This window comes from Moorena sp. SIO3B2, assembly GCF_010692525.1.
GTDB lineage: Bacteria > Cyanobacteriota > Cyanobacteriia > Cyanobacteriales > Coleofasciculaceae > Moorena > Moorena producens.
This window is the reverse complement of record NZ_JAAHHE010000037.1, coordinates 1-50,715: the sequence shown is the minus strand read 5'-3', so window position 1 is coordinate 50,715 and position 50,715 is coordinate 1. Positions and strand designations below refer to the sequence as shown.

Below are 50,715 nucleotides of genomic sequence, written 5' to 3'. Positions count from 1 at the left end.
ATTACCTATTACCTATTACCTATTACCTATTACCTATTACCTATTACCTATTACCTATTACCTATTACCTATTACCTATTACCTATTACCTATTACCTATTACCTATTACCTATTACCTATTACCTAAAATCCCGAAATTGTGTACCTCATAGCTATGAGAATTGCTATATAGTTCCACCCCACTATAAAAAATGAAAAATTCCGGGAAATCACTGATATCCCGGCTAGGGACTTGAGGAGAAATAAGTGAATTTATCATTGCTATTAATAATTTTAATTAAATATATTTATCAACTAAGTAGTAGTAATTACTGAACTATTTATCAAGGGAATTATGATAGACGTTTTTCTTGAGTAAGACCTGATTATGCTTATTGTTTTTTATAAGTGAAAACCCATACTTACCGATAAGTTCTGATAGTAATCTTACTATCTAGAGGGTAAATCACCCTAGTAATAGGGAATTTCTGTACCAGTAGGGGTCAAAAGGTTAGTGACATGAAGCAGCAAAATCCCCCAGAAACACTAGCCCCATACAGTGCTCGCTCTCTATTAAGCCTATCCCGGGCAATAATGTTCTCCCAAGGAGAATTTGCACTGATTTTGGTGCGATGCAACTACGAGTTATTTAGGAAGCAAATATGGCAGTATGTTCGAGAAATTACAGAGCTCACCATAGGTGAGCTAATTCTTAACAAGTCTAGTCAAACTCTATTTAGTAATATTTTTACCACCCAACAGTATGGGACAACATCTGCCCTAATGGTATCGGGTCTAGAGTCAGTTGATGGCATCAACCAGGTACTACTTTCAGCTAACCAGGTGCGAGATGAATTGCCCAAATGCTTAACCTGTCCCTTAGTGGTATGGGTAACTGACAAGGGACTTCAAAAGTTGATCAGGCTTGCTCCATATTTTAAAAATTGGGCTACTACCTCGATTCGGTTTGAACTTACCATTGACCAATTACTCGCTTTATGTTACAAGACCACAGATGAAATTTTTGCCAATATTTTGGCTAGAGACTTGGGAGAGTTTTTGCCCAACAAGGTGCTTTCTTTAGCTTCCGATTGCCCCCGACGCCAAGAATTTGAGTGGGCATTACAGGATTTGCAATCTCATGACATCAGCGTAGATTCTGTCCTACTAGCTAGCAAGCACTTTATTCTAGGGCGAGATGCCTTTGAAAATGACCAGATTAATCTGGCCTTGGAGCATTATCAGCAGAGTCTAAATTTTTGGAAACAGGATATAGGAGAATGGGCAGGCTGGTTGTGCAGTGAGGCTCCCCATTCACATGAACAATATTATAAACCGGTTAAACAGGTAAACGGATGTACAACTATCCAAGGCAGAGCTTCGAAGAAGAGAAAAGAGGGCACAAGGGACACAGGTAACTGTTTCGACCAACGTCTCGGACAAACTAAGCACTCAATCCCCCCCTTCTCTCATCCCCCCCTCACCCCTTCAGGTTTAGAACGGCTTGGTTTAGTGTTCTATCACATCGGCTTGTGCTATTGCCGTCAAGCCCAGTTGCAAGGCTCCATCGGTTGCCATCAGTGGGAGCAAGCCCAGAAAAGCTTCTGTACTGCCATTGAGGTGTTTACTACAACAGGACGCTTGGACTTGGTGGCTCAGTTGACCATAAAACTGGGAGAAGTCCTACAACACCTGGAAAATTGGACAGAATTAGAAGCTTTAGCGCTAGCGTTTCTGGCACAGCCTCAAACTCAAGATCAACCAGTTCAGCTCTCTCGAGCCTATGGCTTTTTGGCAACAGTTGCCTATGAGCAATCCCATTGGAACCGTGCTATAGACTTAGCCCTCACAGCTGTGGGTACTCTGGAGACATCTCAGCCGACTCTCAACCCTCAAAAGCTTTGCCACCGAGGTTCCTATCTGCTGCTAGCGGCTAGATCTGTGCGTCAGCTGGGCAAGCCAAAATCTGCGATTAATTATCTTGAACAAGCCATAAACCTCAAAACTATCGAGCCCAATCCTCTACAGCAGCAGCCTCAGCTGTTCATGGAACTGTTGGAGGAATTGCGTACGCTCTACTTCGAGCAAAAAGCATACCAACGAGGCTTTGAACTTAAGCAACAAAAACGCTTGATAGAACAACAGTTTAGGTTTTCTACCTTTGCTGGTATGGCTCCGTTACAGAGTGTCGGGCCAAGTCGAGAAATTGATGCAACGATTACCAAGAAAGGTTTTTGTCCATCAGCCCTAGAAATTGCAGCCGCTGGACGTCAAACCGATGTCAATAGCCTGCTCGAACGCATTAGCCGCAATGACCACAAACTAACCGTGATTCACGGGACTTCTGGGGTTGGCAAGAGTTCCCTGATTAATGCTGGTTTACTTCCTGCACTTAGCTCCAGAATTATTGGTGCTAGACAAACTTTGACGGTGGTGCAAACGGTTTACAGGAATTGGCTCGGTGAGCTGGAAAAACGTCTAGACCTTGAATTAGCAAGTACAGTCCTCTTCAAGTTTAAAGATGCCAACCTTTCACCTTCAACCGTTCAACCAACCCCAAGGGAACGCCTAGGGCGAACAACCAACCCCAAGGGAACGCTTACGGCGAAAGCCATTCTCGATAAGTTGTATCGGTGTTCCCAGCATAACTTATTAACCGTCCTGATTTTTGACCAGTTTGAAGAATTTTTTTTCCTTGCCACCGACTTAGGGCAACGGCATCAGTTTTATGATTTTTTAGCCCAGGCCCTCAATCTCCCCTTTGTAAAAATAATCTTGTCTATGCGAGAAGATTATCTACATTACTTGTTGGAATTTGAGCGCTATAAGGATCTCAGTGTCATTAACAACAATATCCTGGATCAGAAGCTGCGTTATCACTTAGGGGATCTGTCCCCAGAGAATGCCAAAAACGTTATTCACTCCTTAACAGCAGTATCTCAGTTGAAGTTAGAACCTGCTCTAATCGAGGCACTGCTAAAGGATTTAGTCACCAATACGGGAGTGGTGCGCTTAATTGAGTTACAAGTCGTGGGTGCTCAGCTACAAGCGGAAAAAATTACTACCCTTCCAGGATACCGAGCTTTGGGAGATGACCCCAAGACAGTTCTAGTAGAGCGATCGCTTTCCCAAATTATCTATGATTGTGGGCCAGAGAATGAAGATGCCGTCTGGGAGGTTTTATTCTCCTTAACCGATCAACGAGGTACCCGTCCCTTAAAAACCCAAGCTGAGTTAGCAGTCTCCAATGGTAACAACGCCACACTAACTCAAATCCCCTTGATTTTGGAAATTTTGGTAGGTTCTGGTTTAGTCTTCCGAGTGCCAGAAACACCACAAAACCGATATCAGCTAATTCATGATTATCTAGTTCTACCGATTCGTCAAAAATATAAGCAACGTACCCAATCTAATATTAAAGTACGGCTAAAACAAAGTGAGAGTCAACTGTTGCGGGTTCGTAAACAACGATTGCGTGCCATTGCCATTAGCACAGTGATGGCAGTTTTAGCAGTGACCAATGGTGGGTTGAGATGGCGAGCCGAAGCTCAACGAATCAATGCTATGCTTAGTGCGCTGAGTGCCTCTTCAGAAGCTCTTTTCGTGTCCAATAAAACCTTTGATGCTTTGCTCGAAGGGTTAAGAGCCGCAAAAAAACTACAGCAGGAAGAGCAGCAATATCTACCATCTCGAACAGTAGAGGCAGATACCCGTCTACAAGTAATCACAGCTCTGTCCCAGGCAGTTTATTCAGTTTCCGAACACAATCGACTGGAAGGACATAGTGATATTGTTTCGAGCATCAGTTTTTCCCCAGATGGTCAGTTTATTGCCTCCACCAGCCGCGATAAAACGGTAAAACTGTGGCATCCTGATGGCAAGTTAATCCAAACAATTGAAGGTCATCAAGATAGTGTAACCAGCGTATCGTTTAGTGCAGATAGTCAGTTAATTGCCTCTAGTAGCTGGGATGGCACAGTCAGACTATGGCGTCAAACTGGGGAGCTAGTCAGAACAATTACCACTGATGCTGGTCATATATACAGTGTCAGTTTTAGTCAAGATGGCCAGATGATTGCTGCAGCTGGCAAAGATAAGAAAATTCGATTATGGACCGTTGATGGCCAATTAATTAAAACCTTTTCCGGTCACCGGGGTGTAGTGCGGTCGGTAAGCTTTAGTAGAGATGGCAAGATCATTGCTTCTGCTAGTGCGGATAACACCATTAAGCTGTGGAGTCAATCGGGAACATTGCTAAATACTCTTAGAGGACATAGCGCTCAGGTTAACTGTGTAGTATTTAGTCCAGATAGTCAGTTAATTGCCTCCGCTAGCGACGATCAAACGGTCAGGTTGTGGAGTACCAATGGCAAACTAATCAAAACCTTTCCCAAGCATCAGCGATGGGTCCTAGGTGTTGCTTTCAGTGCTGATGGTCAGCTGATTGCCTCTGCCAGTGATGATAATACCGTGCGGCTATGGAACCGTGAAGGCACTTTAATAAACACCTTTAAGGGACACAGCGATGGGGTTAGTGCTGTCAGTTTCAGTCCTACTGAGCCCTTTAGTTCTCAAGACAACCTAGCCCACAGCAATTCTCATATCCCTCTACAACCATCCAACCCTCAAACTGACCAACTGATTCTGGCTTCAGCCAGCCACGATAAAACTATCAAGCTCTGGAGTAGTATTAATCAGTCTCACGTGATTTTAAGAGGGCATCAAGATGATGTACAGGATGTAACCTTTTCTCCAGACTCTCAACAGATTGCCACAGCTAGTAATGACAGAACTGTTAAGCTTTGGGATCGCAACGGTAAGCTGCTCCAAACCTTGACAGGGCATCATGATCTGGTCTATAGCATTAGTTTGAGTGCTGATGGTGAGCTAATTGCCTCCGGTAGTCGAGATGGCACCGTGAAACTCTGGCATCGTAGCGGTACTTTGATTAAGACAATAAAAGCACATCAGGACTGGGTATTGAATGTTAGTTTTAGTCCTGACTCGAAGCGGCTCGCGTCTGCCAGTCGGGACAGGACAGTCAAAATTTGGGATCGCACTGGTAAATTGATTCATACCCTCAGTGGTCATAGTGAGCGGGTTAATGCAGTTAAGTTTAGCCAGGATAGTAAGCGATTGGCATCGGCCAGTGATGATAAAACTGTAAAGCTGTGGAGTGCTGATGGGAAACTCCTGAAAACACTACCAGGTCATCGCAATTGGGTTTTGGATGTCAGCTTCTCACCTGACAACAAGTTCTTGGCAACCGCTAGTTATGATAACACACTGAAACTCTGGCGCAAAGATGGCACTTTACAATCAACCCTCAAAGGCCATACTGATAGTGTGGCAAAAGTCCGTTTTAGCCCCAAGGGCAAAATTTTGGCAACCAGCAGCTGGGACAACCAGGTTCAGCTATGGCGCTTCGACGACACCCTGATCAAAACGTTGAAAGCTGGTGAGCATCGCGTCACAAATCTTAGCTGGAGCCATGATGGAACAGCCTTGGCAGTGGCTAGTGAAGATGGGACAGTGGCCATTTGGAATTTGAATTTAGACGATCTGCTAGATAAAAGCTGCCACTGGCTAAGAAATTATCTCCAAAACAACCCAGAGGTCAGAGAAAGCGATCGCCAACTTTGTCAGCTGATGACAAACAGCTATATAAAATCGAATAATTAGTAGGTTCGAAGCGGTAATGTTAGACTGGGAAATGGTGAATAGGTAATCATTGAACAACTAACGATGAAAACCAATGACCACAATAATTTTCCGGAGGGGAAGTTGGGTGGGAGGAAAATTAATAATATGGGACTGATACCCCCAGCTTCCTTATCCTTAGTCAGGATAGGTTATTTCTTGAAATCCTAGCTAGATGGGATTATGGTGGTGTGGTGTGGTGGTATGATGGCCTGATTAGCTAATGAGGTTAGTATGGATAAATAATATCCTCACGACCCTAATCAACAACACAGATGACCCCTAAAAGGCTATAGCCATAGGGGTATCTTAAAAGGGTTAGACTACCCAAAATTGAACAAGGGGGTGTCAGTCTCAGATTGATTTGCATAGGAGCTGTCTGGCATCCCCGTTCGTTAGATTTAACTTAGCTCCTTTGCATTAGTTTCCCGACCTTAAGCGAAAGGATTATGGTAATTACAAAACGTGGCCTGGTTCTTGGTGCGACAGCAGTAGTCCTAACAACTGTAGCAGTTACAGGAGCTGGTCTTCATCTATCTCAAAGTCAGGCTTTCTTTCGCGAGAGTCCTAAGGAGCTAGTTGATGAAGTTTGGCAAATTATTAACCGCAGGTATGTAGATGCTACCTTCAACCAGGTTGATTGGGAAGAAGTTCGCCAAGATTATCTGAATCGGTCTTACAGCAGCAAGGAACAAGCCTACAAGGCAATCCGGGAAATGCTAGAGCCCTTGGACGATCCTTACACCCGGTTTATGGATCCCGAAGAGTTCAAGAATATGCAGATTGATACATCTGGGGAATTAACTGGTGTAGGTATTCAGATTGCCCTGGATGAGGAAACAAAAAAGTTGATGGTGATTTCCCCCATTGAAGATACCCCAGCTTTTAAAGCGGGAATCCTGGCGAAGGATATCATTATCAAAATTGATGGCAAGAGTACCGAAGGTATGGATGTCAACGATGCAGTACAACTGATCCGAGGCAAGCCAGGGACTTCCGTGACTTTGACCATTCAGCGAGGCCAAAAGGTAGTAGACTATCCGATCACACGAGCTAGGATTGAAATCCACCCTGTAAAGTATAGCTATCGGGAAACTTCAGATGGTTATGGCATCGGCTACATTCGCCTTTCTCAATTTAGTGCTAACGCGGCCAAGGAGATGGGGGAAGCAATCCGAAAGTTAGAAGATCAGAACGTTAGTGGCTATGTTTTAGATCTCCGCTCTAACCCTGGGGGGCTACTTTATGCCAGCATTGAAATTGCTCGGATGTGGTTTGATTCTGGTACGATTGTGTCAACAGTTAATCGAATCGGCAAAGCCGAATACCAGAAAGCAATTAATCGCTCTCTGACTAATAAACCATTAGTGGTACTGGTGGATGGTGGTTCAGCCAGTGCTAGCGAAATTCTTTCGGGTGCTTTACAAGACAATCAACGTGCCATATTGGTAGGAACTAAGACTTTTGGTAAGGGCCTAGTCCAATCCGTCCGAGGGCTTGGAGATGGCTCAGGTCTGGCAGTAACTATTGCTAAGTACCTTACCCCTAGTGGTCGCGATATTAATAAGTCTGGAATTGAACCAGATATTGTGTTTGAGCTTTCGGATGAACAGCGTAAAGACTTGCAGAAAAATCGTGACAAAGTTGGCACCTTGGAAGATGCTCAGTATGCCAAAGCGTTTCAGATTTTGATGCAGGAAATTGCTGCCAAACAAGGCTCAAGGGCAGAAGGTAAAGCTCGTTAAGCCTTAAACCTTTCACTGATTGAGAGTGGGTCGAGTGTGGCAAGAGATGGGAGATTTTATGTTACCAATTCTCCCAACTACTTCTAATTGGTAATTGGTAATTGCTAATTAGTAATTGGTAATTAGTAATTGGTAATTGGCAAACACACTACGGTTATAAATTAAGATATTTTACTGATCCGAGATTCCTTGTTCCCCTTTCCCTTTCAAGGAAAGTATGATGTCGTAAGTTTATGTCTTAGTGTTATATTTGGTAAGTTATCGGGCTTTCCAAGTAGTGTATTCTGAGAAAAATTTTTGCTATTCCAGACTTAGTATACATTGAGTCAGCATTGTTTTGATGGAGCGGTCTTGTTGATAATTGAGACCGTTTTTTTTGTACCACAAGTCAGAATAATTACCAAATCATGAGGATCCTAGCCCGGTTCGTCGTCAGATCAATTTCCTTACTGAGCAAAAAGTAGAGACGTAGTATGCTAAATCTCTACTGGTCTGAAACTTTACTGAATCTTTATCAAAAGCAAACTGATTTGGTATTAATCTATGTAATTAACGTGAGTTAGTAAAAATGCCTAATTCCGTAAAGAAATAGGGGGTTAAGTAGATTCATGTCATTTAACCTCATAGTATTTTTTGATATCAAAAATCTACCACTTAATTAACCAGCATATGACTACCTCAAAGTCGATGAAAGAAAAATCAGTCCCTTTCATTCGAGCAGCAGTTGTTGTTTTAGGAACCTCAGTTGCTTTACAAGCCACTGCTTTAGAACCGGTGAGTGCAGCGACTTTTTCTGTAGGAAATAGCACTGGTGGTTTATTTGTAGCCGACTTTTTCCCACCAGGAGAAATCATAGATTTGCCATTTCCGGGTCAAAGTTTTACGCCCAATGTACCAGGTGATGCGGGGAGTGGCACAGCTCCCACATCCGGTTCGGTTTTGTTAAACTCATTTACCCTAGGCACTCAAAATTCGGGTATTGCCTATGTCTTTGACTCGCGATTCACAGGTATTCCTGCTGATTTATCCAGTCAAACGGTAGGAGTAAATGGTTTATTGGGGAGTAGTACCTCAGTCAGTAACGGTACATATAAATTTGCTGAAAATGGGCTCAAACTGGCTGACGTATCAGCAGAATACTTTGTTTATATAGATACCCGAGTAAACTTTGAGTTGGCCCAAGGAAACCCCTATACTGGTGGGACTGGGTTTGCTGCTGAAGACCCGATTAATCGTGATCCAACCTACATACTGGGGAGCGAAGCAGGGTTGGATGACCCGGATTTAGTGTTTTTTGCTAATTTGACCACTGTACCAGAACCTGTTTCAGGGCTGGGATTATTGGCCTTAGGTGCTTTAGGTACTGGTTTAACCCTTAAGAAAAAGCTAGTTTAGTTTGCCTCACAATCTAATTAGCTACAATAATTAGTCATACAAACCCCACTTGCTTCTGTTGTGGGGTTTGTTGTAAGCATTCAGCCCTCAGCTAATTGGCTACAGATGGTGCTACTTGAGGTGCTATCACCCATCTGAGCCTACTGATCAAAGAGGCTAGACTATCAATGAACCAACGATCAGCAGTAGTCCAGTTGAATAAAACTGCTGGAGACTGCGGAGCACTTGGCAATAGCGATCGCTATTTCCAAAAATCCGTGCCACCCAATCAGGGCCAGGGAGATGCAATAACTCTTTCCTCAGCTTTGCCTTGTAACTAAGCAGGCTTTCGGCTTCATCACCCAACCAGGATTCAATCGATTGGGATGTGGTAAGGGTAGCAGTCATAACCATAAGAGTTCATAGAAAAGTCACTCTACTTTTATTTTGACAATTTCTGATTGGGAAAGGGGCTTTAATAATAACTAATAATAACTGACTACTTACAGCTAGTTTGTGGATAATTTGTATTTCTATGGTAAGCCTCCATACAAATGACCCCTAAAAACTGATAAAAAATTTACGAATACTTCACCCTAAAGCTGGTATTATCTATACTCAGTTGTGTAACTAAATAGGGATAATATAAGTAAAGTTGTCGAAGAAGTACAACTGTTAACAAAAAAGCTAACCAAGAGAGGCGTGAGTGATGGCAACTACGACCATTTCCCAACGTGACCTTAACGCTCTCAGTGCAGAGGACGTTGCCAAGTTGGCTGCACGTCTAGAGCTGGATGATTACTCTAGCGCATTTGAAGGACTCAAAGATTGGCATCTGCTGCGGGCACTGGCGTTTCAGCGTCCAGAGTTAGCAGAACCCTATATCTACTTACTGGACATAGAAGCTTACGACGAGGCGTGAATAAGGGTAGAAAAGTTTTAATTGGTGTATGTGGGGGCATCGCTGCCTATAAAGTTTGTGAGGTTGTTTCTACCCTATTTAAGGCGGTCACTGAAGTAAGGGTAATTCTAACCCAGGGAGCTGAAAAATTTATCACTCCTTTGACTCTAAGTACCCTCTCTCGCCATCCAGCTTATACAGACAACGTATTCTGGCAAGCAAAGCACGAACGCCCGGTGCATATTGAATTAGGGGAATGGGCAGAAGTATTGGTGATTGCTCCTCTGACCGCTAATACCTTAGGTAAGTTGGCTTATGGCTTAGCAGATAACTTACTAACCAATACGGTTCTAGCGTCTAGTTGCCCTATTTTGTTGGCACCAGCGATGAATACAGATATGTGGAAGCAGCAGTCAGTGCAACGAAATTGGCAACAGCTGTTAAGTGACCCCAGGTATCATAGTGTTGGTCCAACAGCAGGACGGTTAGCATGCGATCGCATTGGTGCAGGACGGATGGCAGAACCAGAGGAGATAATCGCCTCTATCCAATCCCTGCTGTACACTGGTGGCAAACGAGACTTAACCGGTAAACAAGTCTTAATCAGTACTGGTGGCACTCGGGAATATATAGATCCAGTACGCTTTATCGGGAATCCCGCCACAGGCAAGATGGGACTAGCCCTAGCCCAAGCTGCCAGAAATCGGGGAGCAGTTGTCACCCTAGTTCATGGACCGGCTACTTGGGAAGCACCGATGGGTATCCGGACAGTTCCAGTAGTTAGTGCTACTGAGATGCATCGGGCAATGCTAGCAGATTTTCCCAATGCTGATTTGATTGTGATGGCAGCAGCGGTAGCAGATGTAACCCCCGGAATCTACCAGGATATGAAGATACCGAAGCATGGACTTCCTGCTGCTCTACCCCTAAAACCGGTGCCAGATATCCTAGCTGAATTGGGACGACTGAAACAGCCCCATCAGTACTTAGTTGGATTTGCAGCACAGACTGGAGATATTATCAAACCTGCGTTACAAAAATTAAACAAAAAGCGATTGGATGCAATTGTAGCTAACCCAGTTGACAAACCAAACGCTGGTTTTGGCAGTGATACCAACCAGGCAATTTTGATTGATAAAACAGGACGGCATCAACAGATTAATCGCTGCACTAAATTAGAGTTAGCTCACCGTTTATTTTATTTTATCCAAAACAGTCCCGAGGACAATAGTAATGTAAAGTATCAAATAATTACTAGATAACTAGTATTACTATAAGTAGTCGGACACAAGTTTTGGGCTCTTTGTAAAGTTTTGTAAGCACAGCCAAAACGCTTCAGGGTAAGCGCAAGAAAAAATTGCCCATAATGTGCATTGGCTGGATATCGGTTGAGCGTGGCTCGAAACCCCTATAATCTGGTAGAACTTTATTCTCAATAGAGTTGGCTTGTTGATAATAATGCCCTTTTTTTCTCAATAAGCTACAGCTTATTGATTCTTGCGCTTACCCTGCCAAAACGCTTGTGGCACAATAATAAATAATAATTAGCCTTGTTGTTACATTTATTAATACAGAACTGTTAGTGATCTACTTTAAACTAGTAGATATAATAATTCCAATCAAAAATAGACTTTTTGTATTATGTCTACACGTTTATCTACTACTCTTATAATTCCACTTATTGCCTCGGGACTATTAACGGCATTCCTTCCTAGAGCAGCTAGGGCAGAAAGACCTACCTGGGGTACTGGTTCTGGTTGGTCAGCTGTTAGCACAACTAGCCGGACAGCTTGTGAATTAAAAGCACTCGAAAAATTCAAAAAGTACGAAGCTGCAGGAAAGTTACAAAACGGAACTGTAAGACGTTTGCGAATGTCTGGTGTAGAAGGTCGAATGCAGGGTAAAGATGCAATGTTCGTTTTACTTTGTGCCCCTGATGGAGATGCTGTCTATGTATTCGACGTTTGTCCTGTGAGTGTTTGTAGAGAAAGTTCAGTAATTAATTTGCGTAATGAATTGGGTCAAACGATGGTTTGGTAATAACGCCCAAGAACATTTGTGTTGGCTTACGCTATCGCGATGCTGTTGGCGAAATATAACTTCACACGCTGAAACCCTTGTGATTTAGCGATCACTCATCAAACCATTATGTAGTTTTGTTAAGCGAATAACAGCATAATAATGCTTTCAGAAAGCGCGGTTTTATACACACTATGTTCGGTAGAGTCCCTTTTTTTTGAGTTATGACCCGATTTTGAAAACATCGGGCATAACTCAAAAAATTGGACGGAATTGACCGGTGATATCGTCTTATAGATAAGGATACTAAAGACAGAACATAAAATTTTTTCCAAAGTCCAATCAACTGTAAATCAATAGCAATCCTAAATCAATTGAGAGAATGTTTGTTCCCTGTTCCCTACTCCCTGCTCCGAAGTCCCTGTTCCCTTTGCTAAACTAATTAGCTCAATGTTTCCACTAACTTAGCTACTCGTTCTTTAATTTCATCTCGGACACGGCGAAACGTCTCTAGTAGTTGCCCATCAGGATCATCAAGCTGCCAATCTTCAAACACATCTCGTAATACCCAGGCTTCTGGTAAATTAACACCACAGCCGCACAAGGAAATTACAGCATCATAGTCTTCAGCCTTGAAATCCTTTAAAGGATTAGACGTCTGGTCTCTAATATCTATATTAATTTCATCCATTACTTGAATTGCTGTAGGATGAACTCGGCTTGCTTCTAGTCCAGAACTAGTAACAGAAATCTTTCCTTCTCCTAAGGTTCTAGCAAACCCCTCCGCCATTTGAGAGCGGCAGGAATTTCTTTTACAAACAAACATGATTTGTTTCATAGTAATTTGTTAGTTTTTAGTTGTTAGTTTTTAGTTGTTAATTTTTAGCTAGCTATGGTTTTATTGAATATCCCTAAATCCATGGGAAAGTTGCCGATAGGCAATCACGGCTAATTGCGCTCCTACAATTGGGGCAACCCAATAAATCCATTGATGTTGCCAAATCCCAGCTACTAGGGCTGGCCCCAATGAACGGGCTGGATTCATGCTGGCACCGGTAATTGGTCCGAAGCAAGCGGCTTCTAATGCTACGGTTAAGCCAATAGCCAAACCAGCAAAGCCAATGGGAGCACGGCGGTCGAGACCAGAGCCTAAGATCACAAACATTAAGATAAACGTGAGTACTACTTCCAGGACTAAGGATTGAAACCAGTTCCCTTGTAGAGGCAGAGTTGCGCCAAGATCAGCAACATACCCCAGTGTCAACAACAGTAATGTTGAAGCAGCGATCGCACCAATACATTGAGCCAGGATATAAGGTAACACTTTGCGAGCGGGAAAAAAGCCACTAGCCCAGAAAGCAAGAGTCACAGCTGGGTTAATATGGGCATCGCTAATATGTCCTGTGGCATAGATTAAAGCAGCGACCACTGCTCCAAAAACAAAACTGACGCCCAGATGAGTTAAGGCTCCACTAGTGATGTGATTAACCATGACAGCACCAGTGCCAAAAAAGACTAAGATAAATGTAGCCATGCCTTCAGTTACTGCCTCTCGCCAGCAATGGGATATTAAGGGCCCGAGAGTTTGTTTGGGTATCAGTTTGCGGATTCTCATTTAATGGTGATCTAATTTATCCACAGCAGGAGGATGTCACAGTATTGGATTCCTGCTGAGAATTGTCGGTAATCTTGAGATTCATCTCGGGTGAAGTATCTTCGACGTTCACCACAAATACTTCCCAGCGGTTACCATCTGGGTCACTTATCCAAACTTTATCCTGGATGGCATAGCAACAGTGAGTGTTCTTTTCCTCTAACACCTCTAGTCCTGCAGCTTGAAAACGCTTGATCTGAGCTTGTACGTCTTCTGTCGTTTCAACCTGTATACCTAGATGAGATAATGTCCCACCAGAGTGCATGTTGGGGTTGAGTTCTAGGGTGAGATTGAGGGGCGGATTTGCCAAATCAAATTTGGCGTAGTCAGCTTTGTATTTAACTGGAGATACACCAAACATTGCCTGGTAAAAGGTGACAGATTTGTGAAGGTCAGTGACATTCAGGGAGACATGAGTTTTGAGAGTAGCCATGAAGAACCCTCCTGTTTTACTAATTAGTTAATCCTAATATATCAAAAAAAATTGATTTATTGCTTAAACAATAGTTAAGCCATCGGCTGAATTGGCTAATGGTATTGGGCTAATGGTATTAGGTACATCAAAAGCAGTCTAGACCCTAAGCTAGTCTGAGCAACAACTACGGGTAGGTACCATCACAGCTGTGCGACGAAATTCTGCCAAATATTGCTCTAAAACCACAAACTGGGGCAAATTCAGGCTGTAGTACATCCACCTTCCCTGTTGGCGGGGGCGAATCAGACCAGCTTGTTTAAGGGTTTTCAGGTGAAATGATAGTTTTGATTGCTGGACATTTAAGCGATCGCATAAATCACAAACACACAACTCTTGCGATCTCAGTAGCTCAATCACTGCCAGGCGCAGGGGATCGGAAAGAGCATGGAAGCCAGCGAGGATAGTAGTGGAGTCTGGAGCAGAAGTGGCTTGCATCAATTTTTATTGAATTATTCTGTGGGTTGGACATCGATAAATTTAAGTAATCGCACTTTTGGTTCAGATAGATTACTATACTTCTTAGCTGTGTCTTCTATTTGCTTCAGTTGTCCTAGTGCTTTGCTACAAGAGAAACCAAATTGAGCTTTGACGCGATCACTACCATCGTTAAGCGCAGTTCGAGATAGTGCCACAAATTCCGACAGAGAATAGTCTTGCTCAGCATTAAAATATTTCTTGACTACTAGAGAAGGAGAATAGCAAAGTTCCTGATAACCATCAGGCCATTCAATCTGGAAGTGAGTTTCAGGCATCTTCTTATCTGATCGGATTTTATATTTTAGACTTGGAATTTTTTATTTAATTAATTATAACGATAAACTTGAACAAAGACTTGCCGTCCAGTCAAGGGCTAACCTCTGCTTCCTTTTGCTTTTAAAAATACCCTTTCCCGCATTTACAGCGACCAATTTCAAAAATACTAAACTGAAGTTTCTGGCAATATTTCTCAGTCAACCAGATCCGGTATAATTGGAATCTGTGGCACACATATAACGTTTAGGCGACCCATGTAGCGGTCGCGGTTATCGGTAATTTGTGGTATTGAAAACACTAGCAATTGTTAAAAGTCTTTAACAAACTCTGAAACAATCTCATCCCATCGATATTGCCTAACATCGGATCAGCTGCTCGTTCTGGATGGGGCATCATACCCAAAATTTTGCCAGTGGTATCACAAATTCCGGCAATGTTATTTAGGGAACCATTGGGATTACCTATTGTCTCTATCTCTCCTGAAACAGTAGCGTAACGAAACAATACTTGACCATTGTCTTCGAGAGCTTTGAGAGTTTCAGCATCAGCGTAGTAGCGCCCTTCACCATGGGCAATAGGTAGACTTATAATTTCTCCTGGGTGATAAGCTGTAGTCCAATATAAATCATTGCGCTCTACTTTAACTGGAACGCGATCGCAAATAAAATGTAAGTCCCGATTTCTGACTAATGCCCCTGGTAACATCCCCATTTCGGTCAGCATCTGGAAGCCATTACAAATGCCCAAGACAAATTTACCCTGTTTAGCATGGTCTACCACCATTGGCATCACTGGAGAAAACTGAGCAATTGCGCCACAGCGCAGGTAATCCCCATAGCTAAAGCCCCCAGGGAGTACCACCACATCTAAGTCAGAAATATCGGTTTCTTGATGCCAAACCATCCTGGTTGGACATTGGAGTAAGCTAGTTGTAACATAGGCCATATCGCGATCGCAGTTTGACCCAGGAAAGACCACCACCCCAAATTTCATGCTTCCACTCCTAGTTGTGCTGACATCTCAACCAATTCAAAGCGATAATTTTCAATAACTGGGTTGGCTAAGAGCTGGTCGCAGATCTGATTCAATTGCTCTCGCGCCGTATCTTCATTAGCAGCACTCAGCCTCAGTTCGATATATTTACCAATACGCACCTGTTCTACACTCTCGTAGCCTAGCTGCTTCAGTCCTGACTCAACAGCTACACCGGCTGGATCCAATACGGAATTTCTAAGTGTAACATAAATAGAAGCCTGATATTTTTTAATCACAACTCTCCCCTTTCACTGTATAATGATAATGGATATAATATCAAGGATGAACGATCAAGGATTAAAAAAGTCTATCAATTAGGTTACTGATAGGTTACTGAGCAACTAGTATTTTTTTGAGCTAGTATTTTTTGAGCTAGTATTTTTTTTAGCTGCCACAGCGTGTAACTAGGGCTAGCCTAATCCTGGGATTTGGGCACAGCCGCGATCATTATTGCTCATGATCCGTTGATCATTAATCCTTCTTTACAGTTTGAACCAACAAGCACCATTAACATCAAAAAATTTCTAGGATATTAAAAAAAGATTAATGAAAGGCCAACGCACCCGCTCCCAAGAGCGAATTCTGAAACTGCTCACAACCTTGAATCGGGCTATGTCGGCCCAAGATCTTTATGTCGAGCTGCGCAAACGTAAGCAATCTATGGGTTTGGCTACAGTTTACCGCGCTTTGGATGCTTTAAAACTGGAAGGAATGGTGCAAGTCCGGACTCTTGGTAGTGGAGAATCCCTCTACAGTGGTGTACAAGAGGATCAACATCACCTCACTTGTCTCAATTGTGGCATGTCTATTCCCATTGAGGAATGTCCCATACCTCAATTACAGAAGAAGTTGCAAAATTCTTATCAATTCACTATTTTTTACCATACCTTGGAATTTTTTGGATTATGTGAACAGTGTTCTGTAACCAATGCTACAGAATATCAAGATTCAGAATGAGATAATACCGTAATCACCTAAAACAGCCCTGCTAACAGAAGCTTGGTGATGCTGGCGACGCCCTTACCTAACCAAAGACACCATATCAGTACAATGTACAATGTTCCATTGTACACAGATTAACTGTCCTCTACATCATTAACATAAAAAGCTTAAAAAGCTTAAAAAGGGGTGATAAGTACTGTAGAGGGATAGTCTCAATTGGCTTTTGCCAGACTTTCAGCCTCGAAGGTGCTAATTGATTTTAACAGGTGCTTGTGTTATGGCTAATATCAGGGAAGTTGTACAAAAAGCACTCAAAACTCGCTATTTGAGTGTGACAGAAGAAGATAAGCTACGGCAGCTTCTAACCAGAAAATATCCACTGGAAGACTTAAATGCCTTCATGAAGCTACAGCTAGCTGTGATGAATGGTTATGTTAAGCAAGAATCTCGTGAGATGTTCTGTTCCAAGGAACTTTCTCAAGGGATTTAGCTAAGACCGCGATTCATCCCACACCTCAATGCGCATTGAGGTGTGGGATGAATCGCGGACAGGAACTGTGTTGCATAGGTTGAAGAATGCTATAATGAAAATAGTAGGGAAGACAAATTAAGAGCTAACTGCCACCTACGTACCTCAAAATTGAACTTTTTTGTGTTGTTCCGGTGGGTCGGGGCATCCCGGAGACGAAACCTTAGAATAGGGCAGCCTTAATCATAAAGTTTTAACTCTTTACCCATAGCCGACTAACCATAAAGGCTGCCCTATTCTTGCGGTAACTTCTGACCGTATCGTTAATAAAGCTTGCCGAACGCGCCCCGCGTGGCCTACGGCCTTGTATCCTAACCAATGGGCGGAGTTGGCAAGAAGCCCACACTGACCTATCGGTTCAGTGTGGGAGTATGTCACGTATTCTGTGGTTATCCCACGGCCAACGGGTTCAAACCGCGTTGGCTTTAACCGCTGTCAATAGACTCCTATATCCCTTGGCTGTCTTAACAGCTGTGGATTTGCTTGATTGGAAGATTTTTTATGTTTAGACACAAGCCCCACCTAAACGGGGATACCCGTTTAGGTGGGGCTTATTGACGCTGAACTTTACCTTTGATTCATCTCAATACCTAGGGAATTGGGATTAACCTTGTCTCCATCACCAACAATCGAACGCATCCCTTCAATGGTTGCTGGAATGCTGCGAGGGTCCATGAACATCACTTTACTACTCTCGCTAGTACCAACTTGCATACCCATATCGATATAATTCTGAGCCAGTAAAAACTGGAGGGCATCACGAGCATTCGGGTCATTATCAAGAGTCTTAGCCACAATTTTGAGAGCCTCAGCAGTGGCTTGTGCCTTGAGAACCTGCTGCTGTCGTTCTGCCTGAGCTTTCAGAACTATTGCCTGTTGTTGGGCTTCAGCGTCCATAATCGCAGCTTTTTTACGGGCTCCAGCATCTAACTCTAGTGCCTCGGCCTTACCTCTGGCAGTGTTAACCGCAGATTCTCGTTCCCCTTCAGAGGTCAAAATTGCCGCCCGTTTACGCCGTTCTGCGGACATCTGTAACTCCATTGAGTCCTGCACTGCCTGAGATGGCACAATGTCCCGCAGTTCCACCCGGGTGACTTTAACTCCCCAAGGATCAGTGGAAATGTCTAATTCCCGCAGTAGGGTTTCATTGATTTGAGAGCGAGCAGTAAAGGTTTGATCCAGTTCCAGTTTCCCCATTTCAGCTCGAATCTGGGTCAGCACCAAATTCTGCATGGCGGAGCGCAGGTCTTCAACCTTATAGTAGGCTTTCTCCATATCCATGATCCGCCAGTACACCACAGCGTCAACGGTAATGGAAACATTATCGGAGGTGATACAAGGCTGAGGTGGCACATCAAGGACTTTTTCCCGAATGGTTTGCTGGAAAACCACCCGCTCAATCACGGGAATGACAAAGTTGAGCCCAGGTTCGAGTTTTTTGCCACTATATTTTCCCAATCGTTCCACTAAGGCTTGGTTTCCTTGATTAATAATCTTGACGGAACCGAAAAGACCTGAACCGCCCAAAGCTAAAAACACAAGCAAAAACCACTGTGACACGCTCTTTCCTCCATTTCTGGTAGTGTTTTACAAATTTGTTGTTAGAGGGGGAGCGGATGGGTGGGGGAGGGCAGAAAACTGATTTAGTCTGATTCTCAAGTGCTTGAAGCTGACTCTATTCCCATCTGCCCAACCTGACTTTTTAACCTATCTTTTGTCAAAAAACAGTGGACTGGGTTAGAAGGGAGACTCCCAACAACTAGTCACTAGGGGGAGTAATAAATCTACCGTTGACTCTATTACCCCATCACCCTATTAACCCATCACTATCCCCTGAACCTGGCAGAGCACCCTTGGTCGATCAACTTCAGTCATGCAATAGGTGATGAGGCACAACAATCAGGGTAGTGCCTTCCCTACGCACTACGTAGACTTTTTGGTTGGGTGCGATCGCATCTGCATAGTCTTCACAACGGGCACGCCATGAGTTGCCTTCATAGAGTACCCGCCCAGTTTGCCCTGGCAGAATTTCTGTCAAGGTTTGAGCTTCCATCGCATCCAAATTTTTGCCCACTCTAGCAGGGGGCATCAGGCGACGGGATAAAAAGACTGAGGCAGTGGAAAGCAGCAACCATAACCCCACTTGTAGGGTATAAGATATGGGCAAAATCGAGATCACAAATGCTACGACCAAAGCACTGATGCCCATCATGAAAGCAACAAATGCTGTTGGCACAAACAGCTCGACTAAGCACAGCATTGACCCGGCAATTAGCCAAAGCATCGAGGAACTTACCATCGGCTCATAATATACAGGGTATGGGGTAAGTAGTTGCGGGTAACTCTAATTTATTTTGTCTGACGTCAGACAAAGATATAGGTTGCTGAGTTATGTTAATTTTCTTGAATCTACTAGACAACTTTGAGAGAAAATGTTTAAAAGCTCAAACAACCCCTCTTGTGACATACTCCTAAACTGAACTCGCCGAGTCAGTGTAGGCTTCTTGCCAACTCCACCCAACGGGAACGGATACAAGGCCGTAGGCCACGCGGGGCGCGTTCGGCAAGCAATATTTACGACACGAGATGCCCCTCCGCGCCGGAACAATACAAAAAAGTTCTATTTTTAGGTAGTAGGTGGCGGTTAGCTCTTAATTTGATTACCCTACTATGTTCATTATAGATGATCACAAAGTATCAAAGTTCTTGTCTGCCATTCATCCCACGCCGACATGCAAGTGGGGACGTGGGGCATAAGCGCGGACCAATGCTAATTTATCTCAGCCGTCTAGAATTTGACCGTATAGCCGTAAATTAACTTCATAGGTATTAGCCGTGGATCGTTATCTTTGGGCAGTTGGTTCTGCTGCCGTAGAGCTACCAGTTGGAGAACAAGTGGCAGACCGCTACCAGGTAGTTGCCCCGCAAATTTGGCAGGATATGCAGCCAGAACTGCCACCGGATTTTCCCGAACAAATCAACGGCCATATCCTTCCTTACCTACGCTTGTATCCCCACTGCCTCCATGTGCCAGAGGTTTATGGGATATGCCAGTTGCCACAGCAACGGAATTTTCTGTCTACACCTGGTCAAGATGTAGTCATTTTGCTAGAAAATGCCCCCATTGATGCCAATGGCAACTTATATCCCTCAATGGAGTCGATGTGGACTTCTGCTACCGCAGTGCGTCAAGTCTATTGGCTTTGGCAAATTTGGGAATTATGGATACCCTTATCAGAATTGGGTGTGGCTTCTAGCCTGTTAGTGCCAACTAATTTGCGAGTTGAAGGGTGGCGGCTGCGACTGCGGGAATTATATCGCGATACAATGGCTGATACGAGTCTATCACCAGTTGTACCGTCTAATGGTCTAGAGGATAGGGGATTTGATACATTGGTTTCCCGAGACTCCCCTGCCGAACCGACTTCTGTGAGTGAACCCTCTGTGGATGCTAGTCTTAAACAGCTAGGAGAGTGCTGGGAAGCTTGGTGTCGCACAGCTTCAGTTTCTGTGGCGGATCCGCTACAAGCTATTGCCCAACACCTGCAAACTGAACACCCCTCCTTAAGTGCGATCGCATCCCAACTTAATCACCTATTACTTGAGCAAGCTGCTCAGCACCCGTTGCGGTTACAGATTGCTGGTATCACCGCAACTGGTTCAAGTCACAGCCACAATGAAGACAGTTGCTATCCCACTAAGGCTGACTTGATTAAGCACCCAGAGCAACCCCAAGACCCCTTGATTCCCCACCTGTCGATTATTTGTGATGGCATTGGTGGTCACGAAGGGGGGGAAATTGCTAGTCAGTTAGCACTACAGTCGATTAAATTACAGGTTCGGGCATTACTGGCTGAGTTGAACGAAGATCCGGAGCTGATGACACCAGAACTGGTAACTGAGAATCTATCAGCAATTATCCGGGTTGCTAATAACATGATTTCTTCTCGCAACGATCAACAAGAACGAGAATCCCGGCGTCGCATGGCTACTACCTTAACCCTAGCGCTACAACTACCCCAAATGGTGAATACACCAGAAGGGAAAACCAATGGTCACGAAATCTATATCGCTAGTGTAGGAGATAGTCGTGCTTACTGGCTTACTCCCGACTATTGCCAGCAGCTAACTGTGGATGATGATGTGGCTACTCGGGAGGTCAAGCTTGGTCGTAGTCTTTATCGACAAGCGTTGCAGCGATCTGATGCACAAGCACTCACTCAAGCCTTAGGGACAAAGGAGGCTGAATTACTTCGTCCCACTGTGCGACGCTTTATTTTGGAAGAAGATGGCTTGCTGCTGCTGTGTTCCGATGGCTTGAGCAACAACAACTTGATTGAAAAATTTGGTCGAGATTTACCCGAAAAAGTCAATAGCCACCGACTTTCCGTGGAATCGGCGGCTGAGTCTTTAATTGACCTGGCCTTTAAACATAATGGTCAAGATGACATTTCGGTGGTGCTAACATACTGTGCTGTCTCTCCCCAATATCCGACAGTGCTAAATTTGGGAGACATCTCTAGCTCTAAAGAACTACAGGTGGTTAATCTGGGGCAGCAAACCGCTCTGACTCCATCACTACCAGCGGAAATAACCACAACCAATGATAATAAACCCGAAACCACCCGCTCATACCGGGATTGGATAAGAGCCTTGTTTGGGCTGCTGGGGGTAGTCGGTATACTAGTTGGTGCTGGGGCTATTTTACTGACTACCCAATGGATACTAGCTCCTGAGGGCTTCCAGAAAATGCGCGATCGCTTTTTACCATCACCCGATCCAAATCTACCACAGTCTTCACCTACCGAGCAGGAGCTCCCAGACAACTAAGGGTGAAACTAAGGGTGAAAAAACCTTACATTATAATTTTCACCGATAATCACCGGCATCAGACCAGGGAAGCAATTCCAATAAACCTAAATTTTGTTGATGCTCACAACTGTGCTAAATGTAAACAACCCACTCTGTGAGACAATAAGAAGGTTGCCTGAGCCCACCCTAGCTTAGGTAAGGGATGTCCGTATAATAGTTAGAGTTACTTATATGAAAGTTGGCGATCGCGTCCGAGTCAAAGAATCAGTTGTGGTATATACCCATCCCGAACACAGAAATAAACCTTTTGATATTAAAGGTCTCGAAGGGGAAGTTACCGGAATAATTTCTGAGTGGCAAGGTAGGCCCGTCAGCGCCAATTTACCAATACAAGTCAAATTTGACAAAAAATTTAAAAAAGTTCACTTCCGTGAAGATGAACTAGAAATTATCCCCTAGGCGGCTATATTATTAGCTAATACTATAGAAACCAATCATAATCACCATCACAGGGATTTTTAAACAGGTCTGCACGGATAGGATTAAGTTAGATTCTTACTGTATCTATTGATATCTATTACTATCCGTGTTTACTTTAATTAGTTAAACCATCTTTTAAGATAATAAGCTAGACTTGTAGTCTAATCTACCTCTGAGTTGCGGCGACTGAACCAACGAAAAATGTTGATGTCACCGCGCATTTTTTCTAATTCCTCTTGATGGCTTTGTGCTGTAAAATAATACCACTGGCAATAGTCTTCAAATTCTTGTCGATGCTCTACTTCCTGGCTAAAGTCATAAGCTAGCTGGTAAGTGGCAAACATATCGGCTGCTGGTGGTGGTGCTGGGACAATCCGTTGGAATTCTTCTGGCATAGTAACTAGGCAAATAATCAAGGATAATATTTCAGCAATAATGTCATACCCAACCACGAATGCGATAAGCGACTATACCAATGTATTCCTTGATAGCACGGGTAATCCTAGACAATTGCTCAGCATTTGGCAGAGAATGTAGCAAAGCAGCTTGACTACTGCTGCTAGGTTCATCCAGTTCATGTTGGGACACTAGAAAATCTGTTGGTGCTGGGATCACATCAATACCCTGACGCCGGAACACTAGGACAGAACGAGGCATATGGATGGCTGAAGTTACCAATAATACCTTGGGAAAATCCCGCTGATCCAAAATTTTCCGCACATTGACCGCATTTTGGTGAGTGTTTAAAGACCTAGACTCTTGAATGATAGCGGCTCTTGGAACACCCAGGTCTTCTAGAATCTGTGCCATGTCTTCTGATTCAGGAGCCAACCGTTGTGAGGATTGACCAGACTCGGAAGAAAGTCGTTGGCTAGAGTTATTACTACTGGAACCCCAAACAATCCGACCACCAGCAGGAATCACCCAGGGAGCTTTCCCTTCACGGTATAGCTGAGCACCATAGAGAACGCGATCGCCTGCTTCATCCACTTCTGGAGTAGGTCGTGGTGGAAAAGGTGGTTTAGTCGCTCCCCCCAAGATCACAATCGCATCAGCCTCAGGTAATTCTGAATTAGGAATATATTGCCACTCCAGAGAGCGTATTAAGCTGTTAGTCACCCAAGTATTACTTGAGACCAACAACACAATTAATGCTAAAGCCACCGGTATCGGAACCCAGCGAGGGTTGCGCCACGACATTACTAAAGCTACTACCAGTAGCACACAAGCCAGGCCCAAGGGATACAGAAAGAGTGGCAATAGCTTTGAGAGAAATAGAAACATGTTAGATTTTAGTTCTAAGTCGGAAAGTACTCAATCCAAAGCAAGTTCTTCTAGATTAGCCCTAGCTTAAATCTCTTGGTATTTTCTTTTGACCAATAAGCAATAATTAATTACTCTTGCTTAACGTCTAAAAAATCTACTAATAGGATTGAGTGACCCTTCTGAGCGGCTCTTTTCTCTAGCTTGTCGTTCTTGTACAGCTAAACGGATGCCCGTTAAGTCAGAACTACCTTCCTCGGTATACTCTGCTTGCTGGGGTTGTGAGTCCCTGGGTTTGTCTGGGTGGTGCCACCAGTCAACTATCAAACCACCGGCGAAAGCGCCAATGCCACCAAATAGTAAGCTGAATTCGATTGGGTATCCCAGAAAGGCAAGGGCTAAGATAAAAAACACCAAAATTTGAAGCCCGCTTAAAAAACCGTCTTTCTTACCGTTCATGTGATTAAATATAAGGTATGTAGCTGTTTTGTTTCTAGGTTAGAGGTTAGAGGTTATAGGTTATAGGGACTAGCTCGCGACCATCCCTTTGCCGCTTATCCTGTTATTTAACCTTCCCCCTGTGCCATATCAACGCATTATATTTTACCAAAGCCAATTAAACTAAAACGATTAGTCACAAGTGCCGCTAGAGCAGCTATTGGGTTTCAGCTTTTCGAGAAAGTAACCATAGTCTTTCTCAACTTGATCAGCATAAGTCAAAGCCACTTCCCTTACCAATTGCCGAAACTCCTTGTGGCGACCGTCAGTCAACTCATCCACCTGTTTGTCTATGGAATAAGGCACTAAGGCAGCATCAAAATCTTTGTCAGCTCGGGCGTGAGCTGTTGCTAACACTTGACCCCATTGTTCAGCTAGCTTAACAAAACGTTTCTCTTTGGTTAGCTCAGTGATATCAAAGGTTTCCTTAAATGGCGATCGCTCTCGCACTGAGTAATACCCATCCCCAAGTTTCATCCAGCCCAGGTGATTATCGGTGTGCTTGGTTAAGGCTCGATAGGCTAAAGCATGACGTTGACCCTCATTGTTAAAATTTTTATCATACTTTTCCCGTTCCTGCTGACTCAGGTAATCATAGGCAGTAGGGGAAGATTGGAATTTAATGTCCAAGATCCGGTCATCATCCTGGGAAGAGGTCTCACCCTCAATCAGGAGATAATAGCGTGGTATTCCTAAGGAACCAGTGCCAGCCAGTAAACGTTGCGCAATATCTTTGACTCGGAAGTAGTTTTTATCATATTTAAACTTTTTTGTCAAGGTTTTCTGATAATCTGCGATCGCATTCTCAATATCCTGTCCCTCGGAAGCAGTAGGTTTGCCTAACTTAACCTTGGATAGATTGAAGCGACGCTGATTTGGGTCCAGTTCTGTCCATTTTTTCAACATTTTTTGGCGGCTTTCGCTGGCTTCGACTCCTTCTAGGAAGTCATCCAACTTCCCATAAGTATTGTCTTTAGTGAAGTAAGTCTCCAGTTCACGATCATTACCGCGATAGGAGGCCATAGTATCAAGATAGGACTCACTAAAGGCATCAATCCCGTTGTTCTGTTCCTCAGCAGACAAACCATTCTGACGACCGACCAATGCTAAACTAGCTGCCATGCGCCAGACATCATATTGGTAATCGGCAATAATTCCATCATCAAAGTCATCGAGTGAGTAAACGATTTCCCCTCGATTATTATCATATGCCCCAAAGTTCTCGGCATGCATATCCCCCGATAACCAAATCTTGGTTTTGGCATTTCCAAAATCCTTGAGGCGATTATCCCCAGCGAAATCTTTCCAAAATAGTTGGTTAGTGCCACGGTAGAAGACAAATTTAGAACAAGCCATTTTGCAATATTTAGTTTCTCGATCTTGCTTGGAAATGCCAGTGTTTGCCTCCTCAATCGTTTTCACGACTACCGTTGCACGATCCTTGGTTTTCATTGGGGGGTCTTGTCGGTCGGGGGAGGAACAGGATAGGTTAGTCAGTAAAAGTAGGATTGCGATCGCACTCACATAAACTGGTTGTTTACAAGTCTTCATCATTATTACCTTACTCTATGAAACATCAAGCAATAGATCTCTAATAGCAAAGGGAACAGGGAACAGCGGATCTGGGAACAGGCAATATGGCATCAAAAATTATCACAATTCATTTAAGATCCCTAAAGAGGCTATTCGTTTACGTTTCTTCATGTTTAGTTTTCTTGACAGCTTACTGGGTTTCATAGTTCGTAAAAGGTTGGCTTATTGCTAGGTAAGGGAGTTTTCAGGGATAAATATGGTATAATCCATAGATTACCGCACTTTACGCTTTTTGCGCTTAGGATTGTGCATAAGATTTACTAAAATTAGATACCAAGACAATGGCTGGAAACAGAATCAGGGTTGCTAAAGATAAGGCGGCTTTGGTGAAAGACCTAACCGCTTCCGATGGAAAAACCGGACCGTTTCAGACTTATGCTGATGTGATGGTGTTTGCAGCTGCTTTAGGAGTAAAGCGTAAAAAGCGATCGCCCCTGAAGGTAATTTCTAAACGAGAACCTGGTCCGATTGGATTGGAAATTTTTGTCTCAAGGGGATATGAGGTAGTAATTAAATTAATTGCGATCGCTGAGATTAAAGATACTAAAATTCTCTCTTCTATCGATAAAGAGTCTGAGGAAAAACGCATCTATATTTTTGAGGAGTATGCCAATGGAGGGCTTGATATTTTGCGCAATGAGTTGCGGGGAGCAGTAGACTATTCCGAGCGACTTTTGTTAATTTTAAATACTGATAGGTATAAGAAGAAAGAATCTATAGAAAATGAGCAACAGGAGTTTGATTTGAGTCGATTTTTGTAATGTCAGCATTCAGCTATCAGCTATCAGCCGTCAGCCGTCAGCTGTCAGCCGTCAGCTGTCAGCAATCAGTAGGTGCGTAGTGGACTGGCACACCTTAAATGTTGCTTTATAAAAATACCATGATCTAGTTTTAACAAGGGTTTAGCTGAAAAAGCTATTGCACTATTTTAGCTGTGCCAGTCCAGTAGGGTGCGTTAGGGGCGGGCTTGCCATCATGTTCAACACCGAGCGCCAGTGTTAGGTTGCTGCCCGTAACGCACCACCCAAGAGCTCGCCGTGATTTTCTGCCTCTTCAGCAGTGTTGGGTTGCTGCCCGGGAATTGAAACGGGCAAGATGCCGGTTCCACCCCTGATGCTCGTTCCACCCCTGATGCCCGTTCCACCCATCAGGTCAAATAGCAAATATGAGATGCACCCGGCAATGGATTTGTCAGGGATGTAATTGCTAATTTTAGTAGACCTCTTGCAAAAGTATTGTTCTGATAGTGTTCTTGATGCAGTCGCTCCTGGGGGAAACCACGGCAGTCGCTCATGGGGGGAACCCCCAAGACCGCGCTGCCTCCCCAAGACCGTAATGGTGCGCTTTCCGTAGGCGAATTAAATTCGCCACGGGTCGCACCTCTGCATCGCTTTGGGTCAATTCTTGTCCACTGTTCCCTGTTCCCGTCTTGATGCAGTCGCTCATGGGGGAAACCCCCAAGACCGCGCTGCATCGCTGTTCCCTGTTCCCGACTTCTGCAAGAAGTCTAGTAATTCCGTTACAACTGAGGTGGTAATCCTACCTCCTTCGGTTTCACAAACTTGCCCTCAAAGCTGATCGCTTGATCTTTGCTAACACTCCTGGCATTAGCTACAGCTATGCGCAGTTGAGCACGTTCCATACGCTCTGTAACACCACCCAAAAGATATAACATCACTTTGCAGGCTAACTCTCGTCCAGAAACTAGTACTCGCTTTCGATTTGGCTCATACAAAATGCCGTACCAAGGGGATTGTGGGTGATCTATCTGACTAAAGCCACCCGAACCATCGTATTTTTGAAGTTTCTCGAAGATGGTTTTGAGAGAGAAATCCTGGTTAAATACTAGAATACCCAAAGCTTGAACTAGGGCGATTTGTCCTACTGGACGGAATAGCATGTTTCCTTCTCCTCCACCCCTTTCATGGTTAAACCGACGCAGTTGAGGTGTTTCTTTTCCATGTTCGAGCTTTTGATAGCTGGGTAAACTAGCTAGATAGTCGAAAAGCTCTGTCAATGTCTTAGTTCCCATCTCTAGCTCTTCATCTTCAGGACGCATGGGAATTAGACCTTTCTCACAAGGTTTCCAGTGAGGGAATTGGTAGCCCAAATACAGCTCAGATATATGTTTGAGAGCTTGTAAAGTAGTCAAGACTGTTGACTTAGCTGAAACCGTAGCACTATCCCAATTAACCCGAGGATTACGATTTTCCATCTCCCTCAGCAGAGGATGACTCATGGCAATTTTTCTAGCAACGATTGAGAAGCCATCGTCTTCATTGAGCAACGCTAGTTGTCCTTTGCTCAACCTTACTGCCATCAGGTTAACGTGAGCAAAGATCGAGCGGATGCGTCGCCGTGCTTCTTCACGAGTTTCTCCCTGAACCACAGCAGGAATGAACTCAATACCAATTTTTTCTGTGGCTAGACTTTGCAGATAACCTGGCGAGATGTGATACTCCTCCATCAAGTCATCAACTGTAATCAGGGAGCCGATTGGCTTTTTGCCTTTGCTATATTTCTGGAGCGTACCGATTTTAATCAATTCCATCAGAGCCTGGATTCCCATCAGTCGATGCTGACCGTCTAAGGCAAAAATTGAAACATGGTCTGAAACATCAAGCAGTCCGACTGTGCCATCTTTATCTAAACTGGTGAACTCAGCTGCCGACTGGAGAGCGCGTTGATTCTTATCCCAGTGAGCAGCCTGGGCATTATCTACCCAGCCAGAGCTAAGCACTACCAGGACTGGGGGAAACTTGTGAGTTTTGCGGGCTGCTAGATATTGAGCCAGAGCAGCTTGACGTGACCAATCAAGAGGACGCTGCTGAAGCGCTTCTATAGTATCGGCATCTCTGACGATATTGTTCGTTTGTTGATCAAACTTTTGCTGAAATAGCGGCAGTTGGGAAGCGTAGCGAACCCGAATCGCTAACCATTCCAGAGTGACTGAGCCAATAAATGCCTCTGTAGTGCCCATGTGAGTTTTCTGCACCAAGATTTGATCGTTTCTAGCCAGATGCCTATCGAGCAATAACGCCAGCGCCTGTCGATCTTGGTTTTCTTGTTCAAGAATTTGCTTGGCCAGGTCATTGGGATGATTTGCACTTTTGATCACCATAGTTTTAAACCCATAATGCTGCGTTGTAGAAGCTATCGATAAATAGTAAGCATTCAGCTATCAGCTATCAGCTATCAGCTATCAGCTATCAGCATTTAGCTATCAGCTATCAGCTATCAGCTATCAGCTATCAGCATTTAGCTATCAGCATTCAGCTATCAGCTATCAGCTAATGCGCTACCTCCCAGCGTCGAAGCCTGTGCCACGCTACTGTTCGCACAGCGTGCCCGTAGCGCAATCGGTGCTTTTGAATAAAATATAGCGTTTCTAGGATTTATGAGGTACGCTTTTCAACCTCAAAGTCCCCCTTGATAAGGGGGATTTAGGGGGATCCCTTTGTACCTCATGGCATAGAGAATTGCTATAAGCTGTTCCCGTAGCATGAGCCTTTAGCTGACGGCTGACCGCTGATGGCTGTTCGCGTAGCGTGCGCGTAGCGCATATGCTTACGATAAATATTTTTAAGACTAGCACAAGTTTTTAAGGATCAAATTAGCTTATTTCCCTATACTCGGGCTTCGATAGAGTAAAACTATTAATCATACCATTTTAGGAAGAAAAACGTTAGATCCACTGTCAAGAAATTTTATTCAAAACTTGGGATAAGCTCGAAAAAAGGACTAATCTGTCAAGCCTTGTCTTAGCAGAGAGTCAGCACCCCGCTCTTGCCTAGAGGGGGTTTCCCTACTCCCGTGAAGTCAGATGAATCAGGTCAAACTCTCAGAAAATAAGCCAAAAAATCGCACTGTGGCTGAGCTGGTGGAAGAGATTACTGCTCTAACCACTGAAATTCAACAGTTATACTGCTTGGATGCAATTCCCTGGGTTATAGGGTATAGTGGTGGCAAGGATAGCACCGCAACTCTACAGCTGGTATGGAATGCGATCGCAGCTCTGCCACCAGAACAGCGAACTAAGACTATCTATGTCATCACTACAGACACGTTAGTAGAGAATCCCATTGTTTCAGCTTGGGTTCGCAATTCCCTAAAACAGATTAAGTTGGCAGCTGAAGCTCAAGGATTGCCCTTTGAACCCCATCTCTTACAACCGGAGGTTAAAGAAACCTACTGGGTAAGTTTAATTGGTAAAGGTTACCCAGCTCCACGGGGTAAATTTCGCTGGTGTACTGAACGTTTGAAAATTAAACCCTCTAACCGTTTTATTCGGAATGTTATCCGATCTAGTGGAGAGGCTATTGTTGTTTTAGGCACTCGCAAAGCTGAAAGCCAACAACGGGCAAGACGGATGAAAAAAATGGAAGCTAAACGAGTACGTGCTCGTCTAACTCCTAATATGAATTTACCAAACTCCTTGGTTTATAGCCCCATTGAAGATTGGCAAAATGATGAGGTTTGGCTCTATCTCATGCAATGGCAAAACCCCTGGGAATACAGCAATAAAGACTTATTTGCTATGTATCGAGGGGCTAGTGCTGATAACGAATGTCCATTAGTTGTGGATACCTCTACTCCTAGTTGTGGTAGCTCTCGTTTTGGTTGCTGGGTTTGTACACTGGTGAGTCAGGATAAATCCCTGACAGCAATGATTGATAATGACGAAGAAAAGGAATGGCTGGAACCTCTACTGGATTTGCGCAAGGAGTTGGAGCCTGGAGAAAACCGTGAGCGACGAGATTTTAGACGTAGCAATGGTAATGTCCAACTGTATGAACGGAATTTAGATGGACAAATATCTGTTGAGCCGATTCCTGGTCCTTATACCAAAGAAGCACGGGAGTATTGGCTGAGGAGATTGCTTACTGTTGAAACTGACGTTCGTCAGAATTGTCCAGAAAATATGGGGGACATCACGTTGATTAGTAAAGAGGAACTTAGTGAGATTCGTCGCATCTGGCTAGAAGAAAAACACGAATTTGATGATAGTTTGCCCCGCATCTATGAAGAAGTTACTGGCGAACCCTTCAAAGACATCCGTCCTGGCGCTGAAAATCGTTTGCTTGGTGGTGATGAGTGGCAGGTCTTAGAAGAAATCTGTGACAATGATGCTATGCATCTCGAACTAATGGCAAAACTGCTAGACACAGAACGCCAGTATGTGACTAGGTCTCGTCGTATTGGGATCTATGAGGCTTTGGAGCGGTGCTTTGACACTAGTTCTCGGTCTAAAGAAGATGCGATCGCTAATGCTCACTTGAAACGAGATTTAAAAACAGCTGCTGATGAAGGGGATGTTGACACTGTCAAGCAGCTGGCTTGGGCAAACTTGAAATTTCCAGTCCACAATTCGTAATCCTTAAAACTCTAGTAACTTATGATACAGGCGTTGGATAGCTCCAATCAGATATTAAATTTCTGGTTTGGTAAGCCGGATGAACTCGATTATGGCAAATCCCGTAAAGTCTGGTTTACTAAGAACCCAGACTTTGACCAAGAAATGGGATCGCGTTTCCTCGACATCTATCAACAAGCGGTGGCTGGGGAGTTAGATAACTGGCAAACATCACCCTATAGCTGCCTAGCGCTAATTATCTTACTTGATCAGTTTCCTCGTAATATGTTTCGGGGTCAACCCCAAGCTTTTGCTACTGATTCCAAAGCCTTGTCTACTGCCCAGTATGCTGTTGATCGAGCCTTTGACAAAGAACTGTTACCAGTCCAGCGCTGGTTTATCTACTTACCATTTGAGCATAGCGAAAATCTCGAACATCAGCGCTACTGTGTTGAATTATTCTCGACTCTTAAGGATGATCCCGATAGTGCCAGTACAATTAATTATGCCTATCGTCATCTAGAAGTGATTGAACGTTTTGGTCGCTTTCCCCATCGTAATAAAATCCTTGGTCGGATTAATACTCCAGAAGAGGAGGAATTTATAAAGCTGCCCGGTTCATCATTTTAGGGTTAATTATCGAACGTTAACTCTGAACGGTTTCACTTTCGACGATTAACAGCAAATATAGCGTTTATCATAGTTATGAGGTACACAGGATTTTTTCTATGTTCCCTATTACCTAATCTCTATAATTCCAAAGGTACCTCACCTATTGAAAAAATGCTATAAAGGCCAATAAACAGTTATTATTTTGTGGTTCTCGATCTATGTATAAACTTTGTAATCAACTTCGTACTTGAGAAACTGGTGATTTTCCTTGAACTTGTCCTAGAAAACTTTGGACCCTATCTCGGGCGTCAGGTAATCAATCTCTGTCCAAAAAGGGATGATAACTCTCGACCTATTATTCTAGTCGGTGGTATGAATGGTGGTGGCAAAACCACTATGATGGATGCGATTCGTCTGGCTTTATATGGACACCGCGCTCAATGTTCCACCCGTGGCAATTTGAGTTATAGCGACTTTCTAACTCAGTCAGTCAATCGCAATGCCTTACCTATTGACAACACCCGAGTGGAATTAGTTTTTGAACATATCGAGAACGACCAGCCCATGGAGTATCGGATTGTACGCAATTGGACAAAAAAACCGAAAGATGGTAAGGATAACTTAGGCATTTTAGAGGGAGACTGGCTGGATTCTGCCCTAACCAATACTTGGGACGAGTACATTGAAAATCTCTTGCCCTTAGGAATATCAAACCTATTTCTTTTTGATGGGGAACAGGTTAAAGAACTAGCAGAAGTGGAAGCACCACCCCCGGTTGTTGTGGAAGCGATTCGATCATTACTTGGTCTAGAACTTGCTGACCGCTTAGCCATTGACCTTGATATTTTAGTGACGCGCAAACGTAAATCTATGGCGAATCAACAGCAACTGTCTAATTTAGAAGATATCGAAAAAAAGCTCTCCTCTCAACAATCAGACTATGAACTAGCTAAACAAGAGTTAGCGATTACTCAAGAGCAGCTAGAACAAACCAGAGAAAAACAGCAACAAGCGTTTGATAAATTTGTCTGTGATGGTGGCAAAATTGCAGCCCAACGGAACCAACTAGAGAGTCAACTCCATAACTACAATACTAAAGCTGAACAAATTCGTGAACAGATGAGGGAATTAGCAGCTGGTATTTTGCCTCTATCGTTAATTGAACCCCTACTCACCCAAGCTCAAGCTCAAGCAGAAAAAGAATCGCGGGCATCACAGGCAAAACTAGCTAGAGATATTTTACAACAGCGTGATCAACGTCTGATAGATTTATTGACTGCTCTGAAGTTGCCTGCTAAAAAATTTGATAAAATTAAAGCGTTCTTGGGAAAAGAAAATCAACAAATAGAGCAAGAGGCTGGAGAGGGTAAAGACGCTTGGTTAGGAGCTGAGGAAGAAATGTTTCATTCCCTAACTAATCTCCTGACTTACTACCAACCAACTCAAAAGCAATTAGCTGAAGAGCAATTAGTTAAGCGCCAAAATCTGGAAGCAGATATTAATGCCACTAAAAGACAACTAGCAACAGCTGCTCCTCCGGAATCCTATCAAGAACTCGAAGATGCACTAAAACAGGCACAAACGGAATTGGCTCAAGCTCAAGCAGCTTACGAAATCGCCAAACGCCGCTGCGATAAATTAGGATATGCGATCGCACAAACTAAAAAAGACTTAGCCAGGTATGGTGAAGAAACCATTGACCGCAAAAATGATCAGCATATGCTTACAGCATCTGCTAAAGTCCAACAGAGCCTTAAGGTTTTCCGGGAACAGTTAACTCTAAGAAAACTGAATAAATTAGAGCATGAGGTAACCGAATGCTTCCTCTATCTCCTCCATAAATCTGACCTAGTCCATCGAGTTGCCATCGACACCAACAACTTCAGCTTATCCCTGTACGACCTACAAGGAAAACTTGTACCGAAACATCGTCTATCCGCTGGGGAAAAGCAATTATTAGCGATCGCATTATTGTGGGGACTCGCCCGTGTTTCTGGACGTAATCTACCCGTAGCCATTGATACCCCCCTCGGACGATTGGACTCATCCCATCGTAGCAACCTAGTGGAACGTTACTTCCCCGCCGCCTCCCATCAGGTGATTCTGCTGTCTACAGATACCGAAATTGGTAAGGTCGAAGCTAAACAATTACGAGACGCTGATGCGATCGCACAACAGTATTTGCTAAATTATGACCCAGCAAAACATCGGACAACCGTGGAATCGGGTTACTTCTACTCAGAACAGGTCACGGCATGACCATAAATGTTGTTGACTTTGCATGCAATTTGTCTTGGAGTGCTTCTGGGACAGGGTCTAACGTAATCCTGTATTCTCCTTCTTGCTCCAAGGTAATGCTAGGGCCTGGTTGATAGGGCTGACTAGGATCCGCAGTAGGATCCAAACCCACCCTCGGATAGTTACAAGAATCGTCTTCCCCTGGTATAGGATCACAAGGGTAATAGACAACTGGACTTTGTAAATCGACCATGAGTTGTTTTTGGTTACCATCTGGTAGGTAGACAGTCATTCTCAACGGAATCGGCTCTAAGATATTGACAGGCTCGCTAACAGCTTTAAAAGCGAATTGGACAGTTTCCCCAGCAGTAATTGCTTTGTCTGTATTTGGGACTAGCTGGATGGTAAGAGGTTTTGACAGTAACTGTGGTTCTTCAACTAACTCTTTTGTATTATTATAGCAGCCAGCAGTAATCAATAACGGGCTAATCAATAGGGCAATGGCGAAGACAGTTTTACGAATGTACATGGAGGTAAATCCCATCGGTATTTGCTATCAAAGACGCCAAGTTGCCCTAAAAAGTTCTAGTGACTGCTGAGTACTGATAGCTGAATCTTGATATTCAGATGGCTATAGTTGTACATCCATTAAGGTTGCCAAAATATCACCACTTTGGGCAAATACCAAGGTATTATTTCCGGAAACAGTAAAACTGAGTTCATTATTTTGGAAGACATCTTGACCTGATTGGAAGCCATGAATAGTAACTGCTCCCTCACCCTCTAACAGCAAAAACTCGTCAATACCACTGCCAGCGAAAACAGTATCATTCCCGATGCCAGCACTAATAAAATTATTGCCAACTCCGGCAAAAATTAAATCATCACCGAAGCCAGTCGTAATTTGGTCATTACCACTGCCAGCGTAGATCGTATTGTTACCGGATTGAGCATCGATCAGGTTATCTCCCTCTCCTGCGAAGATAACATTATCACCAAATTTAGTAGTAATTGTGTCATCCCCAGTGCCCATGTAGATGATATTGTCACCAAAGAGAGTAGTGATAACGTTATCCCCCTCACCAGCAAAGATTTCATTATCCCCCCTTTCCGTAAAAATTGTGTCATCCCCAGCACCAACAAAAATCTGATTGTTGTCACTTTTAACCAGGCTGATTTGGTTATTCCCCTCCCCTGCAAAGATTAAATTCTCATTACTTTCAAAGACTGTAATCACATCATCGCCAACGCCTGTGTAGACAGTATTATTGCTGCCCATACCTAGGCTAACCCGATCACCCTGATTGCCTTCATTGGCGAAGATGGTATTATTCCCCCCTTGGAAAACGGTAAGATCGTCCTTGCCAGTGCTAGCGAAAATAGTAGTGTTACCACCGCTAGCTGAAATTATGTCGTCACCCGGTGTACCGAAGATTGTTTTCATGATCAAAAGCACGCGAAACAGTTTCGAGAATGTTACAAGTCATCGCCCAAGCTGGCGTTGTAGGAGCGCAAAGCTTTTAGCCGCTACTAATTCCCATGACAAGAATTACAGCGCCAGCATTAGACATTGATCACTTTTTTAGTTGAGTAGTAGTAAACAGCAAAATTTTTATTCTACTGAAAAAATTTTAGGTGAAAACCCATAGAGCTTGATTAAATGTATAATTAACTAGGTGAAGATTAATGTAAAGATTCAATAAAGATCAACGTCAGATAAGACGATCACTTAAGGTAAGTAAATTCCCTTCTACCTTTCACCTTTAACCTTTTCCCAAAAAGGGTGAAGCAATATTTGAATCAATAGTTGAAGCAATTAAGCATTAATTTATTCATGCAACCGCCAATAAACCAGATCACACTTTCCCAAACTGCCAAAGACCAACTGATTAAACTCAAACGTCAAACCAAAATCCCTCAGTGGCATGTTCTTTGTCGCTGGGCAATCTGCCGTTCCCTCGCCGAACCGACAATGCCCTCTCCGGTTCCCATACCTGCCGATAGTAACGTCGAACTCACTTGGAGCGTTATGGCAGGAGATATGGCTGATATGCTCCTGATTGCTCTCAAACAACGCTGCCATAACGATGGCTTAAGTTTGGAACAAGAAACCCTAGCGAATCAGTTTCGCCTTCACCTTCATAGAGGTATTGGTTACTTAGCAGGGGATACCACTATTAAAAAAATTGAGGATTTGATTGCCGTGGCTGTTATCAAGGATGAAATATGAAGTGTGAAGGATAAAGTGTGAAGTATGAAGTCTTACTTAGCACTCAGTACTTAGCACTCTTGGACTCAGTACTCAGCACTGAGGATTCACAACTATAGTGCTCAATGCGGTGCGTTCCCGTAGCGGCTCTTCGAGAACATCGCTTTTTCTGATGCTGCAAGGAACGATTTGTCCGCAATCGATGGATCAGCTGCACACTCAACCAATAACTAACCACAGCACAGACCAATCCAACTGCGAAACAACCAACGAATAAGGTTAGGATAATTTCTGACCCCAATTCTGTAAATTCCTGCCAAGATTGGAAACTCACATTAGCCAATTCATCCTGGTTCAGTAGCCATTCACCGACGTGAAAGTTGAATGCAAAAATCGGTACATAAGTCAAGGGATTACTAATCCAAGTTCCAGCAGTAGCAGCTATTTTGTTACCTCGCAATAGTACCGCCAGCAAAATCCCTATAATTAACTGGAGACCAAACAGCGGAAAGAACCCAGCAAACACACCACATGCTAAACCTCGTGCGATCGCTTCTGGTTTTCCTTGCATACGAACTAAGCGCCAATATATGTATTTTAGGCGTCGTCTAAAAGTTCCCCTCGGTCTGATCGACTTTCGTTTACCTAGCTCAAGGGGTTTGGTGGCTGAGGGTAAAGGCTGTGGGTAGCTTGACAGGGATTTTCTAGACATTTTCGCAAATCAATCAGCAACCCTCTAGCAACTGGGGCAGATTATTCTGGGGCAGATTATTAGTCAGCAGCTAATCTTTACTGTAGCGGAAAATCAGCTTCAAGGGCTAAAGCCAAAGGCCAAAAGGGGAAATAAAGCTGCAAAAATCTTAAGAAATTCTATGCAAGCTTGTTGCCTTTTACCTTGTGCCTTTTACCTTGTGCCTTTTACCTGACTACCATGGCTACGAGGATCATCTTGATTCGTTATTGTAATTGATAGGGAATCGTCAATATCCGAAACCGTACCACTAGCTTGGCTATAGGGTAATGGCACATGGGTTACTATTGCATCTAAGTTAGCTTCGAGTACTTGACGGGGTTGTTCTCCAATAGTTTGGGCGATCACTGTGCTGGCTTCATCAAAAAACACAAAATGAGGAATACCATCTACTCGATACTTGACCAGTTCTGGTAACCACTTGCTGTTATCCACATTCAGCATGACAAAATTGACTTTGGTTTTATACTGCTGTTTCACTTCACCCAAATCCTTTGCCATGGCTTGACAGCTGGTACACCAGTTTGCATAAAACTCCATCAAGGTTGGCTTGCCATTGCTCAGTGCAACCTCTAGAGGGGTAGATGCTTCGGCTTGGGCTTCCAAGGAACCGAGACTAGTCTCAGTTTTTAATCCCAAGAATAGGGCAATACCCAGTGCGATCGCTACTAGGGCAATTAAAAAGTTTCTGATCCGGCTGCCACTAGTGGGTACTGAAGGGGAGGATGATGGTGTAGTTGAGTCTGGTGAATTAATAGCCATCTTGCTACAACTTTCTTGGTACAACTTTATAATTGTTTACATTTTACAACAACAAGACTTAGGCACCAACAGCCTTAAAACCCGGTTTCTCGTTATAAATCCAGCAATAGTAGGGTTTGGGGCGTAACTTCTGAGTAACTTAGAAGTAGATTAGATTCAAACGTTTTTTGTTGACGGTTGACGGCTGACTGTTGACAGTGAACTGTAAACAAGTGCAAATGTTACGTTTATTTTTACTGGCCTACTGATAAAGTTTGACAAATCACAATGAAAAAACGGGTAACCCTGACCTTTCCCCGACGGGCGATTCAGATGCCGGTGGCTTACCGACTGGCAAAGGATTTTAATGTGGCTGCCAATATTATCCGGGCCCAAGTTGCTCCCAATCAAATCGGCAAACTTGTGCTAGAGTTATCTGGCGACATTGATGAGTTGGATGCTGCGATTGAGTGGATGCGGACGCAAAACATTGATGTTTCCCTGCTAAGTCGCGAGATTTTGATTGATGAGGATAGTTGTGTCGATTGTGGCTTATGTACTGGGGTTTGTCCCACTCAAGCCCTGATTCTTGAGCCAGAGACATTCAGACTGAAGTTTAAGCGATCGCGTTGCATTGTCTGTGAGCAGTGTATCCCCACTTGCCCTGTTCAGGCCATTTCTACAAATTTTTAAGATTTCAGACGCCTTAAGCTATTGCCCAACAACCCTGTCTTCAGGCACACTTTCAGATAAAATCAACTAAATATCAACCCCAAGAGGAGCCCTCATGAACCCAATTATTATTCTTATTGTAGCTATACTTGCAGCAGCCGTTGTTGGGGCAATCGTATTTTTTGTACTGCAAAATAAACTGGATTTTCTATCCGAACAAACCGACAGAAAATTAGAAGTTTTTCAAAATAAGTATGAGACTAGGGTACAACAAAGTTCTCAAGCTCTGCAAGAAAGTTATCGAGAGCAGTTAAATCATAAAATTGCCGAAGTCAAACAGCAGTTAGAGTCTAGCCCTGCTCCTCCTGCCCAATCTTTACAGGAAAATTATCAGGCTCAGTTAACCGAAACCACTAATGAGCTGAAGCAACAACTTGATGCTAGTCTTCTGGAAACTGTCCAATCCTCGGAAGCAAGATATCAAGAACAATTGACACAAGCTACCCATCAGTTAAAGGAAGAACTTGAGTCTAATTTTCGCCAAGAGCTGCAATCTGCTGCTGCTCCTGCCGAATCTTTACAGGAAAATTATCAGGCTCAGTTAACCCAAACCACTAATGAGCTGAAGCAACAACTTGATGCTAGTCTTCTGGAAACTGTCCAATCCTCGGAAGCAAAATATCAAGAACAATTGACACAAGCTACCCATCAGTTAAAGGAAGAACTTGAGTCTAATTTTCGCCAAGAGCTGCAATCTTTGGAAGCGAAATATCAGGCTGATTTAGAGTTAGCCCATCAAAAAATTGCTGAATTAGAACAAGCTCATAAATCCCCAATACCAGACGAGGTTAATAACCTAGATGAAACAGAGGAAACTTCAGCGCAAACTGGTAATGAATTAGTCGAATTATTACAAGAGGCAGAAACAAATCAAGACGAGCCTCAACCAGTGGTCAAGGACGAAATGTTGCCTGAGCCGAGTCAGCCAGAGCAAACAATGCTGACAGAAACCCCAAGTATTACTGATCAGTCCAGCCAAAGTGATCAGGACTTGGATGAAACCATAACTGCTTTGGGAAATTATGCTCAAGCCAGGGATATTCCCCAGTTAAGTAAGTACATCAATCATCCTGAAAGCCTTATTCGGGGCTCAATTGCATCAGCCTTGGGTAAAATTGCTGCGGGTCTTGGACTCAGAGCCGAAATTCAACAGGCCATACCGCTGATCGGCAAATTGATTCAAGATCCCCAACCATCCGTGCGACAGTCTGCTGTTGAAGCCCTGAGTAATATTAAATCTGAAAAAGTTATACCCTTGCTTGAAAGGGCATTAAGGGATCCAGATAGTAATGTGGTTAAATCCGCCAGTGCTGGGATTAGTCAGTTTAAGAGTTATCGGCGAACTCCTAAGCCCAAACCTGCTCAGAAGACTGTAAAGCCCTCTAAGCCTTAACGAGTGCTCTAATCGAAAAGCATAGCCCAAAACCCTAGGGATGTGGGGATTGATCACCCTTTCTCGGGAGTCAACCCCCATGATTGAGTCCCACTCTCACCGATACTCCCTTGAAAAAAGGGGGCTGGTATCCTGCAGGACTTCTAGCTTGTTTAGTCAGCGTCGCTTTCAATGTGGATAAACAAAAGTCCCAAAACTACAGTAGGCATAACTAAGCCTATGAAGGGGACTAGCATCGTTGGTAAGAAAGAAGCTGCGTATGCGCCTGTCATATCTTATTTTCCTATTTGCCTATTAATACAGTAACAAGTTGAACCGATACTTTTTAGCTACCAAAGTCTACCAAGATAGACCAAGGCCCGCCAATGCAAGATGCTTTCGCATCTAGGGGGTATCTCCGCTCTGACGGAATATCCCGCGAGCGCCATAAAAATGTCAAAAAAGTTCGTTCCACCGGGATAGAGAGCGCAACTATTAAACCCTTGGTTTTCGGCTTTAATTTAAGTTACATAATAATCCCTGTCGGTGTTACCCTAATTTAAGTCTAACAAATAATCAGAGTTTTTGGTAGACTCTGCGACATTTTCTCTAGCTGTTTACTAACCTTTTACCACACCAACCCAATTAAGAATGGTGTTGGTTGCCGGTTTGATCTCAAGCAAGCCTCTACCTACCTAAGTAAGTCTCGGTCTTACACTGCCGAGCCAGGGCTTTGCTCTATATTTAAAGAGCCAGCACTGTTATCCAGATGACTGGAACACGGCAGATACCCGCTTACTAGAGGGGTAGATTACTATCGATTTTTTCGACAAGTTAATCCTATCACGCTTCAGGACTATGAAATACCAAGATCTACCTCGGAATTTCCCATACAACCTGTGGCAAAAACCTGATGATTGCTTCTGCCCTTGCTGAGTCTTTGATAGAGTCAATTCTAATCAGTCTGCCATCCCTCTATTGACATCAACACCTGTCGTTGACCTAGACAAAAGCACACAACTCCATTCAATTTGGGTTAACTTCCCGTTTCACCTCGTAGCATGGGAGGGGTTATCCCAACCTGCCCTTATACCAACGACCCAGTTTCTTCAATGGCTCAGATTACTGGAAAGTTTATGCCAGTCGGATAATTATTAAGATTTTTAACAAAAGTTGACCGAAATTCTTTACAAAAATTAATTACTTTTTGTTACAAAAACCAAAGAGACTGAAAGGGGGTTAGTCATCAAAACCCTTGGTTTTAGGTGATTACAATGGTTTTACAAAGGTTATATTACGGTAAAGAACTAAAGCTAAAATTTTTGCCATTGACTAAAAAGGTTAATAAAAAGAACAATATCTCGTATAATTCGTTACGAGAGGATGCGCTTCTCAGCGACGATTACTCGCGCTGATTCTTTCAGTTCCTTTTCTCCCCCCTAAAGTATGATTACTCAAGGGGTTTATCCGATTTGATAGGAGATAAATTTACAATGACGATGGATGTAATTAACCATGGTGGAGATCCCCAAGTGGGTAATCTAGCCACCCCAATTAATTCCTCTGCTTTCACAAAAGCTTTCATCAACAACTTGCCAGCCTACCGTCAAGGGCTATCAGCCAATCGCCGGGGTCTAGAAGTTGGTATGGCTCATGGCTACTTTCTGTATGGACCGTTTGCCTTACTAGGTCCGTTGCGTGGGACAGAGTATGCCAGCACAGCTGGTTTACTGGCAACAGTTGGCTTAGTGGCTCTTCTGACAGTTGCTTTATCTATTTATGGAGCGGCTGGCTCCGGCAAACCTAAGGCAACATTGACCACACCCAATCCACCAGAAGACTTAGGAACTAAAGAAGGCTGGAGTGAATTTGCCAGTGGTTTCTTCCTTGGTGCTTGTGGCGGGGCAGTTTTTGCCTATTTCCTATGCCTGACACCTCATCTAGCGCCACTGCAAAAGATTGCTAGTGGAGTATGGTCCTCTTAACTCTGACTGGAGACAAGAGTTTCTGATCGCGCAGGGTCGGCGAAAGCCGATAGCTAAGCAAGAGAGTAAGGTTAGTGGACAGTTACTAAAAGTGTCATATAGTCTACCAAAATCTACTAAGGTTCGGTAGACTATAGTGATGGCACTAATACCACTCCGTAAGGCGGTCGAACTGACGGGACTTTCCAAAAATACTCTTCGGAAATATGCCGACAATGGCACGATCAAATGTGAACGAATCCCAAGCGGCTACCGGCTCTTTGACACGGAAAGCTTACTCAGCCTCGGAAAAGTACCCATGGCTCAAACTGCTACTATCTGTTACTGCCTCCTCAGCAGCAGAAAACAGTGGGATCACCTTGATCGACAGGTCGCTGATCTGCATTCCCTGTACCCAGAAGCGGAAATCATCCAAGACATCGAGTCAGGTCTCAACTACAAACGCAAAGGGCTTAAAACCATACTGGAACGACTTATGCGGGGCGATAAGCTCACAATTATTGTTGCCTGTAGAGACAGACTTACCCGGTTTGGGTTTGAACTCTTTGAATACTTGGTTAGAAGTTACCGTAAGAGTAGTGCAGCCTTTATAGTTGGTAAATTATGCAGCATAGGGTAAAGGTTTTGTAGTAAGGCTGCACTACTCTAAGGTTTCATCTCCGGTCAGTCTCAACGGTGGAAAACTCGTGGTTCTCAACGACACTAAAAGTTGTCTAGAATGAGAACTTACCGCCGCTCGCGAACCATGACCAAAGGTCAATCTTCTGTCCATCATTCACGTCTTCTCTTGTAGAGTCCACGGACAATGAAAGTACGGTTCAAAAATCAAAGAAGATCCGACTATTCCTAAACGCTGATCAACGTGCAACTATTCGCCAGTGGTTTGGAGTGTCCCGTTATGTGTTTAACAGAACCGTCGAAATACTTAAGGATGGCGAGGTTAAAGCTAACTGGAAAGCCATCAAAACTGACATCTTAAATAGCCTCCCTGAATGGTGTAAGGAAGTCCCTTATCAAATTAAATCTATAGGGATTAAGGATGCTTGCACTGCGGTAAAGGAAGCTAAAAAAAAGTACAATAAAAGTGGGCAAATTAATCGAGTTCGTTTTCGTTCTAGGAAGAACCCTTTTCAGTCTTGCTACATTCCAAAGTCGGCTGTTTCAGTCAAAGGTATTTATCACACTAAATTAGGTAAATTAACCTTTGCTGAAACACTACCGGATCAGATCTGTGACTGTCGATTAACTAGCACCAATGGGGACTATTACCTGGTAGTTCCCCACAAAGTAACTAGAAATAAAACCGAGAACCAAGGTAAGGTAGTTGCTCTTGATACCGGTGTCAGGACTTTTTTGACATTATGAGCGTGAAAATTATGTAGGCAAGATCGGCCATGGTGACTTTTCCAGAATTCAGCGTTTATGCCACCACTTGGATAATCTGATCTCAAAAATCAGTAAGGCAAAAGGTAAGCAGAAACGTCGAATGAGAAAAGCGGCTAGACCGATAGTTATTAGAATACAGAATTTAATCAACGAGTTGCATCACAAAGCCGCTAGGTTTCTGGTAGACAACTTTGATGTAATCTTACTTCCAACCTTTGAGACATCTCAAATGTCAAAACGACAAGATCGGAAGATTCGATCAAAGACCGTTCGCAATATGCTCTCCTTTGCTCACTACAGGTTCAAAGAGTTCCTCAAGCATAAAGCATTTGAAACGGGTAAAACTGTTGTTGATGTTTGTGAAGCCTATACCAGCAAAACTGTTAGCTGGAGGGGTGAATTAGTCAAGATCGGCGCGAGTAAAATCATCAAGTCAGGAATTGATGGCCAAAAGATGGATTGACCAAAGGTCACGCTTCGCGAACGAGATCTAAATGGCGCTCGTGGAATATTTCTTCGTTCGCGCAGCGTGGCCTACGGCCATGCTTTGGTAGATACACCCTGGGTGAGAAATCACCTTGCATTGGCGAGCTAAGGTCTGCCTTTGGTAGACTTTGGTAGCTAAAAAGTATCGGAATTTTCTCAAACCAATTATTAATTAATTAAATGACTTTAGCCGAATTAAAACCTGGAAAGCTTGCCATTATCGAGAAAGTTCAGATAGGTTTGCAAGTCGAAGGTCTCGCCAATCGACTAGAAGCAATTGGCATTATTCCTAATCGACAGGTACAAGTGTTGCGCTCAGCCTGGTTTGGGGGACCGTTGCACATTCGAGTTGGTTCCACCACAGAAGTAGCTATCCGACGGCAAGAAGCTAGCATGATTCTAGTTAACCCTGTGAAGGAATAGTTAGCGGTTAGCGGTTAGGGGCGATTTTAGCAGTAAGCTATCGTCCCGTTCCCTGCAGGGGCGCGCCTAGCTGATAGCTTACTGCTCAAAGTCTAAACAGCGGATAGCCTCTAGTAAGCCTCTAGCTTTATTGAGGGTTTCTTGATATTCTTTTTCTGGGTCAGAATCTGCTACCAAGCCAGCACCAGCTTGCACTGACACGGTATGTTTACCAGAACCACATGGGCGAACTACCATAGTCCGGATTGCGATCGCACTATTGAGCTGACCTTCAAAATCGTACCAGCCATAGACACCCGAGTAAGGCCCGCGACGTTCTGGTTCCAGTTCCTGAATGATTTCCATTGCCCGAATTTTGGGGGCTCCACTCACTGTCCCCGCAGGGAAACAAGCTTTCAGTAAATCCCAAGCTGTTTTACTAGCATCCAGCTCCCCTACTACATTGCTAACAATGTGCATGACGTGGGAGTAGCGCTCAATGAGCATCAGTTGATCCACTCTGACTGTACCACTCTTGCACACACGACCCAGGTCATTCCGACCCAGGTCAACCAACATAATGTGTTCGGCAATTTCCTTTGGATCTTCGAGTAACTCCTGAGCTAGAGCTTCGTCTTCTTGAGGAGTTTGACCCCGACGTCGAGTTCCAGCAATTGGTCGTAACGTTGCCTGGATTTTTTCCTCTGGGGAAGCTGTTGCCTTAACCATTACCTCTGGGCTAGATCCAATGATTTGCCAGTCCCCAAAATTAAAATAAGCCATGTAGGGGGAGGGATTAATCAGCCTTAGGGAACGGTAAAGGGCAAAAGGGTCACCTTTGTATTCTGTCGAGAGGCGCTGGGATAATACGACCTGAAAGATATCCCCAGCTCGGATATAGTCTTTCGCTTTTTCGACATTAGCGCAAAACTGGGACTTGTCTGTATTGCTTATATAAGACAGTTCTTGAGTACCACTATTTGGAGGTGTCCATGGGAGTACTGTGTCCTTACCTAAGAGCTGCCCTTGCAGTTTGTTGACCAGAGTACGAACGCGATCGCATGCTTTTTGATAGGCTGCCTCTAAATCTCCTTGGGCCTGTCGTAAATCAGCATAAGCGATCACCCAAATCTTACGCTTGACCTGATCAAAAATAATCAGGTTGTCCACTTGCATCCACAATCCATCGGGCAAGTCATTGGACTGTAGAGGATAAATTGGCACACGGGATTCACAAAAACGAATTAACTCATAACCCCAGAAACCGAACAAACCCCCAATTCCTGGCGGCAATTGGGGTAAATTTACAGGTTGATAGGATTTCAGACAATTCCCTAAGGTTTCAAAGGGGTCTCCCTCAAATACTGTTACTGACCCATCCCGGTTGGTCTGAGTCGTGCGATTTCCCCTAGTTTCCAATACCCACAGGGGGTCACAACCAAGTAAACTGTAACGTCCCAGATTTTCACCACCTTCTACCGATTCCAACAAGAAGCTGTAGGGTTGACCAGCACAGACCTTATACCAGGCAGAAACTGGCGTTTCTAAATCCGCCACCCACTCCTGGGTTACCGGTACAAAATTACCTTGTTGAGCTACGGTTGAAAATTGGGAAAAATCTGGGAAAATCATGGTCTTTCTCAGCTCAAGGTTGAAAATTCGGCAAACAGCTGAAACTGTTGGTCACAACGTTCAACTTTTTCCCCTTTACCTTATCACTGATTAATTAAACCTCGTAAGCTGCCTTCCCACTGAACTTGATAGTTGCAGGTTCTGGGTTGCTGCCAATATTGCGGTCTATTTTCCCTGCATAGGGACGCCCTTCGTTGACTTTCTCTGGGAATACCCCATCTGCAGGATGCAGAAACTGGATTTCACCATTGGGATAAACCCGGTAAATTTTATAGTCTTCGATTTTGGGCTTAAATTTCGTCCGCAGTTGGGTTCCCAATGCCAGACACTGTTCCTTACGAGCTAAGTAGAGCAAGTTTTCCCCTTCATTCATGATGGCAGCCCCACCAGTAGGCATTTCAAACACTTGCTCTTTTGAGCTTGTCCAGGTGATAGCGTATTTTTCTTCAACTTCAGCTTTGGTCAGCAATCCGCCAGTGCTACCACCAAATATGGGAGTTTGTCCCGTCAGTTCTTCTGCCATAGTTTTTTTCTCGTGTCTATAAATAAGGCATTCAAGGGAATGCTATCATCGACTTCATACCTGTCTGGCTACTTTGTCAAGAACTGTAACAGTTCTTTAGCTATTCGTGATTTTAGTCATTGGTCTTAGTGATTGGTCTTAGTGATTGGTCATTTGTGATTTCTTCTGCCAAGGGACTTCCGGCTGATGACAAAGGAGCTATTACAAACAAAAACAAGCAACAACACACAAAATAAGCCCTAGTTACCCGTCAAGGCAATGACATGAGGCTACCAACACCACCCTACCCTGATCGTTGTGGAAATTTTGCCAACCTTAATTTTCTTTAACTGAAATACTCCTATACTTGCCTATCTGGTAATTTTGGGCTTATCACCAATCCCAGCCTCATCAATCCCAGCCCTGGCTATTGGTAATGGTCAATTATTGGCTTAGTTGACACTCTCCGCCCGCTTATGGACGGGGATTCTTAGTTCCTCGACATGCCTTAAAATTAGCTATCCGTCAAAGGCAATACTTAAGCCAAATATCCGTTTAAGAACCAAATACCTAGCCTAATTTAACTAACCCCAGTGGGCTTATCTCCCTAAGCGTTGAGTTTCCTCAGTTTCCGTGTGCCCCACGGTACTTTTTATCTTTTAAGGTTTACTTTACTGGTTTGCGGTATTTGTTAGGATCCATACGTTTTTAATGAGGTTTTTCGCGCCTCAGGTGCTAACATCGCTTTACGTCGTGAGGTTATGACAGTACCGACGAATCCTGTCTGTGTTAGGCCACTCTTCTATTCTAGTAATTTTATTAAAAGCCGTCGAACGAAGGACGGGGCTTGAGACCCATTTTTTTTGTCAAAGAGCCCGCCTTTGGGCATCAAGCCAGCTTTGCTACTGGCGGTATCTGCCTCGGCCAATTAAATCAGAAAATTAAATCCGGCAATTAAATCAGAAAGGGAACCGACGACTGGCCGTGTTTCGTCTCGGTTCCCTGACTGGTTCGCTCCTCACACATCCGTAAATATACCGAAAACTTTCTGGATTTGTCAACCCCTTTGGCAAAATTTTTTTTTTCGGTCAAAGTTCACCTGGTGCAAGGACACCTAGTTGGTCTTCTAGAAGCGATCGCAAGACTACTTGAGTTACTCCCACTAATCCTAACCTTGCTTGAGCCAGCCTAGGGGTCTGGTGTTTCACCTCCCCCCAAATGCGACAGCTACGGTAGAACTGCTCAAAAGCATTGCTCACAGAACTTGCCAATTTTAGCCAATGCTTTGATTCAGTTCCACTAAAGTAGTCTGTCAAGTCCATGATTTGACCAATCAAAAGTCTTTCTGCTGGATGGACCAACTGTATAAGCGGCTGCTTTGTTCCTTTTCCTAAGTCGTCTTTTAACCAGGGAATTGGATATGGCACAACTATGAGTCCCTTAGAGGTTTTCAAGTCCATACTCTGAATCTGGATTAAGCCCTGGCGATGAGCCAAGCCCAGGAGTGAGCAGCAACGAGCATGGGCATACTGAACTCTAAAGATCTTGGAAGTATCTTGTGAGAAGAGTGCTGAGTGCTGAGTGGTAAGTTCTAAGTAGGGCAAGAGATTCTTTTGACCTTGTTGAGGGCGAAAGCTAATCAGGGTGTCTGTTGAAGGTTGAATCCAATCTTGTAACCAAGTTGCTAACCCCTGATCTGTCAGCCAAAAATTAATCCAGCCTGGGGGAGCTACTTCAACCTCGAATTCGATCAAGTTTTGTTTCCCAGCATCTTGAGTTATGGTTGGCAAAGATACAGTTAACTGATGAGCAATGGCGAGAGGACTTTGCTGCATGGCGCGAGAAAGCTTGAGAGCGATCGCTGAGCGATATGCTACACCAGTATTATCTGAGCACCTTTCTAAAGGAATCGTTTCCAATATCAACTGGGGAATACCAGAATATACTATTGCTCTCGATATCTGTTGTTGTAATCGGGTACTCAGAGCAGCAGAATTACCTGACAAATTTACGCGCCATGAGCTACTTCTCAAGGTATTTTTTGTTACTTTGGACTCCATGTAAGATCTAGATAAACTTGTGTATCCATCAGGCTCGGAGCTTATGTATTCACCATCCGACCCATTAGAGGCATCCCGACCCTTTGTAACTTGGCAAAGGATCTTAGATTGGGGACAGGAACACTACCGTTATAGGACGTTTAGCAAAGATGAGCGGATTCCTACCCGTCCTGGGTTGTTGTATTTGGTAGAGCGGGGGGCAATCCGTTTGGTGGGTACTTCTCAAGTCAGCGCTAGCCCCAATTTTTCTGGAGCTCAATGCTCCCATCAGAATATGGAAGAAGCGTTTTTAGGATTCATTGGTGCCGGTCAGCCCTTTGAAATTGTTGCCCTTTCACCCTTCACACTTCAGGCTTACTCCCACGTTGAGCAAACTGCTGTGGTATGGATGTACTGGGATGACTTAGACAACTGGCCACACTTCCGACGGGAGATCTTAGATGCATTTAGGCTTCAGCATCAACGCAAACTCCTCTGGCTGAGTACCTTAGGACAGCGACGAACCATTGATCGGCTCTTGGGATTTCTCATATTATTGGTTGAAGAGTTCGGGGAACCGTGTGAACAAGGTTACTGCTTACCATTTCCCTTAACTCATGCACAAATCGGTAGTGCCATTGGCTCCACCCGCGTGACTGTCACTCGGTTGATAGGAAAGCTTCGCCAACGGGGAATCATCAACACTCAGAAGGATAATTTAATTTGCTTATCAGGTGACTCAGTACCTAAGATAACTCCTAATTAGGTACACTTGTAGATGCTTGTGTTCGAGTAATTGCAGTGGAAATCTAATTTACTGCCAAACTGGCAACACAGCCATGCTAAATTCCTTTTTAATAAATATATACCTAACAGATCGCACAAATCAGCCATCCTGTGCCGTAATTGATGATCAGCTTGGTTGTGCTGTGAGGGGTAACACCCTTCACAACACAGCCAGTTTTTTTTATATAAATGTTTTTATGGCAATGGGTGTAATGGTGTTTCCAAATTTCCAAATTTGAGGGACAAAGCGATGCAGCGCTACTGGCTGCTCCGTTCGCGTTTGGCCGTAGGCCACGCGGGGCGCGAACGCGCCCCGCGTCGGGCAAAGCCCGAAATTGCTATACTTTGCCCACCCTACTTTAATTGGTATTTTTTTTACACCCAAGTCCCTAACCCGATTTGCGCTTACCTTAACTTCTGAGTATTTGCTACCAAACTTTCAGCAAATTTATCGAAGCGCTCGGAGAGTTTTTTATCCAAAAGCTTGCCATCTTCACCAAAGGCTTTCCAAGCCTGACCAATGGCAATCTGCTCTGGAATCACCCAACTATGTACCCAGCGCATAATTATCCGTAGGTCATTGAGAGCGTTACTATTAGACTGACCCCCCAATACACTAATCAAACCGGTAACTTTCCCTTCGAGATGTTCAAAACTCATCAAATCTAGGGCATTTTTAAGTACACCACTCACACCACCGTGATATTCCGGTGTTGCCAGAATTAAGCCATCGGCTTGCTTCACGGTTTCCTGTAATCGGGTGACATCTGGATAGTCTGGATAGTCACTATCACCAGTGCAAAATGGTAATTGCATCTGACGCAAGTCGAGGATTTCAGTGGATACACCATTAGCTTTCACTCGGTCTATAGCATGCTCTAGAGCCTGATAGCTATAGGATTCAGGACGTAAACTACCACTAATTCCAACAATGTTCACCATCTCACTAACCTCTGTTTAACTATAGTGCTGATTGCTGAGTGCTTAGTACTGAGTACTGATTGCTGAGTGCTTAGTCTGGTTGACTGTCAACCGTCAACCAAGCTGAGTGCTGAGTGTTTCAGTAGGTTAGGTGCGCTTTCCCATTAAGAATTAAATTCGCTATAGGTGCGCGCCTCCAAGGGCGCGAGGGATTGCTCGCGCCCTTGGGTCGCACCTTCGCGTCGCACCTTAAGTTGTGATTTTTTGTCGTGAAAGCTACCAATTATCAAGGAAAGCCAATTTTATACGTAGTCGTTATGACTACGTATAGTCTAGCAAGTTGGCAGCAACTTTGTCAAACTCCTGTTGTAGCAGATCGGAGTATGTCGATCATGACCGCAACGATAAATTCGACCATCATGCTTTGACCGATAAGGCATAGGTGGGCTTTCCGCATCTAATTATTAAATTCGCCACGGGTCGCACCTGATCATTTTGTTGTTTAATCGACAGGGCATCCAGATCAGCCCCAATGGGTATAGCACTACGCGCTACTGTTAGGACATTCCTAAACTCCGAAACGTAAGTAATCGCTGACTTTTAGGTGCGACCCGTGGCGAATTTAATTCGCCGTTCGCGCCCCGCGTCTCCTACGGAGAACGGAAAGCGCACCTTTGACTTCTGACTTCGTTAGAGTCGATGCCTGGTATTACCCAGGGCACCTCTCCTTCAAATCTGGGCGTGCGACTTTCACCGCACCCAGCTCCTAGATATCCTGACCTTTCGGTCTGCTTCCGTGGATTAGTTGATGGCAG

48 protein-coding genes and 2 pseudogenes are annotated in these 50,715 nt (G+C 43.9%); 24 read left to right on the top strand and 26 right to left on the bottom strand.

Going from position 1 to position 50,715, the window contains the following annotated elements; genetic code table 11:
- Window positions 1-499: 499 nt before the first annotated feature.
- The 3 genes from F6K38_RS11935 (at window position 500) to F6K38_RS11925 (ending at window position 8,820) form a co-directional block, all read left to right on the top strand.
- Window positions 500-5,662, top strand: coding sequence for a WD40 domain-containing protein (locus tag F6K38_RS11935; protein ID WP_287310423.1), 5,163 nt, complete (start codon window positions 500-502; stop codon window positions 5,660-5,662).
- A 467-nt stretch (window positions 5,663-6,129) separates the two neighbouring features.
- Window positions 6,130-7,425 carry a carboxyl-terminal processing protease CtpC gene (ctpC, locus tag F6K38_RS11930; protein WP_008186509.1) on the top strand — a complete coding sequence of 432 codons (1,296 nt, stop codon included), beginning with the start codon at window positions 6,130-6,132 and terminating at the stop codon, window positions 7,423-7,425.
- A gap of 687 nt (window positions 7,426-8,112) precedes the next feature.
- Window positions 8,113-8,820, top strand: a complete 708-nt coding sequence (locus F6K38_RS11925) for a hypothetical protein (protein WP_008186510.1) — start codon at window positions 8,113-8,115, stop codon at window positions 8,818-8,820.
- A gap of 159 nt (window positions 8,821-8,979) precedes the next feature.
- Here F6K38_RS11925 and F6K38_RS11920 read toward each other — a convergent pair.
- Window positions 8,980-9,207, bottom strand: a pseudogene (locus F6K38_RS11920) (class I fructose-bisphosphate aldolase); the annotation flags it as partial.
- Between the two features lie 301 nt (window positions 9,208-9,508).
- Here F6K38_RS11920 and isiD point away from each other — a divergent pair.
- The 3 genes from isiD to F6K38_RS11905 all read left to right on the top strand — a co-directional run bounded on the left by isiD (window position 9,509) and on the right by F6K38_RS11905 (window position 11,740).
- Window positions 9,509-9,721 (top strand): protein IsiD, encoded by a 213-nt coding sequence (gene isiD, locus F6K38_RS11915; RefSeq protein WP_008186512.1) that lies wholly within the window; start codon window positions 9,509-9,511, stop codon window positions 9,719-9,721.
- Window positions 9,718-10,962, top strand: coding sequence for a bifunctional phosphopantothenoylcysteine decarboxylase/phosphopantothenate--cysteine ligase CoaBC (coaBC, locus tag F6K38_RS11910; protein ID WP_008186514.1), 1,245 nt, complete (start codon window positions 9,718-9,720; stop codon window positions 10,960-10,962). The genes isiD and coaBC overlap by 4 nt, the downstream gene beginning before the upstream one ends.
- Window positions 10,963-11,341: 379 nt before the next feature.
- Window positions 11,342-11,740, top strand: a complete 399-nt coding sequence (locus F6K38_RS11905; RefSeq protein ID WP_008186515.1) for a hypothetical protein — start codon at window positions 11,342-11,344, stop codon at window positions 11,738-11,740.
- Window positions 11,741-12,161: 421 nt separating this feature from the next.
- On the opposite strand, the gene arsC is transcribed toward F6K38_RS11905, so the two are convergent.
- The 7 genes from arsC to purS form a co-directional block, all read right to left on the bottom strand.
- Window positions 12,162-12,557, bottom strand: coding sequence for an arsenate reductase, glutathione/glutaredoxin type (arsC, locus tag F6K38_RS11900; RefSeq protein WP_008186517.1), 396 nt, complete (start codon window positions 12,555-12,557; stop codon window positions 12,162-12,164).
- Between the two features lie 60 nt (window positions 12,558-12,617).
- Window positions 12,618-13,334 carry an MIP/aquaporin family protein gene (locus tag F6K38_RS11895; protein ID WP_287294239.1) on the bottom strand — a complete coding sequence of 239 codons (717 nt, stop codon included), beginning with the start codon at window positions 13,332-13,334 and terminating at the stop codon, window positions 12,618-12,620.
- Window positions 13,335-13,350: 16 nt separating this feature from the next.
- Window positions 13,351-13,806: an ArsI/CadI family heavy metal resistance metalloenzyme gene (locus F6K38_RS11890; RefSeq protein WP_287294241.1), complete on the bottom strand. Its 456-nt coding sequence runs from the start codon at window positions 13,804-13,806 to the stop codon at window positions 13,351-13,353.
- 150 nt (window positions 13,807-13,956) lie between these two features.
- Window positions 13,957-14,283, bottom strand: coding sequence for an ArsR/SmtB family transcription factor (locus F6K38_RS11885; RefSeq protein WP_008186524.1), 327 nt, complete (start codon window positions 14,281-14,283; stop codon window positions 13,957-13,959).
- A gap of 14 nt (window positions 14,284-14,297) precedes the next feature.
- Window positions 14,298-14,600, bottom strand: coding sequence for an MSMEG_0570 family nitrogen starvation response protein (locus F6K38_RS11880; protein WP_008186527.1), 303 nt, complete (start codon window positions 14,598-14,600; stop codon window positions 14,298-14,300).
- A gap of 298 nt (window positions 14,601-14,898) precedes the next feature.
- Window positions 14,899-15,594, bottom strand: a complete 696-nt coding sequence (purQ, locus tag F6K38_RS11875) for a phosphoribosylformylglycinamidine synthase subunit PurQ (RefSeq protein ID WP_008186529.1) — start codon at window positions 15,592-15,594, stop codon at window positions 14,899-14,901.
- Window positions 15,591-15,872 (bottom strand): phosphoribosylformylglycinamidine synthase subunit PurS, encoded by a 282-nt coding sequence (gene purS, locus F6K38_RS11870; RefSeq protein ID WP_008186532.1) that lies wholly within the window; start codon window positions 15,870-15,872, stop codon window positions 15,591-15,593. Before purS ends, purQ begins: the two co-directional genes overlap by 4 nt.
- A gap of 310 nt (window positions 15,873-16,182) precedes the next feature.
- On the opposite strand from purS, the gene F6K38_RS11865 reads away from it, so the two are divergent.
- Together F6K38_RS11865 and F6K38_RS11860 are read left to right on the top strand one after the other, a co-directional pair.
- Window positions 16,183-16,593, top strand: coding sequence for a Fur family transcriptional regulator (locus tag F6K38_RS11865; RefSeq protein WP_008186534.1), 411 nt, complete (start codon window positions 16,183-16,185; stop codon window positions 16,591-16,593).
- A 262-nt stretch (window positions 16,594-16,855) separates the two neighbouring features.
- Window positions 16,856-17,068 carry a hypothetical protein gene (locus F6K38_RS11860; protein ID WP_008186537.1) on the top strand — a complete coding sequence of 71 codons (213 nt, stop codon included), beginning with the start codon at window positions 16,856-16,858 and terminating at the stop codon, window positions 17,066-17,068.
- A gap of 606 nt (window positions 17,069-17,674) precedes the next feature.
- Here the strand turns inward: F6K38_RS11860 and F6K38_RS11855 are convergent.
- Together F6K38_RS11855 and F6K38_RS11850 are read right to left on the bottom strand one after the other, a co-directional pair.
- Window positions 17,675-18,667: an SPFH domain-containing protein gene (locus F6K38_RS11855; protein ID WP_287253725.1), complete on the bottom strand. Its 993-nt coding sequence runs from the start codon at window positions 18,665-18,667 to the stop codon at window positions 17,675-17,677.
- A 307-nt stretch (window positions 18,668-18,974) separates the two neighbouring features.
- On the bottom strand, window positions 18,975-19,406 hold the full coding sequence (locus F6K38_RS11850) for an NfeD family protein (RefSeq protein WP_044495164.1): 432 nt from the start codon (window positions 19,404-19,406) through the stop codon (window positions 18,975-18,977).
- Window positions 19,407-19,942: 536 nt separating this feature from the next.
- Here F6K38_RS11850 and F6K38_RS11845 point away from each other — a divergent pair.
- Both F6K38_RS11845 and F6K38_RS11840 read left to right on the top strand, forming a co-directional pair.
- A complete protein-coding gene (locus F6K38_RS11845) occupies window positions 19,943-21,937 on the top strand; it encodes a PP2C family protein-serine/threonine phosphatase (RefSeq protein WP_008189467.1) in 1,995 nt (664 codons plus the stop codon).
- Window positions 21,938-22,150: 213 nt separating this feature from the next.
- Entirely contained in the window at window positions 22,151-22,378 is a 228-nt protein-coding gene (locus F6K38_RS11840; RefSeq protein ID WP_008189465.1) for a ferredoxin-thioredoxin reductase variable chain, read from the top strand.
- 182 nt (window positions 22,379-22,560) lie between these two features.
- Here F6K38_RS11840 and F6K38_RS11835 read toward each other — a convergent pair whose 3' ends face one another.
- The 4 genes from F6K38_RS11835 to F6K38_RS11820 all read right to left on the bottom strand — a co-directional run bounded on the left by F6K38_RS11835 (window position 22,561) and on the right by F6K38_RS11820 (window position 25,714).
- The gene (locus F6K38_RS11835) at window positions 22,561-22,794 is read right to left on the bottom strand and encodes a hypothetical protein (RefSeq protein ID WP_044495218.1); all 234 of its coding nucleotides are present in this window, start codon (window positions 22,792-22,794) and stop codon (window positions 22,561-22,563) included.
- A gap of 43 nt (window positions 22,795-22,837) precedes the next feature.
- Window positions 22,838-23,683, bottom strand: coding sequence for a YdcF family protein (locus F6K38_RS11830; protein ID WP_008189461.1), 846 nt, complete (start codon window positions 23,681-23,683; stop codon window positions 22,838-22,840).
- Window positions 23,684-23,803: 120 nt separating this feature from the next.
- The gene (locus F6K38_RS11825; RefSeq protein WP_287356653.1) at window positions 23,804-24,079 is read right to left on the bottom strand and encodes a hypothetical protein; all 276 of its coding nucleotides are present in this window, start codon (window positions 24,077-24,079) and stop codon (window positions 23,804-23,806) included.
- Between the two features lie 213 nt (window positions 24,080-24,292).
- Window positions 24,293-25,714 carry a DUF2252 domain-containing protein gene (locus F6K38_RS11820; RefSeq protein ID WP_287356651.1) on the bottom strand — a complete coding sequence of 474 codons (1,422 nt, stop codon included), beginning with the start codon at window positions 25,712-25,714 and terminating at the stop codon, window positions 24,293-24,295.
- A 320-nt stretch (window positions 25,715-26,034) separates the two neighbouring features.
- Between F6K38_RS11820 and F6K38_RS11815 the strand changes: the two genes are divergently transcribed.
- Complete coding sequence (locus F6K38_RS11815; RefSeq protein WP_008189451.1) at window positions 26,035-26,514, top strand: DNA phosphorothioation-associated protein 4; 480 nt, start codon at window positions 26,035-26,037, stop codon at window positions 26,512-26,514.
- A 529-nt stretch (window positions 26,515-27,043) separates the two neighbouring features.
- On the opposite strand, the gene F6K38_RS11810 is transcribed toward F6K38_RS11815, so the two are convergent.
- Window positions 27,044-27,199, bottom strand: coding sequence for a hypothetical protein (locus F6K38_RS11810; RefSeq protein WP_154659945.1), 156 nt, complete (start codon window positions 27,197-27,199; stop codon window positions 27,044-27,046).
- A gap of 73 nt (window positions 27,200-27,272) precedes the next feature.
- Window positions 27,273-28,874: a DGQHR domain-containing protein gene (locus tag F6K38_RS11805; protein ID WP_008189444.1), complete on the bottom strand. Its 1,602-nt coding sequence runs from the start codon at window positions 28,872-28,874 to the stop codon at window positions 27,273-27,275.
- Window positions 28,875-29,576: 702 nt separating this feature from the next.
- Between F6K38_RS11805 and dndC the strand changes: the two genes are divergently transcribed.
- The 3 genes from dndC to dndD all read left to right on the top strand — a co-directional run bounded on the left by dndC (window position 29,577) and on the right by dndD (window position 33,977).
- On the top strand, window positions 29,577-31,127 hold the full coding sequence (gene dndC, locus F6K38_RS11800; RefSeq protein ID WP_008189442.1) for a DNA phosphorothioation system sulfurtransferase DndC: 1,551 nt from the start codon (window positions 29,577-29,579) through the stop codon (window positions 31,125-31,127).
- Between the two features lie 21 nt (window positions 31,128-31,148).
- Complete coding sequence (locus F6K38_RS11795) at window positions 31,149-31,736, top strand: DUF924 family protein (protein WP_287356649.1); 588 nt, start codon at window positions 31,149-31,151, stop codon at window positions 31,734-31,736.
- Window positions 31,737-31,976: 240 nt separating this feature from the next.
- On the top strand, window positions 31,977-33,977 hold the full coding sequence (gene dndD, locus F6K38_RS11790; protein ID WP_008189437.1) for a DNA sulfur modification protein DndD: 2,001 nt from the start codon (window positions 31,977-31,979) through the stop codon (window positions 33,975-33,977).
- Here the strand turns inward: dndD and F6K38_RS11785 are convergent.
- Window positions 33,967-34,485, bottom strand: coding sequence for a hypothetical protein (locus F6K38_RS11785; RefSeq protein ID WP_008189436.1), 519 nt, complete (start codon window positions 34,483-34,485; stop codon window positions 33,967-33,969). The two genes, dndD and F6K38_RS11785, sit on opposite strands and share 11 nt — an antisense overlap.
- Window positions 34,486-34,587: 102 nt before the next feature.
- Window positions 34,588-35,400: a calcium-binding protein gene (locus tag F6K38_RS11780; RefSeq protein WP_008189435.1), complete on the bottom strand. Its 813-nt coding sequence runs from the start codon at window positions 35,398-35,400 to the stop codon at window positions 34,588-34,590.
- A 390-nt stretch (window positions 35,401-35,790) separates the two neighbouring features.
- Here F6K38_RS11780 and dndE point away from each other — a divergent pair, with 390 nt between their 5' ends.
- Window positions 35,791-36,186, top strand: a complete 396-nt coding sequence (gene dndE / locus F6K38_RS11775; protein ID WP_008189434.1) for a DNA sulfur modification protein DndE — start codon at window positions 35,791-35,793, stop codon at window positions 36,184-36,186.
- 43 nt (window positions 36,187-36,229) lie between these two features.
- Here dndE and F6K38_RS11770 read toward each other — a convergent pair whose 3' ends face one another.
- Entirely contained in the window at window positions 36,230-36,877 is a 648-nt protein-coding gene (locus F6K38_RS11770; protein WP_081431929.1) for a DUF2062 domain-containing protein, read from the bottom strand.
- A 192-nt stretch (window positions 36,878-37,069) separates the two neighbouring features.
- Window positions 37,070-37,678: a thioredoxin family protein gene (locus tag F6K38_RS11765; protein WP_008189429.1), complete on the bottom strand. Its 609-nt coding sequence runs from the start codon at window positions 37,676-37,678 to the stop codon at window positions 37,070-37,072.
- A 267-nt stretch (window positions 37,679-37,945) separates the two neighbouring features.
- On the opposite strand from F6K38_RS11765, the gene F6K38_RS11760 reads away from it, so the two are divergent.
- On the top strand, window positions 37,946-38,350 hold the full coding sequence (locus tag F6K38_RS11760) for an NIL domain-containing protein (RefSeq protein ID WP_008189427.1): 405 nt from the start codon (window positions 37,946-37,948) through the stop codon (window positions 38,348-38,350).
- 94 nt (window positions 38,351-38,444) lie between these two features.
- Window positions 38,445-39,782 carry a HEAT repeat domain-containing protein gene (locus F6K38_RS11755; protein WP_008189425.1) on the top strand — a complete coding sequence of 446 codons (1,338 nt, stop codon included), beginning with the start codon at window positions 38,445-38,447 and terminating at the stop codon, window positions 39,780-39,782.
- Between the two features lie 152 nt (window positions 39,783-39,934).
- Here the strand turns inward: F6K38_RS11755 and F6K38_RS11750 are convergent, their stop codons facing one another.
- Window positions 39,935-40,054 (bottom strand): photosystem I reaction center subunit VIII, encoded by a 120-nt coding sequence (locus F6K38_RS11750; protein ID WP_071986957.1) that lies wholly within the window; start codon window positions 40,052-40,054, stop codon window positions 39,935-39,937.
- 1,200 nt (window positions 40,055-41,254) lie between these two features.
- Between F6K38_RS11750 and F6K38_RS11745 the strand changes: the two genes are divergently transcribed.
- Complete coding sequence (locus tag F6K38_RS11745) at window positions 41,255-41,746, top strand: photosystem I reaction center protein subunit XI (protein ID WP_044495154.1); 492 nt, start codon at window positions 41,255-41,257, stop codon at window positions 41,744-41,746.
- Window positions 41,747-41,885: 139 nt separating this feature from the next.
- A complete protein-coding gene (locus F6K38_RS11740; protein WP_008189421.1) occupies window positions 41,886-42,365 on the top strand; it encodes a recombinase family protein in 480 nt (159 codons plus the stop codon).
- A 21-nt stretch (window positions 42,366-42,386) separates the two neighbouring features.
- On the opposite strand, the gene F6K38_RS11735 is transcribed toward F6K38_RS11740, so the two are convergent.
- Window positions 42,387-42,521, bottom strand: coding sequence for a hypothetical protein (locus F6K38_RS11735; RefSeq protein WP_267872107.1), 135 nt, complete (start codon window positions 42,519-42,521; stop codon window positions 42,387-42,389).
- Between F6K38_RS11735 and F6K38_RS43300 the strand changes: the two are divergent.
- From F6K38_RS43300 to F6K38_RS11720, 4 genes and pseudogenes are all read left to right on the top strand, one after another.
- Window positions 42,506-42,622: pseudogene (locus F6K38_RS43300) on the top strand (RNA-guided endonuclease TnpB family protein); the annotation flags it as partial. The gene F6K38_RS11735 and the pseudogene F6K38_RS43300 overlap by 16 nt on opposite strands.
- A gap of 24 nt (window positions 42,623-42,646) precedes the next feature.
- Window positions 42,647-43,111 carry a hypothetical protein gene (locus F6K38_RS11730; RefSeq protein ID WP_008189419.1) on the top strand — a complete coding sequence of 155 codons (465 nt, stop codon included), beginning with the start codon at window positions 42,647-42,649 and terminating at the stop codon, window positions 43,109-43,111.
- A gap of 121 nt (window positions 43,112-43,232) precedes the next feature.
- A complete protein-coding gene (locus F6K38_RS11725; protein WP_229414748.1) occupies window positions 43,233-43,595 on the top strand; it encodes a zinc ribbon domain-containing protein in 363 nt (120 codons plus the stop codon).
- Between the two features lie 203 nt (window positions 43,596-43,798).
- Window positions 43,799-44,041 carry a FeoA family protein gene (locus F6K38_RS11720; protein WP_008189415.1) on the top strand — a complete coding sequence of 81 codons (243 nt, stop codon included), beginning with the start codon at window positions 43,799-43,801 and terminating at the stop codon, window positions 44,039-44,041.
- 78 nt (window positions 44,042-44,119) lie between these two features.
- On the opposite strand, the gene trpE is transcribed toward F6K38_RS11720, so the two are convergent.
- From trpE to F6K38_RS11705, 3 genes are all read right to left on the bottom strand, one after another.
- A complete protein-coding gene (gene trpE, locus F6K38_RS11715) occupies window positions 44,120-45,652 on the bottom strand; it encodes an anthranilate synthase component I (protein WP_008189413.1) in 1,533 nt (510 codons plus the stop codon).
- A gap of 94 nt (window positions 45,653-45,746) precedes the next feature.
- On the bottom strand, window positions 45,747-46,175 hold the full coding sequence (locus tag F6K38_RS11710; protein WP_008189408.1) for a photosystem I reaction center subunit II PsaD: 429 nt from the start codon (window positions 46,173-46,175) through the stop codon (window positions 45,747-45,749).
- 1,067 nt (window positions 46,176-47,242) lie between these two features.
- Complete coding sequence (locus F6K38_RS11705) at window positions 47,243-48,187, bottom strand: DALR anticodon-binding domain-containing protein (protein ID WP_161603198.1); 945 nt, start codon at window positions 48,185-48,187, stop codon at window positions 47,243-47,245.
- A 70-nt stretch (window positions 48,188-48,257) separates the two neighbouring features.
- Here F6K38_RS11705 and F6K38_RS11700 point away from each other — a divergent pair, with 70 nt between their 5' ends.
- Window positions 48,258-48,959 (top strand): Crp/Fnr family transcriptional regulator, encoded by a 702-nt coding sequence (locus F6K38_RS11700; RefSeq protein WP_008189404.1) that lies wholly within the window; start codon window positions 48,258-48,260, stop codon window positions 48,957-48,959.
- Between the two features lie 425 nt (window positions 48,960-49,384).
- Here the strand turns inward: F6K38_RS11700 and F6K38_RS11695 are convergent, their stop codons facing one another.
- On the bottom strand, window positions 49,385-49,921 hold the full coding sequence (locus tag F6K38_RS11695) for an NADPH-dependent FMN reductase (RefSeq protein WP_008189403.1): 537 nt from the start codon (window positions 49,919-49,921) through the stop codon (window positions 49,385-49,387).
- Window positions 49,922-50,715: the final 794 nt, after the last annotated feature.

Excerpts from the sequence above, each read along its gene's own strand:
- F6K38_RS11935 (WP_287310423.1), top strand. The coding sequence starts at position 500 with ATGAAGCAGCAAAATCCCCCAGAAACACTAGCCCCATACAGTGCTCGC.
- ctpC (WP_008186509.1), top strand. The coding sequence starts at position 6,130 with ATGGTAATTACAAAACGTGGCCTGGTTCTTGGTGCGACAGCAGTAGTC.
- F6K38_RS11925 (WP_008186510.1), top strand. The coding sequence starts at position 8,113 with ATGAAAGAAAAATCAGTCCCTTTCATTCGAGCAGCAGTTGTTGTTTTA.
- isiD (WP_008186512.1), top strand. The coding sequence starts at position 9,509 with ATGGCAACTACGACCATTTCCCAACGTGACCTTAACGCTCTCAGTGCA.
- F6K38_RS11905 (WP_008186515.1), top strand. The coding sequence starts at position 11,342 with ATGTCTACACGTTTATCTACTACTCTTATAATTCCACTTATTGCCTCG.
- arsC (WP_008186517.1), bottom strand. The coding sequence starts at position 12,557 with ATGAAACAAATCATGTTTGTTTGTAAAAGAAATTCCTGCCGCTCTCAA.
- F6K38_RS11895 (WP_287294239.1), bottom strand. The coding sequence starts at position 13,334 with ATGAGAATCCGCAAACTGATACCCAAACAAACTCTCGGGCCCTTAATA.
- F6K38_RS11890 (WP_287294241.1), bottom strand. The coding sequence starts at position 13,806 with ATGGCTACTCTCAAAACTCATGTCTCCCTGAATGTCACTGACCTTCAC.
- F6K38_RS11885 (WP_008186524.1), bottom strand. The coding sequence starts at position 14,283 with ATGCAAGCCACTTCTGCTCCAGACTCCACTACTATCCTCGCTGGCTTC.
- F6K38_RS11880 (WP_008186527.1), bottom strand. The coding sequence starts at position 14,600 with ATGCCTGAAACTCACTTCCAGATTGAATGGCCTGATGGTTATCAGGAA.
- purQ (WP_008186529.1), bottom strand. The coding sequence starts at position 15,594 with ATGAAATTTGGGGTGGTGGTCTTTCCTGGGTCAAACTGCGATCGCGAT.
- F6K38_RS11865 (WP_008186534.1), top strand. The coding sequence starts at position 16,183 with ATGAAAGGCCAACGCACCCGCTCCCAAGAGCGAATTCTGAAACTGCTC.
- F6K38_RS11860 (WP_008186537.1), top strand. The coding sequence starts at position 16,856 with ATGGCTAATATCAGGGAAGTTGTACAAAAAGCACTCAAAACTCGCTAT.
- F6K38_RS11850 (WP_044495164.1), bottom strand. The coding sequence starts at position 19,406 with ATGGTAAGTTCCTCGATGCTTTGGCTAATTGCCGGGTCAATGCTGTGC.
- F6K38_RS11840 (WP_008189465.1), top strand. The coding sequence starts at position 22,151 with ATGAAAGTTGGCGATCGCGTCCGAGTCAAAGAATCAGTTGTGGTATAT.
- F6K38_RS11835 (WP_044495218.1), bottom strand. The coding sequence starts at position 22,794 with ATGCCAGAAGAATTCCAACGGATTGTCCCAGCACCACCACCAGCAGCC.
- F6K38_RS11830 (WP_008189461.1), bottom strand. The coding sequence starts at position 23,683 with ATGTTTCTATTTCTCTCAAAGCTATTGCCACTCTTTCTGTATCCCTTG.
- F6K38_RS11820 (WP_287356651.1), bottom strand. The coding sequence starts at position 25,714 with ATGATGAAGACTTGTAAACAACCAGTTTATGTGAGTGCGATCGCAATC.
- F6K38_RS11815 (WP_008189451.1), top strand. The coding sequence starts at position 26,035 with ATGGCTGGAAACAGAATCAGGGTTGCTAAAGATAAGGCGGCTTTGGTG.
- F6K38_RS11810 (WP_154659945.1), bottom strand. The coding sequence starts at position 27,199 with ATGAGCGACTGCATCAAGACGGGAACAGGGAACAGTGGACAAGAATTG.
- F6K38_RS11805 (WP_008189444.1), bottom strand. The coding sequence starts at position 28,874 with ATGGTGATCAAAAGTGCAAATCATCCCAATGACCTGGCCAAGCAAATT.
- dndC (WP_008189442.1), top strand. The coding sequence starts at position 29,577 with ATGAATCAGGTCAAACTCTCAGAAAATAAGCCAAAAAATCGCACTGTG.
- F6K38_RS11795 (WP_287356649.1), top strand. The coding sequence starts at position 31,149 with ATGATACAGGCGTTGGATAGCTCCAATCAGATATTAAATTTCTGGTTT.
- F6K38_RS11785 (WP_008189436.1), bottom strand. The coding sequence starts at position 34,485 with ATGTACATTCGTAAAACTGTCTTCGCCATTGCCCTATTGATTAGCCCG.
- F6K38_RS11780 (WP_008189435.1), bottom strand. The coding sequence starts at position 35,400 with ATGAAAACAATCTTCGGTACACCGGGTGACGACATAATTTCAGCTAGC.
- dndE (WP_008189434.1), top strand. The coding sequence starts at position 35,791 with ATGCAACCGCCAATAAACCAGATCACACTTTCCCAAACTGCCAAAGAC.
- F6K38_RS11770 (WP_081431929.1), bottom strand. The coding sequence starts at position 36,877 with ATGTCTAGAAAATCCCTGTCAAGCTACCCACAGCCTTTACCCTCAGCC.
- F6K38_RS11765 (WP_008189429.1), bottom strand. The coding sequence starts at position 37,678 with ATGGCTATTAATTCACCAGACTCAACTACACCATCATCCTCCCCTTCA.
- F6K38_RS11760 (WP_008189427.1), top strand. The coding sequence starts at position 37,946 with ATGAAAAAACGGGTAACCCTGACCTTTCCCCGACGGGCGATTCAGATG.
- F6K38_RS11755 (WP_008189425.1), top strand. The coding sequence starts at position 38,445 with ATGAACCCAATTATTATTCTTATTGTAGCTATACTTGCAGCAGCCGTT.
- F6K38_RS11750 (WP_071986957.1), bottom strand. The coding sequence starts at position 40,054 with ATGACAGGCGCATACGCAGCTTCTTTCTTACCAACGATGCTAGTCCCC.
- F6K38_RS11745 (WP_044495154.1), top strand. The coding sequence starts at position 41,255 with ATGACGATGGATGTAATTAACCATGGTGGAGATCCCCAAGTGGGTAAT.
- F6K38_RS11740 (WP_008189421.1), top strand. The coding sequence starts at position 41,886 with ATGGCACTAATACCACTCCGTAAGGCGGTCGAACTGACGGGACTTTCC.
- F6K38_RS11735 (WP_267872107.1), bottom strand. The coding sequence starts at position 42,521 with ATGATGGACAGAAGATTGACCTTTGGTCATGGTTCGCGAGCGGCGGTA.
- F6K38_RS11725 (WP_229414748.1), top strand. The coding sequence starts at position 43,233 with ATGAGAAAAGCGGCTAGACCGATAGTTATTAGAATACAGAATTTAATC.
- F6K38_RS11720 (WP_008189415.1), top strand. The coding sequence starts at position 43,799 with ATGACTTTAGCCGAATTAAAACCTGGAAAGCTTGCCATTATCGAGAAA.
- trpE (WP_008189413.1), bottom strand. The coding sequence starts at position 45,652 with ATGATTTTCCCAGATTTTTCCCAATTTTCAACCGTAGCTCAACAAGGT.
- F6K38_RS11710 (WP_008189408.1), bottom strand. The coding sequence starts at position 46,175 with ATGGCAGAAGAACTGACGGGACAAACTCCCATATTTGGTGGTAGCACT.
- F6K38_RS11700 (WP_008189404.1), top strand. The coding sequence starts at position 48,258 with ATGTATTCACCATCCGACCCATTAGAGGCATCCCGACCCTTTGTAACT.
- F6K38_RS11695 (WP_008189403.1), bottom strand. The coding sequence starts at position 49,921 with ATGGTGAACATTGTTGGAATTAGTGGTAGTTTACGTCCTGAATCCTAT.